The following is a 56,962-nucleotide window of genomic DNA, read 5'->3' on the forward strand; positions in this document are numbered from 1 at the left end:
GTCACGGAAGGGGTCCCGGTCAAGTCAAGGCGTCGCCCGTCTCTCCCCCAACCTACGGTCGGGGGCACCCCCAGGCCATACCCATGCCGGCCGTGGAAACAAACCTGCCGAAGCTTCGGAGTGCAACCGATGTCATCGATGTCACCGACGCCTGCTGAACCGAGCCGCCCCCGTACCGCGGTGGTGATCCCCGCGGCCGGCCGCGGCGTCCGTCTGGGTCCCGGCACCCCGAAGGCGCTGCGCGCGCTCGGCGGCACGCCCATGCTGATCCACGCCGTACGGGCCATGGCCGCGTCCCGCGCCGTCACCCTCGTCGTCGTGGTCGCACCCCCGGACGGCGCGCCCGAGGTCAAGAACCTCATCGACGGGCACGCGCTGCCCGAGCGCACCGACTACGTCGTCGTCCCCGGCGGTGCGACACGCCAGGAGTCGGTGAAGCTCGGCCTCGACGCCCTGCCGGCCGACGTCTCCGTCGTCCTCGTCCATGACGCGGCCCGGCCCCTCGTGCCGGTCGACACCGTGGACGCCGTCATCGAGGCCGTACGGGACGGGGCCCCGGCCGTGGTCCCCGCGCTTCCCCTCGCCGACACCGTCAAGGAGGTCGAGCCGGGTGAGCCGGGCGCACCGGAGCCGGTCCTCTCGACCCCCGTACGGGCGCGGCTGCGGGCCGTGCAGACGCCCCAGGGCTTCGACCGCTCCACGCTCGTCGAGGCGCACAGGAGCGTGGCGGTCGACGGTGAGGGTGCGACCGACGACGCGGGCATGGTCGAACGGCTGGGCTTGCCCGTCGTGGTCGTGCCCGGACACGAAGAAGCGTTCAAGGTGACGCGCCCCCTGGACATGGTCCTGGCGGAGGCCGTTCTCGCACGCCGGAGGGCGAACGATGGATTCTGAAGCAGCCCGTCAGCAGCCGGCTCCCGTGATCCCGCGTGTGGGCATCGGGACCGACATCCACGCCTTCGAGGAGGGCCGCGAACTCTGGTGCGCCGGCCTCCTGTGGGAGGGCGAGGGCCCCGGCCTGGCCGGTCACTCCGACGCCGACGTCGTGGCCCATGCCGCGTGCAACGCCCTCTTCTCGGCCGCCGGACTCGGTGACCTGGGGCAGCACTTCGGTACCGGCCGCCCGGAGTGGTCGGGTGCTTCGGGCGTCACCCTGCTCACCGAGGCGGCCCGGATCGTGCGCGCCGAAGGCTTCGGGATCGGCAATGTCGCGGTGCAGGTCGTCGGTCTCCGGCCGAAGATCGGCAAGCGGCGCGACGAGGCCCAGAAGGTGCTGTCCGACGCGGTCGGTGCCCCCGTCTCGCTCTCCGCCGCGACCTCCGACGGCCTCGGTTTCACCGGCCGGGGCGAGGGCATCGCGGGCATCGCGACCGCGCTGGTCCACCGCGCCGGCGGCTGACTCACCGGCCCGCGGCGGGACCCGTACCCGTAACGGGCCCTTCGGCGGCCGTCCCGGGAACCCCGCCCGCCTTATTGCACATGGCTTGCACGTACGCTGGTACGGCAAGTGATGTGCCGTACGGCCGAGAGCGAGGGTGAGCGTCAGTGGTGAGCGCGACCGCCGGGGCGACAAGGATGCCGGAAGCGCCGGCCGGAGCGGACGGTTACGTCCTGCGGACCGCCACCGCGCGGGACGTCGGCGGCGCGCGCGCCGTCATGCTGGACACCGTCTACCACGACCTGCGTTCGGGCTATGTGCCCCGCTGGCACGCCGACATCATCGACCTCGAGAGCGCCTACCTGCGCCCCGAACGCTGCACCCTCCTGGTCGTCGCGCGCGGCGACGAGGTCGTGGCGACGGGCGCGGTGCGGGACCGTGGTCCGCAGGCGCCGCCCAACCCGCAGTGGGTCGCGGACCGTTTCCCCTCCGGTTCGACGGCCCAGCTGTGCCGGATCTACGTACGCCCCGAGCACCGCAGGCACGGTCTCGCCCGCGGGCTGGTCCGGGAGCTCGGGGACTTCGCCGCCCGGGCGGGCGGCTACACCTCGCTCTATCTGCACACCGATCCGGCCGTGCCGGGCGCCGAACCGTTCTGGCGGTCGCTCGCCCGGGAGGTCTGCGACGAACGCGCGCTGCCGGGCGGCGGTCAGGGCATCATCCATTTCGAACTGCCGATGCCCGCTCCCCTGGAGCGGTCCGGGACGGTCCGGATGGCCACCCCGAATATCAGATGACAATCGTTTTCACATAGGGTCTCCGTCATGTCTACGTCCCGAAGCCGCCGCTCCCCGCTGCCGGTCATCGCCGCCACCGCCGCACTGCTGCTCCCGCTCGCGGCATGCTCCTCGTCGAGCGGCTCCGGAGCGTCCGGCGACGCGCAGCGGCTCCGGGTCGTCATGGCCTTCCCGCCCGCCCAGGCCATGTCCCCGTACGGGGACGACGCGGTCACCCTCAGCCGGCTCGCCGTCGTCGAGGGCCTCACCACCCTCGACAAGAACGGTGCCGCGAAGCCCGCCCTCGCCGCCTCCTGGAAGCAGGACAACCCAACCACCTGGACGTTCACCCTTCGCGACGCCTTCTTCCAGGACGGTGCGAAGGTCGACGCCGACGCCGTCGTACGCTCCCTCACCGCCGCGGGCAAGGCGTCCCCGCTGCCCCGGGTGCTGTCCGACACCACCGTGAAGGCGACCGCCGCGGGCAAGGACACCGTACGGATCGTCACCGGGGAAGCCGACCCGCTGCTCCCGCAACGGCTCGCCAACCCGTCCCTCACGATCCTGTCCGCCGGCGCCTACAGGAACGGCAAGGTGAACCCCGCAGGGCACGCCACCGGCCCGTTCACCCTGACCGACGTCAAGGGCGCGGTCGCCGCCACCCTCGAACGCAACGCCGAGTACTGGGGCGGCAAGGCGAAGGCCCCAGGGGTCGACGTCACCTTCGCCGCGGACGGCACCGCCCGCGCCAACGCGCTGCGCACGAAGACCGTCGACGTCGCCGAGTACGTACCGATCTCCCAGGCTTCCCTGCTCGGCGACTCCTACGTCCACGAGTTCCCGTCCGCCCGGACCAACGGCCTCTCGCTCAACACCGAGCACGGCGTCTTCGCCGACCCGGCCCTGCGCGCCGCCGCCCGCGAGGCCATCGACTCCAAGGCCCTGGTCGACGGGGTGTACGAGGGCCGGGCCGACACCGCCCAGGGGCTCCTCGGCCCCGGCATCCCCTGGGCCGCCGAGAAGCGTGCCGCACCCACGGACCGGACCCGGGCGGCGAGCCGCGCCGAGGTGGCGAAGACGAAGGAGATCGTCCTCGCCACCTACACCAACCGGCCCGAGCTCCCCGAGGTCGCGACGCTCGTCCAGCAGCAGCTCGAGAGGCGCGGATTCACCGTCAAGCAGGTCGTCCGCGACTACGCCCAGATGGAGGCCGACGCGCTCGCCGGGAAGTACGACGGATTCATCCAGGCGCGCAACACCCTGCTGGACACCGCCGACCCCGTCTCCTACCTCGCCTCCGACTTCACCTGCGACGGCAGCTTCAACATCTCCCAGCTGTGCGACAAGCGGGTCGACGCCGCAGTCGGCAAGGCCGCCTCACTGACCGGCACCGACGCCCGCCACACCGCCGAGATGACCGCCGAGGCCGCCGTCCTCGGCGCCGACGCCCTCGTGCCGCTCGTCCACGAGCGCTTCGTCCAGGGCTACGACGACGCCCGCGTCGAAGGCGTCGCCCTCGACCCCATGGAACGCACCCTCATCACCGCCGACACCCGCGTCGGGTGACCGCGTGAAGTACCTGGCCGGGCGGCTCGGCGCGCTCCTGGCCGTCGTCGCCGTCATCGGCCTGCTGCCCTGGCTGACCCGCACCGATCCGGCGCTGACCATCCTGCACGCCCGCTACGCGGACCGGCCGCCCACACCGGCCGTCCTCGACGCGATCCGCGCCGAGACCGGACTCGACGGCGGCCCGCTGCACGTACTCGGCGGCTGGGCGGCCGGACTGCTCCGCGGCGACCTGGGGGAGTCCTGGGTCTCCGGACAGCCGGTCGGCCCCGACGTGACCTCCGCGCTCGGCGTCTCCCTGACCCTCATGGGGGCCTCGCTCGCCGTCGCCGCCCTCCTGGCACTGGCACTCTCCGCAGGAACGCTCCGCAGGGGTGCCCGCCGCCGGCTCGTCACCACACGCGCGGGCGTAGGCGCGGCCGTGCTCGCCGCACTGCCGGAGTTCCTCCTCGCCGCGGTCCTGGCCACCGTCCTCGCCGTACAGCTGGGCTGGTTCCCCGCCCTCGGCTGGGGCGGGCCCGAACAGCTCGTCCTGCCCGCCCTCGCCATGGGCGTACCCGCCGGCGCACTCCTCGGGCGGCTGCTCGACGACGCGCTGCCCGCAGCGTTCGCCGAACCCTGGGCGCGCGCCGCCACCGCCCACGGGATGCCCGCCCGCCGGATCGCCGCACACGCCCTGCGCCGCACCCTGCCCGCGCTGCTGCCCCAGCTCGGCCTCGTCGTCGTCGGGCTCACCGGCGGCGCGGTCGCCGTCGAGACGCTCTACGCCATCCCCGGGCTCGGCTCCACGGCCCTGGCCGCCGCCCTCGCCCAGGACCTGCCCGCCCTTCAGGCCTGCGTACTGCTCCTGCTCCTCCTGGGCGTCGCCGCCGGACTCGCCGCCCGCCTCGGCTCCAGGGCCCTGCTCGGCCCCGCACGGACCGACGGCGCCCTCCCCCCGCTCGTCGCGCCGCACCTCCCCACACGCCGCACCGTGGCCGCCGGGGCGGCAGTCCTCGGCGCCCTCCTCGTCGCCGTCGTCCTCGCGGGTCTGCTGCGCGACCCCCTGTACGCCGACACCGCCGCCCGCCTCGCCCCACCGTCGGCCGCCCACCCGCTGGGCACCGACTCCCTGGGCCGCGACGTCCTCGCCCGCCTCGGCCACGGGGCGGCCAGGACCGTGCTCACCGCGATCGCCGTCGGCGCCGTCACACTGCTCCTCGGACTGCTCGCCGGAGCCGCCCGCGCCGGAGCCCTCACCGAGACCGCCAACGCCCTGCCCGCGGTCCTGGCCGGACTCGTCGTCGCGGGGATCGCGGGCCCCGGCCCCTGGGGCGCGGCAGCCGCCGTCGCCGTCGTCGCCTGGGCCCCGCTCGCCGCCCACACCTCCGCGCTGTACTCCCAGGAACGCGCCGCCCCGCACATCGCCGCCGCCCGCGCCCTCGGCGCCGGGCCATGGCACCGGCTGCGCCGCCACATCCTGCCCGGCGTCCTGCCACCCGTCGTACGCCACGCCGTCCTGCGCGTCCCCGCCATCGCCCTGGCACTCGCCTCCCTCGGCTTCCTCGGCCTCGGAGCACCGGCCCCCGCACCGGAGTGGGGCCGCATGCTCTCCGAGAACATGCCCTACGCCGAACGCGCCCCCTGGGCCGTCCTCGCCCCCGCCGCCGCACTCGCCGCCCTCGGCGCACTCGCGGTGCTGACCTCGGCGGCCGTACGCGGCAGGCCCCGCACGTGACGACAACCGATGCGCGACGCACCCGGTCCCGCGCCGCCCCCCTCACCCCCTACCTCCGGCTCCTGACCGCCACCCAGTTCGCCTTCAACACCGGCTTCTACGCGGTCCTGCCCTACCTCGCCGCCCACCTGGGCGACGGGCTCGGCATGGCCGGATGGCTCGTCGGACTCGTGCTCGGCCTGCGCACCTTCAGCCAGCAGGGCCTCTTCGTCGTCGGAGGCGCCCTCACCGACCGCTACGGACCCCGGCCCGTCGTCCTCACCGGCTGCGCCCTGCGCATCGCCGGATTCTGCTGGCTCGCCCAGGCCGGCACCACCGTCACCGTCATCGGCGCCGTCCTCCTCATCGGCTTCGCCGCCGCCCTCTTCTCACCCGCCGTCGAATCGGAGACCACGCGCGCCGCCGTCGCCCACGAAGCCGGAACCGGAACGCCACGCGCCCAGGTACTGGCAGTCTTCTCCGCCGCAGGACAGGCCGGAGCCTTCATCGGACCCCTGCTCGGCAGCCTGCTGCTGCTCCTGGGAGGAGGATTCCGGGCAGCGTGCCTCGCCGGGGCCGTCGTCTTCGTCGGCGTACTCGCCGGACACGCCCGCCTCATGCCCCGGCGTCCCCACCGCGTCCGGCCCGCCCGGCCGGACGCCGCCCCTCCCCGCCAGGTCTTCACCAACCGGCCCTTCCTGGTGCTCTGCCTCGCCTACAGCAGCTACCTCGTCTCCTACAACCAGCTCTATCTCGCCCTGCCGGTGGAGGTGGAGCGGGCCACCGGCTCCCAGGGCGCGCTCGGCGGACTCTTCGCGCTCTCCTCCCTGCTCGTCGTCGCCGCCCAGCTGCCGCTGACCCGCTGGTCCGCCCACCGCATAGCGCCCCGGACCGCCCTCGTCACGGGGCTCGCCGTCGTCGCCGCCGGATTCGCCGTGGTGCCCATCGCCCCGGACGGGCCCTTCGGCCTGCTCCCCGGGGCATCGCTCGTCGTCCTGCTCACCCTCGGCCAGATGCTGCTGGTCCCCGCCGCCCGGGGCCTCGTACCCGACCTGGTCGACGACCGGCGGCTCGGGCTCGCCACCGGGGCCCTGTCCTCCGTGTCCGGCCTCGCCGTCCTCGTGGGCAGCGCCGCCACCGGAACACTCCTCGACACCCCCGGACCCGTCCTCTGGACCGCGCTCGCCGCCATCCCCCTCGCGGGCGCCGCGCTCACGCTGACCCTGCCCACCGGACGGCGCACGCCGGAGCCCGCCGCCACCGTCACCGATTAGTTGTGACACGTTTTCCACAGGGGGCGCTGGGCACTGGTGCGGGCCCACTACCCTTGAGGGGTGACTATTCGCCTGCATGACACCAACGCCCGGCAGACTCGTGACTTCGTCCCGCTCACAGCGGGCTGTGTCTCGATCTACCTCTGTGGCGCCACGGTGCAGGCTGCCCCGCACATCGGGCACATCAGGTCCGGACTGAATTTCGACATCATGCGCCGCTGGTTCGAATACCGCGGGTACGACGTGACGTTCATCCGGAATGTCACCGACATCGACGACAAGATCATCAAGAAGTCCGCCGAGCAGGGCCGCCCCTGGTGGGCCATCGGCTACGAGAACGAGCGCGCGTTCAACGCGGGCTACGACGTCCTGGGCTGCCTCCCGCCCACGTACGAGCCCCGTGCCACCGGCCACATCACCGAGATGGTCGAGATGATGCGCGGCCTCATCGAGCGAGGCCACGCCTACGAGGCCGACGGCAACGTCTACTTCGACGTCCGCTCGTACGAGGGATACCTCGAGCTCTCCAACCAGGACCTCGACGACCTGCGCCAGCCCTCCGGCGACAACGAGACCGGCAAGCGCGACAAGCGCGACTTCGCCATGTGGAAGGCCGCCAAGCCCGGCGAGCCCAGCTGGGAGACACCCTGGGGCCGCGGCCGCCCCGGGTGGCACCTGGAGTGCTCCGCCATGGCGCACAAGTACCTCGGCACCGCCTTCGACATCCACGGCGGCGGCATCGACCTGATCTTCCCGCACCACGAGAACGAGATCGCCCAGGCCAAGGCCTTCGGCGACGACTTCGCGAAGTACTGGGTGCACAACGGCTGGGTCACCCTGGCCGGCGAGAAGATGTCGAAGTCCCTCGGCAACTCCGTGCTGGTCAGCGAGATGGTCAAGCACTGGCGGCCCATCGTCCTGCGCTACTACCTCGGCACCCCGCACTACCGCTCCATGATCGAGTACAGCGAGGAGTCGCTGCGCGACGCCGAGTCCGCCTTCGCGCGGATCGAAGGCTTCGTCCAGCGCGTGGTGGAGAAGGCCGGACCGGTCGAGGCCGCAGCCGAGGTACCGCCCGCGTTCGCGGAAGCCATGGACGACGACCTCGGCGTCCCGCAGGCCCTCGCGATCGTCCACACCACCGTCCGGCAGGGCAATTCCGCCCTCGCCGCCGACGACAAGGAAGCCGCCGTCGCCCGCCTCGCCGAGGTCCGCGCGATGCTCGGCGTCCTCGGACTCGACCCCCTCGACCCCCACTGGGCCGACGAGAGCGACCGCGGCGAAGACCTCCACGGCGTCGTCGACACCCTCGTACGCCTCGTCCTCGACCAGCGCCAGTCCGCGCGGGCCCGCAAGGACTGGCCCGCCGCCGACGCGATCCGCGACCAGCTCAACCAGTCCGGCCTCGTCATCGAGGACAGCCCCAGCGGACCCCGGTGGACACTCGGACCGCGCTGAGCGGACTTCGCACCATGCGTGAGCAGCGCAAATGTGCCGCCCGGCCATCCGGGCGGCACACTTTCACTTGACGACGTCTTTCTGAAGCAACGAAACAGGTAGGTCATGGCCGGGAACAGCCAACGCAAGAACCGCCGCACGTCCAACAAGAAGGGCATGCAGGTCGGCAGCGGTGGGCAGCGTCGCCGTGGCCTCGAAGGCCGGGGACCGACACCGCCCGCCGAGGAGCGTAAGAAGCACAAGAAGAACCGCATGGCCACCGCCAAGGCCAAGCAGGCCGCCAGCCGCCGCCCCGCCCCCCGGCGCGGCGGCGTCAAGGGCACCTCGGAGATGGTCGTCGGCCGCAACCCCGTCTTCGAGGCCCTCCGCGACGGCGTGCCCGCCACCACCCTCTACGTCCAGCAGTACATCGATAACGACGAGCGGGTCCGCGAGGCACTCCAGCTCGCCGGTGAGCGCGGCAACATCCACCTCATGGAGGCCCCGCGCCCCGAGCTCGACCGGATGACGAACGGCCTGAACCACCAGGGCCTCGTCCTCCAGGTCCCGCCCTACGAGTACGCGGACCCGCAGGACCTCACCGCCGCCGCCTACGACAACGGCGAGGACCCCCTCATCGTCGCCCTCGACGGCATCACCGACCCTCGCAACCTCGGCGCCATCGTCCGCTCCGTCTCCGCCTTCGGCGGCCACGGCGTCGTCGTGCCCGAACGCCGCGCCGCCGGCATGACCGCCGGAGCCTGGAAGTCCTCCGCCGGCACCGCCGCCCGCACGCCCGTCTCCCGGGTCACCAACCTGACCCGCGCGCTCGAGGCGTACAAGAAGGAAGGCATCGCGATCGTCGGCCTCGCCGCCGACGGCGAGCACACCGTCGAGGACCTCGAAGCCCTCGGCGGCCCCGTCGTCGTCGTCATCGGCAGCGAGGGCAAGGGCCTCGGCCGCCTCGTCGGCGAGACCTGCGACTACCGCGTCCGCATCTCCATGCCAGGCGGCGCCGAATCCCTCAACGCCGGCGTCGCCGCCGGCATCGTGATGTACGAGGTCGCACGCCGCAGGGCGTGACCCCCGCCGCACGGGACCTGGCCCCGCGGCCGACGCGGCACGCGGGGCCCCGCCGGCCGGGCGGGATACGCCCGCTGGAGGACCCACGTCCCCGCCCCGGGGACGTGCGCGTGTACGCGGACTCACGTACCGCGGAGGACTGTTGACGGGTCTCGGACACTTCGGGCACGTCAAGGCAGTGTCCTAATCACACATCACTCGGTTAGATGAGTGTGGACACCAGAACGCCTCGGTTCGACGACCAACCCGCCCTGAGCATGACGAAGGTGGACAGCGACCCCGCGCAGGTCATCGTCAGCCACGCCAGCTTCCGGGTACAGCTCGCCCCGGGTCAGCGCACCCGTCTGCGCCCCGTGGGCTCCGCCGGACCGGCCAGGATCCCCGCCATGAGCGGCTCAGGCGGCCGCAGGCGGGCCCCCGTCGTCTGGAGCGGCCGGTCCCAACCGGGCGACCCCGGAGCGACCGGACTCCTGCAGGCCGTACGGAACTCCACCGTCGGCCACCTCGACGCCCGCCCCGGCGGCGACCTCGGCGCGGGCCACGACGACACGGGCGGCGGCACCCAGGTCATCCCGCGCCTCGACGAGACCCAGCCCAACCCCGTACTCCGGCCCCCTCACCAGCCCGGGGGCCGCACAGGCCCGCTGCTGCCCCCCATGCGCCAGGCCGTCGGAGCCTACGACGTCGTCGACACCCCGCCCCACGACGCGTACGACATCACCGACGACGACCCCGACGCCGAGAGCCAGGACGACACCACCACCGGCGAACGACGCCACGCCAACGACACCGTCCGCCACGCCTACTACCCCGGCCGCCGGATGAACCTCGGCGTCGTACTCCTCCCGCTGCGCGTCATCCTCGGCTTCCTCGCCATCTACGCCGGCATGGGCAAACTCTGCGACCCCGCCTACTTCGACGGCGGCGACCGCGGCTCCATGGTCAAGTGGCTGACCTCGCTGCACCCCTGGACCGCCGCCGAACCCATGCGCGACCTCGCGCTCGGCCACCCCGTCGCCGCCGGCCTCTCCGTCGCCTTCCTCCAGATCGTCGTCGGCGTCCTCACCGTCCTCGGACTCTGGCAACGGATCGCGGCGGCCTTCGGCGCCCTGCTCTCCGCCGCCATCCTCGTCACGGTCAGCTGGCGCACCGCCGCCGCCTACGACACCCCCGACATCATCCTGCTGGCCGCCTGGAGCCCCCTCGTCATCGCCGGCGCCCCCGTCTACTCCCTCGACGGACACCTCGCAGGAGAAGCCTGGCGCACACTCGGCCCGCGCTCCGCCATCTGGGACCTCCGCCGCCGGGTACTCCGCCGCGGCACCGCGGTCGCCACCGTCGTCGTCGGCCTGACCCTGCTGGTCGGCTCCATGCTCGGCGGCGCCGTCCGCTCCACCGAGGTCATCACCGTGCCCGGCCCCGACAGCTACCCGGCCAACCAGCTGCCCGGCTCCCCGCTCCCCGAAAAGTCCAAGGACAAGCAGGGCAAGCCCTCCAGGACCCCGGAGAACCGCGCCCCCGAGACCTCCCCCTCCAGTGCCCCCGGCACCCCGTCGGCCGAGGAGTCCACCCCGGGCTCCGGCCCCGGACGCGACTCCGGCCCGACAGCCGGGGCGAGCGCCGGCCAGCCCAGCCAGACCCAGGGCACCGGCCAGGCACCCCCGCAGGAGCCCGCCCCGCAGGAACCCCCGTCCGGCGACACCGGCCCCAGCTCATCCGGGTCCACCGGCTCCGGCGGCACCACCGGTGGCTCGGACGACGGAGGCTCCGACGGCGGATCCGACGGCGGCTCCTCCGGCGGCGCCGGACAGAACCCCATCGGCGGCCTGCTCGGCTGACACCCGCACCAGACACACCACGAGGACGGCCACCGGAACCCCGGTGACCGTCCTCGCCCACGTACGCACACGGCCGTGTCAGCCCCCCGCGTGGGTGCCCAGCTCCTTCGCCGCCTCCGTGAGGTCCTTCGCGGTGTCGATCGCCCGCCAGTACGCCCCGTGCGGCAGCGGGAACCCGGCCAGCCGACGCTCACGGGCCAGCCGGGGGAAAGTCGTCCGCTCATGGTCGCCGCGGTCCGGCAGCATCGCCGTGAACTCCGGCGCGAAGACATACACACCCGCGTTGATCAGATACGGCGACGGAGGCGACTCGATGAAGTCCGTGATGTGCCCGAAGGCGTCCGTCTCCACAGCCCCCCACGGGATCCGCGGACGGGCCAGCGCGAGCGTCGCGGTGGCGTCCCGCTCCGCGTGGAACGCGGCCATCTCCCGCAGCGAGAAACGGGTCCAGATGTCGCCGTTCGTCGCGTACCAGGGCTCCGACGGATCGGGCAGCCGCGCCGCCGCATGCTTGAGACCGCCGCCCCGGCCCAGAGGCTCGGTCTCGACGACGGTCGTGACACTCAACGGAAGAACGGCCGAGGCCAGCCACTCCTGCAACACATCGGCAAGATGGCCGCACGAGACCACGGCGTCGGTGACGCCCTCGGCGGCCAGCCAGGACAGCTGATGACCGATGATCGGGGTCCCGGTCCCCGGGATCTCGACCATCGGCTTGGGGCGGTCATCGGTGTACGGGCGCAGCCGCGAGCCCTGACCACCCGCCAGGATCACGGCCTGCGTCGGATACGTATGCATGCCAGGCACGATATGCCGTGCCCGGGCACACCCGGCTCAGCTGAACTGTGCGACGCCCGACGCGAAGGAGGTGTCGCACACCGGACGGGAGAAACGGTGGGCGCGCGTCGGACCGTACTGGTCCACGGCCGCCTTGCCCAGCGCCCTGGCGATCGACATGCAGTGCTTCGCCAGGGACGGACGCCCCTCGACGGTGCGCTGGAGGCTGGTCAGCGCGACACCCGGGTCCTTCTCACGGAGCTCCAGCAGGAGCTTGTCCCGCAGAACGTCCTGAGGAGCCCGGGCCTTCGCCCGCTTGGACACGGTCTCGGAGGCAGCGGTCAGCAACTGGGTCTCGGTGTCCTGCCCTGACCACTGCACACGGGTGACCGCAAGGGTCCCGGACAGAACCATGACGACGGGCAGTACGAGAGCTAGGGTTCGGCCGATTCGGCGCGCGGTGTGGGTCACGCAGGCGAGCGTAGCGGTCAGTGATGACTTGGCGACATTTCGTCACCCTTGCGAGGGATGGTTCGAGTGCCCTTTTCGAATCACGCGTTGACGCGCCAGGGCGAATTGACCGGTGTGCCAGGGTATTTGGGCCTCGCGCGATCCGAAACCCGATCCTCCCCGCGAAACGCGAACGGCCCCGCGTCCTCGAAGGGACACGGGGCCGTAGCGGCTGGATCGTGAGGATCAGGCGGTCAGGCGCTCACCGGTCGAGGTGGCGAAGACGTGCAGCTCGTCCGGGCGCGGCACGACGTGCAGCTCGGTGCCCTTCTCCGGAACGGCGCGGCCACCGACACGGACGACCAGGTCCTTGTGCTCGCCACCGACCTGCGCGGCACCGTAGACGAAACCGTCGGCGCCGAGCTCCTCGACGACGTTGACGGAGACGGCCAGACCGGCAGGGGCCTCGGAGGAAGCCTTGGAGAGGCCGGTCGCGGCGGCGCCGCCGTGCTCGACGATGTCGAAGTGCTCGGGGCGGATGCCGACCGTGACGGTGCTGTCACCGCGGTCGGCGGCGGCGGTGAGCGCCTCACGGGAGACCGGCACGACGCTGTTGCCGAACTTCACGCCGCCGTCGGTGATCGGGACCTCGACGAGGTTCATCGCCGGGGAGCCGATGAAGCCGGCCACGAAGAGGTTGTTCGGGCGGTCGTACATGTTGCGCGGCGAGTCGACCTGCTGGAGCAGACCGTCCTTGAGGACCGCGACACGGTCACCCATGGTGAGGGCCTCGACCTGGTCGTGGGTCACGTACACCGTGGTGATGCCGAGACGGCGCTGCAGCGAGGCGATCTGCGTACGCGTCGACACACGGAGCTTGGCGTCGAGGTTCGACAGCGGCTCGTCCATGAGGAAGACCTGCGGCTCACGCACGATCGCACGGCCCATCGCCACACGCTGACGCTGACCACCGGAGAGCGCCTTCGGCTTGCGGTCCAGGTAGTCGACGAGGTCCAGCATCTTGGCGGCCTCTTCGACCTTCGCCCGGATCTCCGTCTTGTTGATCCCGGCGATCTTCAGCGCGAAGCCCATGTTGTCCGCGACGGACATGTGCGGGTAGAGCGCGTAGTTCTGGAACACCATGGCGATGTCCCGGTCCTTCGGGGGCAGGTGCGTGACGTCGCGGTCACCGATGCGGATCGCACCGCCGTTGACGTCCTCGAGACCCGCGAGCATGCGCAGGGAGGTCGACTTGCCGCAACCGGAAGGACCGACGAGGACGAGGAACTCGCCGTCCTCGATGTCGATCTCGAGCTGGTCCACAGCCGGCTTCGTGGAGCCGGGGTAGACGCGGGACGCCTTGTCGAACGTGACACTGGCCATGACGATGCTTCTCCTCAACCGGCAGGAACGTGCCGGACGATCCGAGTAGGGAGTGGTGTGGTCCACTGGAGTGAACCTGAGGTGAACCTACCTGGCGTTTTCGAATATGTCAGTAGTCCGAGGTCCCGAATATGGATCGGCAGAGCAATGCACTTTTGACCCCTGCCGCAGACGCAGCACTTCCTGCTTCAGCACCCTCTGCCGACCGGACGCACCCCTGAGGGGCACACCCGCCCGGTCTTACATGGGCTCCACAGGCATCACGGCCGACGGCCCGTCGGTCCGTACCGCACTTCCTCACGCAGCCAGCAGCACGTCAGCCAGCTCCGATGCCTTGATCACGGGCGGGGGCACCCGCCCCGGCGGCAGCGCGGAAGCCACCAGCCAGTACAACCGCATCCCCTCGTCCCGCAGGTTCCGCGCCGCATTCACATCCCGGTCATGCACGGCGCCGCACTCCGCACACGTCCACTCCCGCACCGAAACATCGAGCGACGGCCCCTTGACATGGCAGTCGGAGCACCGCCGCGTCGACGGGAAGAAACGGTCGACGACCACCAGCGTCCGGCCGTACCACTCGCACTTGTAACGCAGCTGCCGTAACAGCTCACCCCAGGCCGCGTCCATGATCGACCGACTCAGCGCGGCCTTCCGCCGACGGCTCTTCCCCACGGACGGCCGCAGCAGATTCATGATGGCCAGATCCTCCACCACGAGCACTTGGTTCTCGCGCACGAGGCGGGTGGTCAACTGGTCCAGCATGTCCCTGCGCACATCACTGATCAGCGCATACAGCCGAGCGATACGCGCCCGGGCCTTACCCCGGTTCGCCGATCCCTTCTTCTTCCGGTGCAGCCCCCGCTGCAACCGCGCCAGCTCCTTCTCGTACTTCCGCAACAGCCGCGGGTGATCCACCTTCGTCCCGTCGTCCAGCGTCACCAAAGCCGCCAGACCCAGATCGATCCCCACCGCCCTCGGCTCACGCCCGCCCGGCAGGAACACGGCAGGCAACGGCTCGGTCCGCTCCTCGACCAGCACCGAGACGAAATAGCGTCCCGCCCGGTCCCGCGTCACCGACAGCTTCACCGGCTGCACGCCCACCGGCAACGGTCGCGACCACCGCACATCGAGCGGCTCCGACTGCTTGGCCAGCGTCAACCGCCCCGTACCCGGAAGCTCCGGGTCCTCCACCCACCGGAAGCCCGTCCGCGCATACGTCGCCGAGTCCCGCGAGCGGTGCTTTCTCTTCCGCTGCGGATACTTCGCCGACTGCTTGAAGAAGCGCGTGAACGCCCCGTCCAGATGCCGCAACGACTGCTGCAACACCGTCGACGACACCTCACGGAGCCAGCCCGTCTCCGACGCCTGCCGCCACCCCGTCAACGCCCGGCACGACTCGGCAAACCCCACCGACACCCGATGCCGCTCCCAGGCACCGACGCGCAGGGCCAGGCCTTCGTTGTAGACCCAGCGGCAGGCTCCGAAGGTCTTCTCCAGCTGCTCGGCCTGCGACGGAGTCGGATAGAAGCGGTAGCGGTACACGCGCTGCTGCGTGCCGGGCTCCTTCGTCCGGCCCCTCATGGCGGTGAAAGCGCGGCCGTGGTGCTTCTTACGGCCGGTGATGCCCAGGGCGTCGCGTTTGATGCGCTTGGCCTCTTCGCCCGTCACCCGCACCGGCTGGTCCGCCGTGTCCGTCATGCCCGCTCCCCCCGACTGTCCGATATACGGAACAGCACGTCAGTCCTCTTAACGCATAGGTGGTCGGATGGTCACGGTGGCGGCGAAACTTCGTGGAGCGTGGGCGAGGTGCTGTGTAGACTGAGGGCTTGCGCGCGCAGTTTTTTGCGTGCACTGTGCCGCCTTAGCTCAGTTGGCCAGAGCGGATCACTTGTAATGATCAGGTCGTCGGTTCGATTCCGACAGGCGGCTCAAAACGCCAGGTCAGCGCCATGCTGGCCTGGTTTTTTTGTCGCCCGAGCCGTTGTGCCGTCCCAGATCGGCCACTCCCGAGACGTGGGCGTTTCCCTCCGTGTAAGACATGTGCAGGAAGTGTGGAGGCGGGTGGGGAGTGCAGTAGATGAGTCGTCGGTCAATTGGCCTGGTCGGTGCTTGGGCGGAGTCCCAGCGGCAGCTTCAGCGGCAGCACGAAGCACAGCATCGGGCCGCTGTTCAGGGTGCGCGTGAGCAGGAGCGTTTGCAGCGGGCCCATGAGCGGGACATGGCCCGGTTGCATCGGGAGCAGCAGGCCGAGTACCGGCGGCGGCGTGAGGCGGATGCGGCGCGGCGCACGGAGGAGCTGGAGGCTCGGGTCGGTGTGCTGGAGGGGTTGCTGGCTGCCGGTTCGCGGGTGCCTGCGTTCCGGACGGCGTCGTTGACGCGTGCGGAGGACATCGAGCCGTTCGCGCCGGGGCAACTGGCGTATCCCGTGCCTATGCCGGATGTGAACCGCTATCAGGTTCAGGGTGGTTGGACTGTGGGGAGGCGGGCGCAGGCGCAGCAGGAGGCGCAGGCTCGGTATCAGCGGGATTGGCAGGTGGCGCAGGCGGCGGAGGTGCAGCGGCAGCAGCAGCTCGCGCAGTACCGGCGTCAGTATGACGATTGGGTGCAGGGGCGGTTGGGTGAGATCCGTCGGCACAATGCTGGGGTCGCGGAGATGGTTGTGGCGCTTCGGCGGGGTGATGTGGATGCGGTGGTGGAGTATTTCTCGGCCGCGTTGTACGCGTCATCGGTGTGGCCGGCGGACTTCCCGCGCCAGGTGACGGCTGCGTTTGATCCGGCGGGGCGGCAATTGGTGCTGGACTGGGAGTTGCCGGGTCTGGCGGTGGTTCCTGAGTCGAAGATCGTTCGGTATCTGGTGGGGTCGGACCGGGAGAAGGAGACGCCCCGGCCTGTCGGCCAGCGGAGGGCTTTGTACCGGGATGTGCTTGCTCAGTGTGTGTTGCTTGCGCTGCGGGATGTGTTCGCGGCGGATGAGTTCGGGATCGTGGAGTCGGTTGCCCTGAACGGTTTCGTGGATGACGTGGATCCGGCGACGGGGCGGCAGGCGGTGGTCTGCCTGAGCACTGTGATGGTTTCGCGTGCCGATTTCGGTGGGCTGAACCTGGAGCAGGTGAGTGCGGTGGACTGCCTGACGGAGGGGCTGCGGGGGCAGTTGTCGGCTCGTCCGGATCAGCGGGTGGCTGTGCGGCCGGGGAGGGTTCCGGCGGATCTGGGTTCCGGTGTCGTGTCGCACGGTGGCGGTGGGGAGCCGGATCTGCTGGAGATGGACCCGGTCGAGTTCGAGGGGCTGGTTGCCGAGTTGTTCCGGGCGCGGGGGATGCGTGCGGTGACGACGCAGCGTTCGAATGATGGTGGTGTCGACGTCGAGGCTCTGGATCCGGATCCGATCAGCGGCGGAAAGATCATCGTGCAGGTGAAGCGTTATCGGAACACGGTTCCTCCGGGTGCGGTGCGTGATCTGTACGGCACGGTGCAGGGGGCGGGCGCCAACAAGGGTGTGCTGGTGACGACTTCGGGCTTCGGGCCCGGGTCGTACACGTTCGCCAACGGCAAGCCGCTGACTCTGGTCTCGGGTGCTGAGCTGGTCGATCTTCTGGGCCGTTGTGGTCTGCGGGGGAGGTTGTCGGCCGGTGCGGATGATGCGTCGGTGCCTGCTCAGCGGTCGTCGCCGGACGAAGAGGACGAGCCGGGTGGCGATTACAACGTGCTGGGTATGACGTGGTCGGGCGGTGTGGCGCTGGATGTGTGTGCGTTGGTGTGCCGTGGTGGCCGGGTGCTGAGCGATGACCACTTCGTGTTCTTCAACAATCCGCGGACCCCTGAGGGTGCGGTGCGGGCTGTGCACGGGTTCGCGGGGGACCGGGCGGCGGTGCGGGTGGCGTTCGACGCGTTGCCTGCCGAGGCGGATCGTGTGGTGCTTGTGGCTGCGGTGGACCCGGAGGTCGACCCTGATGGAGATCTCGCGGGCTTCACCGAGGCGGGCATCCGGTTGCGCGATGCGGCGGGTGTGGAGCTGGACCGGTTGGAGGTGTCCGACGGCCGGTCGGGTGAGGTGGCGCTGGTCCTGGGGTCGTTCCGGTTGCGGGGTTCCGGTGACTGGGAGTTCGTGGCCGGAGGGAAGGGGTATCCGGGCGGGCTGGAGGCTTTGGTGCAGGAGTACGGCATCGAGGTGGCGTAGTCGGCGTGGCCTTCGGGGCCGGTCGGGCGCTTGGCTCCGGTTCCGGGCTGCGATTCGTCGCATGGTGCCGGTCATCAGGCTTGGCAGAGTTCGTGCGTCGGGTGTACCCGGGAAGACTTCTCTTCGTGTCGGAACTCATCGCTCGATGCCGCGTCGGGAGTGGCCGTTCCCGATTGCGAGGCATAGGTGGGCGTCCGAGGCGGTGTTGCTGGGGCGGCGCGCTGCCTCAGGTTTCTTCCCCCCCGGGCGCCCCCGCCCGCAGGCCGTCCATGACGAGGTCCAGGAGGCGGGTGGCGCGGGGTTGCCAGTCGCCGTGGGGGTCGAGTTGCCAGAGGCCGGCGATGGCGAGGACGAAGTCGTCCGGGGTGACTCCGGGGCGGATGGTGCCGGCCTTCTCGTTGGCGTGGAGCAGGAGCTCCGCTGCGGAGGTCACCGGGGTGTGGCCCGGTTTCGCCGGGCTGCCCGGTGCGCTGGTGGCCTGGCGGATCGCTGTCGCGAGGCCGGCTTTGGTCATGGCGAACCGGGCGAGGTGGTCCATCCACTCGCGCAGGGCGAGGTCGGGCTCGTGGGTTCTGATCAGTTCGGTCGCGGCGTCGGCGACCTGTTGCATCTCGTGGCGGTAGATCTCGAGGACCAGGGACTCGCGGCTTGGGAAGTTGCGGTAGAGGGTGCCTTGTCCGACGCCTGCTTTCCTGGCGATGACGCTGAGCGGGGTGTCCGCGCAGAGTGTCAGTTCCGCCAGGGCGACTTCCAGGATGCGCTCGCGATTTCGCTGCGCATCCGAGCGCAGTGGTGCGTTGCTCTTCTGTCGCACTCGTCCTCCTCGCGAGTTCGTGGCCGGATCCCACTCTTGCTAAGTGGACAACTGTCCACTACGTTTTCCTGGTGAGCGGACAGCTGTCCGGTTAGGTTCACCTTAGCGGTGGGCGGCCCGGGCGGACAGTCACACTTCCAGCCCCGTCTCCGCATCCAGACAGTTTCCGGTCCCTGTCCGATACGTCTTCGCGTCGTCCGATTCCCCTGCCTGCCGGACCTTCCTCGCGATGTGGTCCGGGTATGCGAAAGAAGGCTGATCATGGCCACAGCACCCTCGCCGACGTACAGCGCCGTCACCTTGAACATCAACGGCGAGAAGCACACGCTGACCGTCGACCACCGCACCACCCTGCTCGACGCCCTGCGCGAGCGCCTCGATATGACCGGCACCAAGAAGGGCTGCGACCAGGGGCAGTGCGGCGCCTGCACCGTCCTGATCGACAAGCGCCGGGCCGTGTCCTGTCTGCAGCTGGCGGTGGCCGCCGAAGGGCGGGAGATCACCACCATCGAAGGCGTCGCCGAAGGCGATGAACTGCATGCCGTGCAACAGGCGTTCCTCGACCTGGACGGTTATCAGTGCGGTTACTGCACCCCTGGTCAGATCTGTTCAGCCGTCGCGGTGATCGAGGAGCACGCGGCCGGCTGGCCGAGTGCCGTCACCGACGATGTGCGGCCCGAGGCTGGGCCACCGCCGTTGACGGCAGAGGAGATCCGGGAGCGGATGAGCGGCAATCTGTGCCGTTGCGGCGCGTATGTGTCCATCGTGCAGGCGGTCGCCCGCGCGGCGGAGGCCGATGCGGCGGCCCGTGCCGTGGACGGTGGCCGGGACGTGGAGAGTACGCGGGGCGCGGAGCACGAGGGGGCGGCGGCATGAAGGAGTTCGGATATGCGCGCGCGGTGGACGTCTCCGGCGCTGTCGCGCTGCTGGACGCCGACCCGGATGCCCGGTTCCTCGGCGGGGGCACGAATCTCGTCGACCTGATGAAGACCGGCGTAGAGCGGCCCGCCAGGCTCGTCGACGTACGTGAACTTCCGCTGGACCGGGTCGAGTCGTCCGAGGGCGGCGGACTGCGCATCGGTGCGACCGTCACCAACAGCGACCTCGCCGCGCACCCCGATGTGCGCCGGAACTACCCGGCTCTGACGCAGGCGGTGCTGGCCGGTGCCTCGGGGCAGCTGCGCAACATGGCCACCGTCGGCGGGAACCTGCTGCAGCGCACCCGCTGCGGCTACTTCGCCGATGTGTCCAAGCCGTGCAACAAGCGTGTTCCCGGTAGTGGCTGTCCCGCGATCGAGGGTGAGCACCACAACCACGCGGTCCTGGGGGCATCCGGCCACTGTGTGGCCACCAGCCCCTCCGACATGGGGGTGGCGCTGGCGGCCTTCGATGCCGTCGTCGAGTACGAGACGGCTGACGGGGCGGGGCAGCTGCCCCTTGCCGAGTTCTACCTTCCGGTGGGTGACACCCCGCACCGGGAGACGGCCCTTCCGGCGGGTGCGCTGATCACCGGCGTCACTCTGCCGCCCGCTCCGGTGGCCGCGAACTCCCGCTACCGGAAGGTGCGCGAGCGGGCGTCGTACGCCTTCGCGATCGGTTCGATAGCCGCCGCGCTCGACGTCCGTGACGGCGTCGTGCACGAGGTGCGTCTGGCCTTCGGGGCGGTTGCCTCCCGGCCGTGGCGGGCGCGTACGGCCGAGGAGGTACTGACCGGCGGGCCGGCCGACGCCGCGGCCTTCGCCGCCGCCGCCGACGCCGAGCTGGCGGCCGCCCGGCCGCTGCCGCACAACGGATACAAGGTGACACTGATGCGCAACCTCGTCGTCGCCGTGCTGAGCGAACTCGCCGAGGAGGCAGCCCGATGACCACCACCACGCCCGGGACCAGGGCGACGAACGCCGTCGGCACCGCGCACACCCGTGTGGAGGGCCGGGACAAGGTCACCGGAGCGGCCCGTTACGCCGGCGAGATCCCCTTCGCCGGGCTCGTGCACGGGTGGCTGGTGCTGTCGACGATCACCCGTGGCCGTGTACGCGAGGTGGAGAGTGCCGCGGTCCTGGAGATGCCGGGTGTTCTCACGGTCCTGCACCACGGGAACGCTCCGCGGGTCGACATCGACTACGTCGGCATGCTCGGAAAACCGGACCCGACCGTCGCCGTCTTCCAGCACGACCGGGTGCCGCACGCGGGCTGGCCTGTCGCGCTGGTCGTGGCCGAGACCTCCGAGCAGGCGAGGGAGGCCGCCGAGGCGCTGGTGGTGCGCTACGAGGAGGAGCCGCACGACGTCTCGTTCTCCGGCGATCACCCGGATGCGTACTCGGTCGCAGGGCCCGGTGGGGAGGGTGTGACGGAGAAGGGGGACCTGGGGGCCGAGCTGGCGGCGTCAGCGGTCGTCCTGGACGCCGAGTACTCCACGCCGGAGGAGCACCATCACTCGATGGAGCCCCATGCCGCGACGGCGCTGTGGGACGGTGGCCGGCTGGAGGTGGTGGACTCCAACCAGGGCACGGTGTGGGTCGCGAGTGAGCTCGCGAACCTCTTCTCGCTCGATCCGGCCTCGGTGCGTGTGCGGTCCGAGCATGTCGGTGGTGGTTTCGGGAGCAAGGGTGTCCGCGCGCATCAGGTGGCAGCTGTGATGGCGGCGACGGCTCTGTCGCGGCCGGTCCGTGTCGTCATGACGCGGCGTCAGGTGTTTTCGCTCGCCGGCTATCGGAGTCCCACGGCGCAGCGGGTCCGGCTGGGTGCCGATGCCGAGGGGCGGTTGCGTGCGCTGGAGCACAGCTGTGTGAGCCGCACGTCGACGGTGCACGAGTTCATCGAGTCGGGTGCCGGTCCGGCGCGGGTGATGTATGACGCCCCTGCCCATCGCACCGCCAACCGGGTCGTGCGGCTCGATGTGCCGAGTCCGACGTTCATGCGTGCTCCTGGTGAGGCGCCGGGGTCGTTCGCGTTGGAGTCGGCTTTCGACGAGCTTGCCGAGAAGTGCGGCATCGATCCGATCGAGCTGCGCCTGCGCAACGAGCCCGAGGTGGGTCCGGTCTCCGGGCTGCCGTTCAGCACCCGTAATCTGCCGGCGTGTTTCCGGGAGGGTGCCCGCAGGTTCGGCTGGGCGGATCGCGATCCGCGGCCGGGTATTCGCCGGGAGGGGCGCTGGCTGCTGGGTACCGGGACGGCGGCTGCCTCTTTCTTCGCGGGTGCGATGCCGTCCACGGCGGCTGCGACGGCGGAGGCCGACGGCACGTTCACCGTGCGGATCAACGCGGCGGACATCGGGACGGGCGCTCGGACGGCGCTCACTCTGGTCGCCGCGGATGCTCTTCAGGTGCCGACCGGCCGGGTGCGCGTGCGGATCGGGGACAGTGACTTCGGGCAGGCGATGATCGCCGGTGGTTCGATGGGCACCCGGTCGTGGGCCTGGGCGGTGACGGCGGCGGCGGAGGAGCTGCGGGAGCGGGTCGCTCTGGCTGACGGTGTTCCCCCGGAGGGCATCACGGTGCGGTCGGACACGACCGAGGCGATCGGGGCTCTGGCGCAGAAGGAGCGGCACTCCTTCGGGGCGCAGTTCGCCGAGGTCGCTGTGGATGTGAGTACCGGTGAGGTGCGTGTGCGCCGGATGCTGGGCATCTTCGCCGCAGGCCGGATCGTCAACCCGCTGACGGCGCGTGGTCAGTTCACCGGTGGGATGATCTGGGGCATTTCCATGGCTCTGCACGAGGAGGCGGTCAGGGACCGGAACACCGGGGCTCTCTACGGTGCCGACCTGGCTGGTTATCACGTCGCGACGAATGCCGATGTGCCGGTTGTCGAGGCGGACTGGGTGGACGATCCGGACCCGGACGACCCGGTGGGGATCAAGGGCATCGGTGAGATCGGGATCGTGGGGGCGGCGGCGGCGATCGCCAACGCTGTCTGGCATGCGACGGGCGTACGCCATCGCACTCTGCCCATCCGGCCCGATCGTGTTCTCACGGCCGGCCCGCATGCTTGACATCGCGGACGAGCTGGCCCGGTGGGTGGATGAGGGGCGGGCGTTCGCCGTCGCCACCGTCGTGGCCGTCGGGGGGAGCGCGCCGCGCGGTCCGGGTGCGGCTCTCGCCGTGGACAGTGAGGGCACGGTTGTCGGTTCGGTCTCCGGCGGCTGTGTGGAGGGGGCGGTGTACGACCTGTGTGTCCAGGCACTGGAGGACGGCGGGACGGTCCTGGAGCGGTTCGGCTACAGCGATGAGGACGCTTTCGCGGTCGGGCTGACCTGTGGCGGGGTCGTCGATGTCATGGTGACCCCGGTCGACGCGCGGGCGTCTGCCCGGGAGGTGTTCGGGACGGCGTTGCCGGCTGCCGCCTCGGGTGAGCCGTTGGCGCTGGTCCGGGTCGTCCGGGGTCCGGCCGGGCTTCTGGGCGGAGCGCTGCTGGTGCGTCCGGACGGGTCGTACGAGGGGTCGTACGGGGGTTCCACGGGGCTGGACCGGGCGGCGGCGGCCGAGGCGCGGGCGATGCTGGATGCCGGGCGTACCGGCACCTTGGAACTGGCGGAGGACGGGTCGCGCTGCCCGGGTGGTGTCACTCTTCTCGTCGAGTCGAGGGTGCCGCCGCCTCGGATGATCGTGTTCGGTGCGATCGATTTCGCCGGGGCACTGGTCCGCGCCGGCAAGTTCCTCGGTTATCACGTCACGGTGTGCGACGCGCGTGCTGTCTTCACCACCCGGGCTCGTTTCCCGGAGGCGGACGACGTGGTCGTCGACTGGCCGCACCGCTATCTGCGGGGTACCGCGACCGACGGGCGTACGGTCCTGTGCGTGCTCACGCACGACGCCAAGTTCGATATTCCCTTGCTGGAGCAGGCGTTGCGTATGCCGGTGGCGTTCGTCGGGGCGATGGGTTCGCGCCGGACGCATGCGGACCGTGACCGGAGGCTGCGGGAAGCTGGGCTGCGTGAGGACGAGTTGGCCCGGCTCCGGTCGCCGATCGGTCTCGATATCGGTGCCCGTACTCCGGAGGAGACCGCTCTGTCCATCGCTGCGGAGATCGTCGCGGCGCGACGGGGTGGGTCGGGTGTCCCCCTCACGGGTTCGGCGGTGCCGATTCACCGTGAGGGGGGCCGGCGGGACGCGGCGGAGGCTGCCTGAGGGGCGTGTCGCGGGTCGGTCAGTGCCGGCCCGCGATGCGGTCCGCCGTCTTCGCGAGGCGGTCCGTGCCGAGGCCGGGTGAGGCGGACTCGCGGCGGTCCGCTGTGCGGTAGGCGGCGTACAGGGCGTGGACGCCGAGCCAGCGGAGAGGTTCGGGTTCCCAGCGGCGGACCTTGTGGTTGACCCAGGGGAGTGCCGTCAGGTCGGTGGGTCCTGCCTGGCCGGAGTCCTGCTGGATCAGGTCGCGGAGGGTGCGGGCCGCGAGGTTGGCGGTGGCGACGCCGGAGCCGACGTAGCCGCCGGCCCAGCCGAGGCCGGTGGAGCGGTCGAGGGTGACGGTGGCGCACCAGTCGCGGGGGACGCCGAGCACTCCGGACCAGGCGTGGTCGATGCGGGTGCCGGCGGTGGTGGGGAAGAAGCGGACGAGCAGGTCGCGCAGGGCTTCGATGGTGGCGGGCTGGGTGCGGCCGTCGTTGTCCGTGGCGGAGCCGTAGCGGTAGGGCACGCCCCGGCCGCCGAGCGCGATGCGGTTGTCCGCGGTGCGCTGGGCGTACATGTAGGCGTGGGCCATGTCGCCGAGGGTTTCGCGGCCGTCCCAGCCGATGGTGTCCCAGAGGGCGTCGGTGAGGGGCTCGGTGACGATCATGGAGGAGTTCATGGGGAGCCAGGTGCGTTTCTGGCCCTTGAGGCCTGCGGTGAAGCCTTCGGTGCAGCGCAGTACGTAGGGTGCGCGGACGGTGCCGTACGGGGTGACGGCGTGCTTGGGCTTGATCTCGGTGACGGGTGTCGATTCGTGGATCGTGACGCCGAGGGCTTCGACGGTGTCGGCGAGGCCCTTGACCAGTTTGGCGGGGTGCAAACGGGCGCCGTGCGGGGTCCAGCTGGAGCCGACGGCTCCGGAGACGCGGATGCGTTCGGCTGTCTCGCGGGCGCCGCGCAGGACGCGGTCGGTCTCGCCGAAGGCGATCTCGACGGAGTGGAAGTCCTTGAGGCGGGCGAGCTGTGAGGGGGTGTGGGCGACTTCCAGGACGCCGCCGTGGTGGATGTCGGCGTCGATGTTCTCTTCGTCGGCGATGCGGATGACTTCGCCGACGGTGTCGTTCATGGCCTGCTGGAGGCGGACGGCGGCGTCGTGGCCGTGGAGTCGTGCGTAGCGGTCACGGCCGGCGATGCCGTTGTAGAGCCAGCCGCCGTTGCGGCCGGAGGCGCCGTAACCGCAGAACTTGGCTTCCAGGACGGTGATGTTGAGGAAGGGGACGGCCTTCTTGAGGTAGTACGCCGTCCAGAGTCCGGTGTAGCCGCCGCCGACGATGCAGACGTCGGCGCTGGTGTCGCCGGGCAGGGGTTCGCGTGGGGCGGGGGTGCCCTTGTTCGTGTACCAGAACGATATGCCGCCGTTGACGGTACTGACGGTGCTCATGTGTCCCCTGCTTGTCCGTGTGCAGCCCAGTCGCTGGAGGGACGGTACCTCTACGATCGCGGTGTGATCGACGTTCCGGATGACCTGGTCATGAATCTGGGTGAGCACCAAGGGGCGGCGGGGCGGGCGTTCGCTGCCGCGTTGCCCGGCCTGGCGGGGAGGTTCCTGGAGGAGTGGGGGCTGCGGCCCGACGGGGCCGTGATGTACGGGATGTGTGCGCTGGTGGTTCCGGTGGTGCGGGAGGCGGACGGTCGTGGGGCGGCGCTGAAGCTTCAGATGGTGGATGCGGAGACGGTGGGGGAGCCTGTCGCGCTACGGGTCTGGGGTGCTGCGGGCGCGGGGGTGGTGGGCCTGCTGGAGCATGACGCGGAGACCGGGGTGATGCTGCTGGAACGGCTCGACGAGCACCGCCCGTTGACCGGGGTGCCGGATGTGCGGGAGGCGGTGAGGGTGCTCGCGGGGTCGTTGTCCCGGCTGGTGCGGGTGCCGGCTCCGCCGGGGATGCGGCGGCTGGGGGACGCGGCTGCCGGGATGCTGGCGGAGACGCCGGGGGCGGTCGTGGTGCTGGAGGACGCGGGCGAGCGGCGGCGGCTGCTGGACTGCGCGGCGGCGGTGCGGGAGGTCGCGGGTGAGCCGGGGGACCGACTGCTGCACTGGGACCTGCATTACGCCAACATCCTGGCGGGGCGCGCGGAGGAGGGCCGGGCGGGGGAGTGGGTGGTCCTGGACCCGAAGCCGCTCGCGGGCGATCCGGCGTTCGAGCTGTTCCCGGCGCTGGACCAGAGGTTCGACGCGTCCGAGGTGCTGTGGAGGTTCGGTCTGCTGTGCGGGGTGCTGGAGTTGGACCGGGAGCGTGCGCGGGCGTGGACGCTGGGGAGGGTGCTGCAGAACGCTCTGTGGGGGATCCGGCTGGGGAGGCCGCGGCTGTACGCGGACCATGCGGAGATCGCCCGGCGGCTGCTGGGGCGGGACTGAGGCGCAGGGGCTCGGCCCGGCTGTTTAGGCTGCCTCCATGATTCGTACAGCCACGTCCGAGGACGTTCCCGCCATCCATGCCATGGTCCGTGAGCTCGCCGACTACGAGAAGGCGCTCGATGAGGCGAATGCCACCCAGGAGCAGCTGCGCGAGGCGCTGTTCGGGGAGCGGCCCGCCGCGTACGCGCATGTCGCGGTGTCGGACGCCGACGGTGAGGTGGTCGGGTTCGCGCTGTGGTTCCTCAACTTCTCGACGTGGCGCGGGGTGCACGGGGTGTATCTGGAGGATCTGTACGTGCGCCCCGAGCGGCGCGGCGGCGGTCACGGGAAGGCACTGCTGACGGAGCTGGCGCGGATCTGTGTGGAGCGCGGCTACGGGCGCCTGGAGTGGTCGGTGCTGGACTGGAACGCCCCGTCCATCGCGTTCTACGAGTCGCTGGGTGCGCGTCCCCAGGACGAGTGGACGGTGTACCGGCTTCACGACGAGGCGCTGGCGGAGCTCGGGGCGGTCTGAGAGCCTTCTACGGTACGAGGACGACCTTGCCGACCGTGCCTCGCGTCTCCAGCGCGCGGTGGGCGGCGGCCGCTTCGGCGAGCGGGAAGCGCTGGACGGCGGGGCGGAGGCGGCCTGCGGCGGCTTCGGCCAGGGAGCGGGTTTCCAGGGCCCTCATGCCGCCTCCCTTCTCGATCATGGCGGGGCCCAGGACGCTGCGGGACGTGATGCCGCGCTCGGCGAGTTCCGTCTCGCTGAGGACCGGTGTCTGCCCGCCGGAGGCGCCGTGGACGAGGTGCTCGCCGCCCGTGCCGAGCAGGTCGACGGCGGTGCGGGCGGTGATCCCGCCGACCGAGTCGAAGACGACGGTGGCGGGGCGGCCGAGGGTTTCGAGGTGGGAGCGGACGCGGCGCGGCCAGTCGGGGAGGGTGTAGTCGACGGCGAGGTCGGCTCCGTTCTCCGTGACGCGGGCGGTCTTGGCGGGTCCGCCGGCCAGTCCGATGACGGTGGCTCCGGCGTTCTTGGCGTACTGGACGAGGAGCGTGCCGATGCCGCCGGCCGCTGCGGTGACGAGTGCGACGGAGCCGGGGCCGAGGTCGGCGAACTGCACGATCCCCAGGGTGGTGCGGCCCGTGCCGATCATCGCGACGGCTTCGGCCGCGTCGAGGCCGTCGGGGAGCGGATGGAGCTTCTCGGCGTCTACGACGGTCAGTTCGGCGTAGCCGCCGGGGGCGGCGCCGATGTGGGCGACGACGTCGCGGCCGAGCCAGGCGGGATCGGTTCCCTCTCCGAGGGACTCGACGGTGCCGGCGATCTCGCGGCCTGGGATGGTCGGCAGGTCGGCGGCGCTGATCGGGTAGGGGCCTGACCTGCCTTCGCGCAGGTGGGTGTCCAGGAGGTGTACGCCGGCCGCGGCCACGGCGATGCGGACCTGGCCGGGGGCGGGGACGGGGTCCTCGGTCCGTTCGTGGACGAGGTTCTCCGCGGGGCCGAAGGCGTGGAGGCGGATGGCGTACATGGCTGGACTCCCAGGGTGCTGGTGCGTGGCTGCTGTCACCACCCTCCGACCTCAGGTGCGCTTGAGGTCAAGGGGCCTCTGCCGTGCGGGGCTTGTCCTGTGCCGTCCTGCCGAGGAGTCCCAGTGCGAGGACCGCCGCTTCGATGCCGCTGTTGAACGAGACTTCGCTGAGGAGCCCCGGGGCGGCGACCTGGTCGCCCGCGAGGAGGATTCCGTCGCCGCGGTCGACGGCGGGGCGGTCGCGCCAGGTGGTGCCGGGCTTGTCGACGGCGCCGGTGCGGCCGGAGGCGAGCGCTTCGCGGCGCCAGGTGGTGCGGTCGTGCCGGCCGGGGAAGCCGAGGTCGAGCAGGTGCTCGGCGCGGCGTACGGCGTCGGCGCGCGAGGTGCCGGGGCCGAGGGGGATCTGGGCCTGGATGAGCTGCTCGCCCGCCGGGGCGAGCGTGGGGTCCTGGGCGGTGAACCGTTCGATCCAGCCGGGGGCGTCGAGGTCGGAGATGATGAAGGGGTCGCCGCGCCGGGTCCGCAGGGCCAGGTCGAGCAGGGCGGTCCGGCCGCTGTCCCAGGTCAGGGTGGGGTCCTCCAGCAGGATGCGGGCGGAGTCCAGATGGGTGGCGACGATCACGGGTCCGTCGCGGTGGAGGCCGGCCAGTTCGTGGGGACCGATGCGTGCGGCGGTCTCGATGCGTACGCCGAGATCCCAGGCCCGGGCAGCCATCCGGTCGACGAGCTGGGCCCAGCCGCCGACGGGGTAGTGGGCCTCGGGCGGAAGCGCGGTGGCGCGGCGCAGGCGTTCCTGGACGAAGGCGGCGGAGAGCGAACCAGGGTCGTGATGGAAGAGGGCCACGCCCATGTAGTGCGCTGCCGCGCGGGCGCCTTCCTCGCCCACCTGGCGGGTGGCCCAAGTGAGGAAGTCGGTGTCGACGGGGGCCGGGCGGGGGTTGCGGCGGGTGAGGCGCAGCATGGCGAGTGGCGGGGTCCTGCGCAGGGCGCCGTCGCGGTGGAAGAGGAAACGGGTGCCTTCGCGTGGCGGTACGGAGGCGAGCCGGCCGAGGAGTCCCCGCTGCCGGAGCCAGGTCCAGTGCGGTCCGCGGCGGTACAGGGCGTGTGGTCCCTCGTTGGTGAGGTAGGGGCCGTCGGAGGTCCTGGCCCGTCCGCCGAGGGTGTGGTGGGCCTCGTGGAGCGTGACCTGGACGCCGGATTCGGCTGTGGTGACGGCGGCGGTCAGTCCGGCGAGGCCGCCGCCGACGATGTGGATGCGTTGCATGGCTGGTCTCCTCGCGGTGGGCGCTTCTGTACGGGGGACGGTTCGGCGGGCTGGTTCTGTGACACCGGTCCGGTTCTGTGACACCGGGCCGGTTCTGTGGGCGTCTGTGGGCACCGGCCAGGGGCGATGTCAGTGGTGTGCGTCACGATGGGGGGCATGGCACGTACAGGCAACAGGAGCAGCAGCAGGAGCGCGGGCGCGAAGGACGGGGTGGCTCAGGCGAGACGGCCGGAGGTCCGGCTGCCGCCTCTCGTGGGGTACGACGGGGAGGGTCTGGAGCCCGACGGGGATTACGACGGTGTGCGGTTCGAGGAGACGGATCTGGCCGACGCGTCGGGTCCCGGGGCGCGCTTCATGGACTGTGAGCTGCGGGGCTGTGCCCTGGACCGGACGGAGCTGGTGCGGGCCAGGTTCATCGACTCGGTGCTGACGGGCGTGCGGGGGGTGGGCACCGATCTCGCGGGGGCGTCGCTGCGGGATGTGGAGGTCCTGGACGCCCGGCTGGGCGGGGTGCAGCTGCATGGCGCGGTGCTGGAGCGGGTGCTCGTGCGGGGCGGGAAGATCGATTATCTGAATCTCCGCAAGGCACGGCTGAAGGACGTGGTGTTCGAGGGGTGTGTGCTCTCGGAGCCGGATTTCGGGGAGGCGCAGCTGGTGCGGGTGGAGTTCCGGGACTGCGTGCTGAAGCGGGCCGACTTCAGCGCTGTGCGGATGGAGTCCGTCGATCTGCGGACGGTCGCCGAGCTCGACATCGCGCGGGGTGTGGAGCGGCTGGCGGGGGCGGTGATCAGCCCGTCGCAGCTGATGGAGCTGGCTCCGGCGTTCGCGGCGCAGATCGGGGTGCGGGTGGAGGCGTAGCCGCCGTGCCGGCGGGGCCGCTCAGAGGCGGGGGAAGCGGGCCTGGAGGTCCCATACGGCGGGGTTGTCGGCGAGGCCTTCGTGCATGTCGGCCAGGTCGGCGATGAGGTCGTGCAGGAAATCGCGGGCCTCGCGGCGCAGCAGGGAGTGGCTGAAGGTGAGCGGGGGCTCGTCGCCGGGCATCCAGTCGGCGTCGACGTCCACCCAGCCGAAGCGGCGCTCGAAGAACATGCGGTCGGACGACTCGGTGAAGTCGAGTTCGGCGTACTGCTGGCGGTGCGAGCGGTTGCCCCGGGGGTCGCGGTCGATCTGCTCGACGATGTCGCAGAGCGCCCAGGCGAAGTCGAGTACGGGCACCCATCCCCAGGCTGTGGACACTTCCCGGTCGGCCTTGGTGTCGGCGAGGTAGACGTCCCCGGAGAACAGGTCGTGCCGCAGGGCGCGGACGTCCGCGCGGCGGTAGTCGGTCTGCGGGGGGTCCGGGAAGCGCCGGGAGAGGGAGTAGCCGATGTCGAGCACGGTTCGATGGTGTCATGCCGCGCGGGTGGGCTGTGCCGTCCGCCCGCCCACGCGGCCCACCCGTCCGGTCAGTCGCAGGCGAGCGTTTTGCGGGCGGCGGCGGTGAAGCGGTCCCATACGTGGGACTCGGGAAAGAAGGAGGCTGCGGCGCGTTCCTCCTGGGTCTCCGGGGAGGCGTACGGGCGTGGCAACGCGCGGGAGCCGGCCGGCCACAGGCCGACCGGCTCCCGGTGTACGGATTCCCGTTACTTGACGTTGACGCCGGTCCAGGCGGCCTGGACGGACGTGAGTTCGGCGCTGTCGGCCCCGTAGAGGTCGGTGGCCGCCTTCTCGGTCGCCTCGCGGGCTCCCGCGTAGTCGGTGCTCGACGTCATGTAGACGGAGAGCGCCTTGTACCAGATCTGGTAGGCCTTCTGGCGGCCGATGCCCGTGACCGTGGAGCCGTCGGCGGTGGGGGAGTCGTAGTCGACGCCGCCGATGGTCTTGGCGCCGCTGCCCTCGGCCAGCAGGTAGAAGAAGTGGTTGGCGACGCCGGAGGAGTAGTGCACGTCGAGGTCGCCGGTGCCGGAGTCCCAGTAGTCGGCCGAGCCGCCGTCCTTGCTCGGCTTGTCCATGTAGCGCAGGGGCGATCCGTCGCCGTTGATGTCGATCTTCTCGCCGATGAGGTAGTCACCGGGGTCGGTGGCGTTGTCGGCGAAGAACTCGACGGAGGTGCCGAATATGTCGCTGGTCGCCTCGTTGAGGCCGCCGGACTCGCCCGCGTAGTCGAGGTTGGCGGTGGCCGAGGTCAGGCCGTGGCTCATCTCGTGGCCGGCGACGTCGATCGCGGTGAGGGCGCTCTTGTCGTCGGCCCCGTCGCCGTAGGTCATGCAGAAGCAGCTGTCGTCCCAGAAGGCGTTGACGTAGCCGGTGCTGTAGTGGACGCGGGAGTACGCGGCCTTGCCGTCCCCGGCTATGCCGTCGCGGCCCAGCTCGGACTTGTAGAAGTCCCAGGTCGCGGCCGCGCCGTAGTGGGCGTCGACCGCCGCGGTCTGGGGGTCGACGCCGGTGCCGTCGCCCCAGGTGTCGTCGGCGTCGGTGACGAGGTCGCCGGTGCCGGTCTCGGCCTGGGCGAGGTCGTACGTCTTGTGGCCGCCCCGGTCACCGTCGGTCAGCTCGAAGCCCGAGTCTCCCTGGGTGGTCGAGAGGGCGACCTCTCCGCTGTACTGGCTGTTCCCGGTGCCGGTCTCGACGGCCTCGAAGCTGTGCAGCCGCTTGCCGGTGGTGGCGTCCGTGATGATGTGCAGCCGGCTGGGCGTGCCGTCCTTCTGGACACCGGTCTTGACGGTCTCGAAGGCGAGGGCGGGCTTGTCGCCGCCCGCCCAGACGACCGTGCGCGCGCTCGCCGCCGCCTTCAGCTTCGGCTGGGTGGAGGGCACGGTGATGCGGGCTTCGGTGGCCTTGTCGACACCCTTGGACGTGCCGTCGGACGCGGTGTGGGTGACGAGGTCGCCGCCGAGGACGGGCAGCCCGGCGTAGGTGCGCTCGTAGCGGGTGTGGACGGTGCCGTGGGCGTCCTTGATGACGTCACGGGCGATCAGTTTCTCCTGGCTGCCCAGTCCGAGGGACTCGGCGGCCGAGGAGGCGTCGGACTGGGCGGCCCGGAGGGCGGTGGAGCGCTGGGCCGCCGTGTTCACGCCGAGCGTGGTGGCCCCTGCGGTGGTGCGGGAGGAAGAGGCGGTGTCGTCGGCGGTGCGGGAACCGGCAGTTGCCGTACCGGTCTGGACGCCGAGGACGACCATCGCGGCAACTGCGGCCAGGGCAGCGGCGCGACGGGTGTTCATGTGGGGGGTCATGCCTTCTCCGTTGCTCGTTCCTGTGGGGGTTACGAGCGCAGAGCGTGCCACCGAATGAACGATTTTGACGGGGTGCTGACAATTGCCTCACAAGTTTTTGACTAGTTCTTGTCCGAATGAGGTGCGAGCGTGTCCGCTATGTGAAGCAGACGCACGGGAGCCCCCGGCCGACGCGAGTCGGACGGGGGCTCCCGTGGGGAAGTCGGTTACGTCGGAACGTCAGAGGTTGACGCCGAAGTCCTGGGCGATGCCACGCAGGCCCGAGGCGTAGCCCTGGCCGACGGCGCGGAACTTCCACTCGGCGCCGTTGCGGTAGAGCTCGCCGAAGACCATGGCGGTCTCGGTCGCGGCGTCCTCGCTCAGGTCGTAGCGGGCGATCTCGGTGCCGCCGGCCTGGTTGATGATGCGGATGAAGGCGTTCCGCACCTGGCCGAAGTTCTGGCTGCGAGCCTCGGCGTCGTAGATGGAGACCGGGAAGACGATCTTGTCGATGTCCGCCGGGAGACCCTCGAGGTTGACGTTGATCTGCTCGTCGTCACCCTCGCCCTGGCCGGTGACGTTGTCGCCGGTGTGGACGATGGTCTGGTCCGGCGTCGCCTTGTTGTTGAAGAAGACGAAGTGGCCGTCGGAGTAGACCTTGCCGGCGGTGTTGACCGCGATCGCCGAGGCGTCGAGGTCGAAGTCGGTGCCGGTGGTGGTGCGGACGTCCCAGCCGAGGCCGACCGTGACGGCGGTCAGGCCCGGGGCCTCCTTGGTGAGCGAGACGTTGCCGCCCTTGGACAGGCTTACAGCCATGGGAAGTCCCTTTCCTCTTCGTGTGCGGGCTTCGTGCCATCACGAAAGCTACCGTCACCCGTACTAACGCGGGCAAGAGACCACGAGGTTCCTGCTCGCTTTACTTTCTTTGCCGAACTTCTGGCCGAACGCTCGCAAAACAAGGTGACGAACCGGCCGGGCGCCAGGGAACATGGGTGTCATGTCCGGGCCCTATGTCATCCGCGGTTCCGTCTCCCTGCCGGAGGCCGAACTCATGTGGCGTTTCTCGCGGTCCTCCGGGCCGGGCGGGCAGCACGTCAACACGAGCGACTCCCAGGTGGAGCTCCGCTTCGACCTCGCGGCGACGGAGTCCCTGCCCGAGGTGTGGAAGGCACGGGCCCTCGAACGCCTCGCGAGCCGGCTGGTCGGCGGTGTCGTGTCCGTACGCGCCTCGGAGCACCGCTCCCAGTGGCGCAACCGCGAGACGGCCGCCGTGCGGCTCGCGGCGCTCCTGGCGGAGGCCACCGCGCCGCCGCCCAGGCCGCGCCTCAAGAAGAAGATCCCGCGCGGTATCAACGAGCGCAGGCTGCGCGAGAAGAAGCAGCGCGGCGACACGAAGCGCGGACGCTCCGGCCGCGACTGGTAGGCGGCGATCCGCCAGGTCAGCCCAACTGCCGGTAGCGGCCCTTGAAGTACGTCAGTGGCTCGCCGTCCGCGCTCGGCGCCGACGCCGTCAGCACCCGGCCGATCACCAGCGTGTGATCGCCTGCCGGGACACACTGCTCCGTGTGGCACTCCAGGGTGGCCAGTGCCCCGTCCACCAGGAGCGCCTTCGTGACCTCGCCCCGTGTGCAGGGGACGTCCTCGAACAGCAGCCGGTCGCTGATCCGCCCCTTCATGGAGAACCGTCCGGCGATCTGCCGCTGGCTCTCCGCCAGCACCGACACCGCCCACCGGGGCTGCTCGGCCAGCAGGTCGTCCATCCGCGAGTCGTTGCGCACACTCACCATGACCAGCGGCGGGTCCAGGGAGACCGACATGAAGGCGGTCGCCGTCATCCCGACGTCCTCGCCCCGGCCGTCCTCGTCCAGCGGCGGCTCCTGGGCGGTGACCAGCACCACGCCGGCGGCCAGCCGGGACAGGGCCGCGCGGAATTCGTCGTTGCTCACCCCTTCAGCATGGGGGACGGCTTCGGGGCGCGGGGCGGGGGGAGTCTTCTGCGGCACACGGGGCACGCTAGTGCCGCGGTGCGTGCCGTCGCATCGGACCAGGGGACCAGCCGGGTCCTAGGACCACGGCCCACGTGTGCCGATTTGCGTTCGGCAAATAAAGACAGTCCCTGGAGGTGCCTCTGACGGTCTTTACCATCTGTTGTGACTTGAGTCACAGAGAGCAATATTTGTTGACCCTGTGTACCGGGTGCACAGCTCACTGTGATTCAGTGGCCGTGACAGTGCAACAAGTACGTCGATATGAAACCTGGAGTTGCTGTCGAGGTCTCAGGGAGTGCGAACAGTGGAGGCCGAGTCGGAGCCGTACGTCCGCCTTGCGACCATGCGGCAGTTGCACCAGGCCGTCGCTGACCTCAACACGGCGCGGAGCCTGGCGGACACGCTGCAGTCCGTGGCCGACGGCGTCGTCACCGGTCTCGGTTACGAGCTGGGCTGCGTGAACCTCGTCCGCCCCGACGGCGATCTCGTGGTCGCCGCGTTCGCCGGCAACAGCGCCGCGGAATCCCTGATCACCGGCCGTGTCGGCTCCCGGGAGTCCTGGGACCGCAGGCTGTCGATGGGTGAGGCCTGGGACGAGCTCCGGTTCATACCCCACACCGAGGGCTGGGTACTCCTCGACGACGACGTGCCGCAGTGGCACACCGAGGGGCCGGAGCCCCGCTTCGAGGACGAGTGGCACCCCCTGGACCGCCTCTACGCCCCCATGTACGCCTCCGGCGGAGGTCTGGACCTCCTGGGGGTCATCTCGGTCGACAGGCCGCGCAACGGCCGCCGCCCCGGCGCCTGGGGCCGTGAGGCCCTCCAGATGTACGCCTCCCAGGCGGCCATTGCGATCAGTAACGCCCGCCTCCGAGCAAACATGCAGCGCGCCCTGGTCAGGCTCGAGCGCGAACAGCAGGCACTGCGGGCCAGTGAGGAATCCTTCCGCCAGGCGTTCGAGTACGCCCCCAGTGGTATGGCCATCGCCGAGATGGGCGGCGACCAGCACGGCAGGCTGCTGCGGACCAACGACGCGCTCTGCCGCCTCCTGGGGCGCCCCGCATCCGTACTGCGCCGCTACTCCTTCGCCGACCTCGTCCACCCCGAGGACATCGGCACCCTGCTCCGCACGTCCGCCGAGGGAGGGCGGGCGGAGCTGCGGCTCGGGCGCAGGGACGGCACGTATCTCTGGGTCTCGCTGCGCAACTCCGTCGTCGCCGACGCCACCGACGGCCCGCGCTTCCTGCTCACCCATGTCGAGGACATCGAGGAGCGCAAGCGCAACGAGCTGAATCTCGCGCACCGCGCCTCGCACGACGCGCTCACCGGGCTGCCCAACAGTGCGGAGCTGCGTTCCCGGCTCAGCGCACGGCTGTGTGAGAGGCCTCACTCGGTGGCGTCCAGCGCGATCGAGGCGCTGGACGCGGCCTACGGCGACGTGGAGGGCGCGGCGCACGGCTATCGGGCGGACGGCTACGAGGGCGAGGCCGCGCCGGGCGTCGGTCCCTACGACCACCATGTGCACATGGTGGCGCCCGACCCGGACCGTGACGACGGGGCCAAGGGGCTCGCGGTGCTCTTCTGCGACCTGGACGGCTTCAAGTCCATCAACGACCGCTTCGGACATCACGCGGGTGACGCGGTTCTCATCGAGGTCGCCAGGCGGCTCACGACCTGCGTACGGGACGGTGACACGGTCGCGCGGCTCGGGGGTGACGAATTCGTCGTCCTCGCGGACGGTCTCGGGGCCGCAGATGCCGCGGATCTGGCCGTACGCTTGCGTAACGCCATCATTCCGCCCATCCGGGTGGACGGCCGGGCAGTCAGGGTCGGGGCGAGTTTCGGTATCGGCTGGGCCGAGTGCGGCATGACCGAGGAAGAGGTCCTGCACTCCGCCGACCAGCGGATGTACGTGGAAAAGCGGTCCCGGTCGAAGGTTCACCGCAGAGCCGGCTGACGTTCACGCCCTGGCTGTCCCCGTACACCGCCCGGTTTTCCGGGGGGCCGAAGGCAATTCGACGCGTGCTCCGTTCGGGGTAGGCTCGGCCGGTCGGCGACGGCTGGCGACATGGTGAGGAGTGACCCAGGGATGACGGCCGGAAACAACGGCGCGAGCAAGCCCGAGGACGACGATCCGTTCGGCTATCTGTACGAGGACGGGCGGGCGGCAGGCGCACAGCCGCCCGGGCAGGGTGGATACGGCTACCCGGGTCCGGCCGCTCAGCCCGGTGTGCCCAGAACGTCGTACAACCAGGTGCGGACGGTCGGCGAGCGCCAGTACGGGCAGGTCCCGCAGCAGGCGTACGGCCAGCAGCCCCCGCCGCAGTACGGTCAGCAGCCCCAGCAGCAGTACGGCCGGCCGAACCCGCAGTACGCGGCGCCGGAGACCTACCCCGGCGGTGCGCCCGGGGGGCCGGGCCAGCAGGGCGGGGACGGCAGGAACTCCGGTCCCGGCCGTGGCGGCCCCAACACCAAGGCGCTGCTGATCGCCGCCGTCGCCGTGGTGGCGGTCGTGCTCATCGGCATCGGTGCCGCACTGATGACGGACGACGACAGCGACGGCAAGAAGGACGAGGCCGGGTCGTCGGCGGGTCCGGCCGACGAGGTCGAGGACTCCCCGAAGCCGGAGAAGTCGGCGACGAAGTCACAGGAGCCCGTGGACCTGCCCGAGCAGGACGCGGCGACGCTGACGCTCGGGGGCACGGCGTCCCTGGACAGCACGGTCAAGGGCGCCAAGAGCGCGAACGGCCAGTACATCAGCCTCAACGAGGTCGGACGGTCGGCCACCTGGACCGTCGATGTGCCGAAGAGCGGCCCGTACACGCTGTACGTGACGTACGGGGTGCCGGGCAAGGACGCCAAGACGTCCCTCACGGTCAACGACGAGGACCCGCGCTCGATCAACATGAAGAACTTCGCGAACGCGGCGGAGGGCGACCTGGAGAAGGGCTGGACGAACACGTACGCGTACGTGCAGCTCGACAAGGGGTCGAACAGCCTGATGCTGTCGTGCAACGAGGGTGACTCGTGCGACGCCAACCTCGACCAGCTGTCGCTGAAGTCGGGCCACGTCAAGAACTAGGGTCTTTCGTTCGTAGGAGCACCACCGCGTCCCGGTCATCGCCCAGCGAGCCGGGACGCGGTGTTTCCCGGTGGTGTTCAGGCCGTCGGCGCGTGCTGTTCCACGGTGACGCGGGTCAGGAGGTCCTCGTAGGCGGCTCGGTCGAACTCGCCGGCCGCCGGGGCCAGCACGGTCGCGGTGGACAGGGCCACCGCGCGGGTCAGCCTGTCCTGCCAGCCAAGCCCTTCGGCGAGCGCGGACAGCAGTCCGGCCACGGCGGAGTCTCCCGCTCCCGTCGGATTGCCCCGGACGGCGGCGGGTGGTGCGGCCCGCCAGACGCCGTCGGGTGTGGCGGCGAGGAGCCCGTCCGCGCCGAGCGACGCCACGACGCTGTGCGCGCCCCGGCGGCGGGCTTCGCGGGTGGCGGGCAGGGGTTCGCGGGCGCCGGTGAGCTGGGCGAGCTCGTCGGCGTTCGGCTTGACGAGGTCGGGGCGGGCCGCGACGCCGCGTCGCAGGGGTTCGCCGCCGGTGTCCAGGAGCACGGGTACGCCTGCCGCGCGGGCGAGCCGGACGAGTTCCGCGTAGGCGCCGACATGGATGCCGGGAGGCAGGCTGCCGCAGAGGGCGACGGCCTCGGCCCCGGGGAGCAGCTCTCCGAACGTCCCGAGGAAGGCAGCCCATTCGGTGGCGCCGATGTGCGGGCCCGGCTCGTTGAGCTGGGTGGTGTCGCCGCTGGAGCGGTCGACGACGGCGAGGGTGCGGCGGGTGTTCCCGGCGACGGTGACGAGCGCGTCGGTGGGGCGGTGGGGGAGTGCGCCGAGGAGTTCGCGCAGGACCGCTCCGGTGGCGCCGCCGGTAAAGCCGGTGACTACGGTGTCGTGGCCGAGCGCGGCGAGCACCCGGGCCACGTTGACGCCCTTGCCGCCGGGGCGTTCGGTCACCTCGTGGACGCGGTGGCTGGTGTGCGGGACGAGGGCGGGGACGGCGTAGGTCAGGTCGAGTGCCGTGTTCAGCGTGACGGTCAGTATCACCTGTACCGGCCCCCGGTTCCTTGGTCGTTAGTTCCCGCGCGCCGTCTCCCCGCGGCGCGGTCCCGGGCGATCATGCCAAAGAGGCGGCGGCCGTCCCAGGTCTCCGGGACAACCGCCGTCTCTTCGTTACGTGTTCAACCGCCCGTCCGCCGGGGGGAGGCCGTCATCCGACAGGAGGCTCCACGATCCACTCGCCCCGGCGCATGACGCCCTTGAGCGCGAAGTCCGCGTCCAGCACCACCAGGTCGGCGTCCTTGCCGGGCTCCAGCGAGCCGACCCGGTCGTACAGGCCGAGGAGCCGGGCCGGGTTGGCGGAGATGGACCGTACGACGTCGTCGACGGGGATCCGGTCGATCGTCACGGCCCTGCGGAACGCGGTGTCCAGGGTGAGGGTGGAGCCCGCGATCGAGCCGCCCTCCACCAGGCGTGCGACACCGTCCTTGACCTCGACGGCGAGCGGGCCGAGCTCGTAGAAGCCGTCGTCGGCCCCGGCCGCGTCCATGGCGTCGGTGATCAGCGCGACCCGGCCGGCGCCCGCGTGGTGGTAGGCGAGCTCCAGGGCGGCGGGGTGCAGATGCGTGCCGTCGTTGATCAGCTCGACGGTGACCCGCTCGTCCTCCAGGAGCGCCGCGATCGGGCCCGGGGCGCGGTGGCCGATGGCGGGCATCGCGTTGAAGAGGTGCGTGGCGACGGTCGCGCCCGCGTCGATCGCCTCGACGGTCTGCTCGTATGTCGCGTCCGTGTGGCCGACGGCGGCGATCACCCCGTGCTCGGCGAGCAGCCGTACGGACTCGATGCCGCCCGGGAGTTCGGTGGCGAGGGTGACCATCCTGGCGGTCCCGCGCGCCGCGTCGAGCAGCTTGCGGACCTCGGCGGGGTCGGGGGCGCGGAGCAGTGCCTCGCTGTGGGCGCCCTTGCGGCACGGGGAGATGAAGGGGCCCTCGAAGTGGACTCCGGCGAGCTCGCCCTGTTCGACCAGTTCGGAGAGCATGCCGGCCTGGCGGGCCAGGACGTCCATGTCACCGGTGACGGTGGAGGCGACGACGGTCGTCGTGCCGTGTGCGCGGTGTGCCAGGGCTGCGGTGAGGGCCTCCTCGGCGGTGCCGGTCGCGAAGGAGGCGCCGCCGCCGCCGTGGTTGTGGATGTCCACGAATCCGGGGACCACCCAGTGGCCCGAAAGGTCGACGGTCCGGGCGCCCTCGTGCGTGCTGCCTGCGATCCGGGTGCCCTCGACGATCACCCGGCCGTTCTCGACGGTGCCGGTGGGAAGCACCACCCTGGCGCCTGCGAGCACCGTGCTGTCTGCGCGTCCGGCCATCAGGCGGAAACCTCCGTGGAGAGTAGGTCCCAGGCGAGCAGCCCTGCGCCCAGGCATCCGGCGGTGTCCCCGAGGGCCGCCGGGACGATGTGAGGCAGCTTCTGGAACGTGACCCGTTCCTCGACAGCCGCACGCAGTGGTGTGAACAAGGTTTCCCCTGCCTCGGCGAGACCGCCACCGATGATGATCGTGCGGGGGTCCAGCAGGGTGAGCGCGGTGACCAGTCCGGCGGCCAGCGCGTCGACGGCGTCCCGCCACACACGCAGCGCCGCGGGGTCGCCCGAGGCGACGGCCTTCGCGCAGTCGGCGGCGTCGGCGCCGGGGGCGTCGGACGCGGCGGCCCAGGCCCTGGACACGGCGGCCGCCGAGGCGAGGGTCTCCAGGCAGCCGCGCTGGCCGCAGCCGCAGTCCGGTCCGTCAGGACGGACCACGATGTGGCCGATCTCACCCGCGTAACCGTGGGCGCCCGCCTCGATGGTGCCCGCGATGCCGATGGCACCGGCGATCCCGGTGCCGAGCGGCACGAAGAGGAAGCGGTCGGCTCCCCGGCCGGCGCCGATCCGTCCTTCGGCGAGGCCGCCGGTCCGGACGTCGTGGCCGAGCGCGACGGGTATGCCGCCGAGCCGTTCGCCGAGCAGCTTCCGCAGGGGCACGTCGCGCCAGCCCAGGTTCGCGGCGTAGACGGCGATCCCGCGTTCCGCGTCGACGATGCCGGGCACGGCGACCCCGGCGGCGACGGCGGCTTCACCGAGGTGCTTCTCGCCGTACGCGCGGAGGTCCGCGGCGAAGCCGAGGATCGTCTCCACCACGGCTTCGGCCCCCCGGTCCCTGCCGGTGGCCCTGCGCGCCTCATGGAGCAGGGTGCCGTCGGCCCCGACCAGAGCGGCCTTCATTCCTGTGCCGCCCACATCGAGGGCGATGACGTGTCTCACGAAGACAGTTTCGCCCGCCGACCCCTAAAAGGTCTAGTCCACTATCGTGGTTTGTTGAGCACCCATACAAAACGGTCCTGCTAGATTGCCGAATCGATGCTCCGGTGGTTTAGACCTCCGGGTGGGCACGAGGCAGGGATCGCGGGTCCGCCGTCGGGACGACGGTGTCCGCGTCGACCGATGTAGGGATGGGCAAGGCTGTGCAGCGGCGTTTTGTGGGTCTGACCGCGGTGGTGGCCGTACTCGGGATGACAGCGGCACTGTCGGGGTGCGGGTCTGGCACCGGAGGCGGCGACGTCACCCTGCGGCTGGTCGCGGCCGACTACGGCACCGGCGCGGAGAACAGCTCACAGAAGTACTGGGACGACGTCGCGGGGAAGTTCGAGAAGGCCAACCCCGGCATCGAGGTCGAGGTCAGCGTCTACTCCTGGAAGGACGTCGACCGCGAGGTCGCCGAGATGGTGAAGGCCGGCAAGGCGCCCGACATCGCACAGATCGGGGCGTACGCCGACTACGCCGAGGCGGGCAAGCTCTACGCCGCCGACGACATGATCTCCATCCGCACCGCGTCCAACTTCCTGCCCTCGCTCACCGACGCGGGCGAGGTCGACAGCAGTCTGTACGGCCTCCCGTTCGTGGCCAGCACCCGGCTCCTCTTCTACAACAAGGGCCTGTTCGCCAAGGCGGGCCTCGGCGCACCGCAGACCCGGGACGACATCCGGAGCGACGCCACCGCACTGAAGCAGCGTGGCGTGGAATACCCCTTCGCCCTGCCGCTCGGCCAGGAGGAGTCCCAGGCCGAGACCCTGATGTGGATGCTCAGCGGGGGCGGCGGATACACGGACGAGGTCGGCAACTACAACATCGACTCCCCGGCCAACATAGCCACCTTCCAGTGGTTGAAGAACGACCTCGTCGGCAAGGGCCTCACCGGCCCCGTCGCCCCTGGGAAGCTCGACCGGGCGAAGGCCTTCGACGCGTTCACCGACGGCGACGTGGGCATGCTCAACGGCCATCCGACTCTGATGCAGGAGGCGGAGAAGAAGGGCATCGAGGTCGGCATGGTGCCGCTGCCCGGGATCGACGGGCCGAGCAAGGGCTCGATGGGCGTGGCCGACTGGATGATGGGCTTCAAGCAGAACGGTCACCGGGCCGAGATAGGCAAGTTCCTCGACTTCGCCTACGCGGACGAGAACGTGCTCGCCTTCGCCGACCAGTACGACCTGCTTCCCGTGACCAGCAGTGCGTCGGCCGCGATGGAGGCCGACAGCAAGCACAAGTCGCTGCACGAGTTCCTGTCGGCACTGCCGAACTCGCAGCTGTACCCGTTCGGCAAGACGTCGTGGGCGCAGGTCAGCGAGTCCATCAAGGAGAAGATCGGTTCCACGGTCGAGCCCGGCGGCAGCCCGGAGAGTGTGCTCGTGGACGTCGCGACCGAGGCCCGGCAGGCGGAGAGCGCCGAGTAGGTTGGTTCATATGACCGCCGGCCATTCCGACTCCCCCGACTCCGCTGCCTCCCCCGACTCCGCTGCCCCGCTCTCCGGCCAGGAGCGCGCGGTGCTGGCCCTGGAGCGGCGCTCCTGGGCGGGCCCGGGAGCGAAGGAGCGGGCGGTCCGGGAAGAGCTGGGCATCTCACCGGTCCGCTACTACCAGCTGCTCAACGCGCTCCTGGACGACCGGCGGGCGCTGGAGGCGGACCCGGTGACGGTGAACCGGCTGCGGCGGGTCCGGGACGCGAGGCGCGGCCGCCGCTGAGGCCGGGCCTGCCGGGGCTCCGCGCCTCAAAGGCCGGTGGGGCTGGATCTGGCCCTGCTCACAGATACGCTCGGGCCATGGGCAATTCGGCACACCCCCTCCCGACCCCGTCCACCCAGGCCGGCCGCGAAGGCCTCGCCGCACTCCTCGCCCGACCCGCCGGCGCGGTCGTCGCGCTGGACTTCGACGGCACGCTCGCCGACATCGTCCCGGACCCGGAGCAGTCCCGGGCCCACCCCGACGTCGTCCCGGCTCTCTCCGCGCTCGCCCCCCAGGTCGCCGCCGTCGCCGTGATCACGGGCCGCCCGGCGGACACGGCCGTGCGGTACGGCGGCTTCGCCGGAGCGCCGGGCCTTGACCACCTCGTCGTCCTCGGCCACTACGGTGCCGAACGCTGGGACGCCGCCACCGCCACCGTCCACGCCCCGGCGCCCGACCCCGGGGTGGAAGCCGTCCGTGCCGCGCTCCCCGCAGTGCTGGACGGCGCGGACAGCGGCATCTGGGTCGAGGAGAAGGGCGGCCGTGCGGTCGCCGTGCACACCCGCCGCGCCTCCGACCCGCAGGCCGCCTTCGAGGCCCTGCGTGCCCCGCTGGGCAGCCTGGCCGAGCGGCACGGCCTGATCGTCGAACCGGGCCGCCTCGTCCTGGAGCTGCGCCCGCCCGGCATGGACAAGGGTGTGGCGCTGGAGGAGTACGTGAAGGAGACCGGCGCGGAGGCGGTGCTGTACGCCGGCGACGACCTCGGCGACCTCGCCGCGTACGCCGCCGTGGAGAAGCTCCGCGCCGAGGGGACCGCAGGCCTGCTGGTGTGCAGCGGCACCGGGGTCCCCGAACTCGCCGAGCGCGCCGACCTGTTGCTGCCGGGCCCGGCAGCGGTGGCGGATCTGCTCCGCTCCATTGCCCGGCAGATCACATCGCTCTAGGTCCTGGCCTAGTCCCGCAGCGCGTCGAGCTGGTCCAGGAACCACTGCTGCGGCGGAAGTGCCGTCGCAGCAGTGGCCAGGCGCTTCGAGCGGGCGCCCCGCTCGTCGGGATCCATCGTGAGCGCCTCGTGCAGCGCGGCCGCCGTGGCCGACACGTCGTACGGGTTGACCACGATCGCGTCCTCGCCCAGCTCCTCGTACGCCCCCGCCTCGCGGGAGAGCACGAGCGCGCAGCCGTGGTCCGAGACGACCGGGACCTCCTTGGCGACCAGGTTCATGCCGTCACGGATCGGGTTGACCAGGGCCACGTCCGCCAGCCGGTACGCCGCGAGGGAGCGGGCGAAGTCGTCGTCGACGTGGAGCAGGACCGGAGTCCAGCCCTCCGTGCCGTAGTCCGCGTTCACGGAGTCGGCGACCCGCTGGACCTCCGCCGTGTATTCGCGGTAGACCGCGAGGTCCTGGCGTGAGGGGTAGGCGAAGGCGATGTGCACCACGCGCTCGCGCCATTCGGGGCGCTCCTCCAGCAGTGCCCGGTAGGCGTGCAGTCCGCGGACGATGTTCTTGGAGAGCTCCGTGCGGTCCACGCGCACGATCGTGCGCCTGTCCACGCCCACCTGCTCCCGCAGGAGCTCCATGCGCTCGTCCACGTCCGCCTCGTGGGAGCGGCGGCGCAGGAAGTCCGCGTCGGCGCCCAGGCCGTGCACCCCGATCCGGGTGCGGCCGGTGCCGCCGAGGATCTCCGTGCAGCAGCCGATGAAGGCGTCCGCCCAGCGGCGGGTCAGGAACGCGGCGCGGTCGGCGCCCAGGATGCCCCTGAGCAGCTGCTCGCCGATGTCGTCGGGCAGCAGCCTGAAGTAGTCGACGGGCGCCCAGGGGGTGTGCGAGAAGTGCCCGATCCGCAGGTCGGGGCGGAGCTCGCGGAGCATTCCCGGGACCAGCGAGAGGTGGTAGTCCTGCACCAGGACCGAGGCGCCCTCGCCCGCCTCCTCGGCGAGTGCCTGGGCGAAGGCCCGGTTGTACGTCTCGAAGGAGGCCCACTGCCGGCGGAACTCCGCGTCGAAGACGGGCTCCACCGGAGTCTGGTAGATCATGTGGTGGACGAACCAGAGCACCGAGTTCGCGATGCCGTTGTACGCGTCGGCGTGGACCCCGGCGTCGATGTCGAGCATCCGGACGCCGGGCTCGGACACCCCGAGCCGGACCGCCTCGCGGTCGCCGTCGCCGAGGGCGGCACACACCCACAGCTTGTCGTCGACGGCGCTGAGGCCGGAGACCAGCCCGCCACCGCCCCGTTTCGAGTCGAGCGTGCCGTCCTCCCGCAGTGCGTACGACACGGGGCCGCGGTTGGACGCGACGAGTACCTGGGCGGCGTGCTCGGAGACCATGTACCCGAACCTAGCCCGTTCGGGAAGCCGCCAAACGTGAAGCGCCCGCGGAGCCGGGCGCGACGAGGCGTTACGCCGCGTTCCGCGACGTGTACTCCGCGATCTCCCGCATCGGCGGCCTCTCCTCGGTGTCCACCGCATGGGTGCGCGGGACGAATCCGCCGGGCCCCCGCTCGAACTGGGTGATCTCAGGACGTACGAGGGCGCCCCGGGAGAGCCGTAGCTGCGCCGTGCGGTAGATCGCGGCTGCCATTCGGCCGAGGGCCTGGCCGTCCTGGTGGCGGTGTTTGCGTACGCCGACGTCTACCTGGGCCAGGGCGTCCAGGCCGACCGTGTGCAGCGCGTCGACCAGCAGGCCCAGCTCCACTCCGTAACCTACGGGGAAGGGGAGCTGCTCCAGCAGGGAGCGCCGCACGGCGTACTCGCCGCCCAGCGGCTGGACGAAGCCGGCCAGCCTCGGCCAGTGCAGGTTGAGCAGCGGGCGGGCCACCAGTTCGGTCACCCGGCCCCCCTGGCCCGCGGCTTCGCCGAGCGGCCGGTCGTACATCGCCTTGACGAAGTGCACCGTCGGGTCGGTCAGCAGTGGGCCGACGATCCCGGAGACGAAGTCCGCGGAGAAGTCCTTGAGGTCCGCGTCGACGAAGCAGACGATGTCCCCGCTGGTCACCAGCAGTGATCGCCACAGGACCTCGCCCTTGCCCGGGAGCGCCGGGATCCGGGGGAGTACGGCGTCCCGGTGCACGACCCGGGCACCGGCCAGCCGCGCCGCGTCGGCGGTGGAGTCGGTGGATCCGGAGTCGATCACCACCAGCTCGTCGACGAGCTGGACCTTCTCCATCAGCTCGCGCCGGATCTCCGAGACGATCGCGCCGACCGTCGCCTCCTCGTTCAGAGCGGGCAGGACGACGCTCACGCGCGAGCGGTGCGGATCCTTCGCCCGCGCGGCTGTGAGACGGTCGAGCGGGCGGTCGGCAGCAGACCAGGAACGCCTGGTCAGCCAGCGTTCCACCTCTTCCAGCACGGTCGATACTCCCTGTATGTGATCCATCTCGCGGTTCGGACGACTATCTCAATCGTCCGGTGCTTCGGTTACAGTCTTGAACAACGCGGATGACCCTCGCATGTCGGGGTCGGTCCGCGAAAAAACGCCCGGATCCATGGTCCGGTGCCATAGCGCTCATCCAGAGGGACTGAGGGAACGGCCCGTCGAAGTCCCGGCAACCCTCCTGCCGACCGCGAGGTCACGGTAGGGAAGGTGCCAATTCCGTCTTGTGGCGAAATACGTCGCAAGGAAGATGAGGAGAAAGGGCCTCCGCCATCATGGCCGTGCAGACAGTTGCAGCAAACTCCAATTCCTCCGCAGTGGACCTCGGTCCCGCCGCAGCGCTTTCCTGCCGCGAATGCGGCGAGCGTTTCGAGCTCGGTCCCATTTTCGCCTGCGTGTCCTGTTTCGGGCCGCTCGAAGTGGCGTACGACCTGCCGAGCGGCTCCCCCGAAGAGCTGAAGAAGCGCATCGCCGAGGGTCCCGACAACATCTGGCGCTATGCGCCGCTGCTGCCTGTCCCCTCCGACGTCGCGGACAAGCCCAACATCAACCCCGGCTTCACGAAGCTGGTCAAGGCCGACAACCTCGCCCGCGAGCTGGGCGTGACCGGTGGCCTGTACGTCAAGGACGACTCCGGCAACCCGACGCACTCCTTCAAGGACCGTGTCGTCGCCATCGCCGTCGAGGCCGCCCGCGCCTTCGGATTCACCACACTCTCCTGCTCCTCCACCGGCAACCTCGCCGGTGCGGTGGGTGCCGCCGCCGCCCGCGCCGGCTTCCGCTCCTGCGTGTTCATCCCGCACGACCTGGAGCAGGGCAAGGTCGTCATGGCCGCGGTGTACGGCGGCGAGCTGGTCGGCATCGAGGGCAATTACGACGACGTCAACCGCTTCTGCTCGGAGCTCATCGGCGACCCGCTCGGTGAGGGCTGGGGCTTCGTCAACGTCAACCTGCGGCCGTACTACGGCGAGGGCTCCAAGACCCTGGCGTACGAGATCTGTGAGCAGCTCGGCTGGCGGCTGCCCGACCAGCTCGTCATCCCGATCGCGTCCGGCTCGCAGCTCACGAAGATCGACAAGGGCCTGCAGGAGCTGATCAAGCTCGGCCTCGTCGAGGACAAGCCGTACAAGATCTTCGGTGCGCAGGCCGAGGGCTGCTCCCCGGTCTCCACCGCCTTCAAGGCCGGCCACGACGTCGTGCGCCCGCAGAAGCCGAACACCATCGCCAAGTCCCTGGCGATCGGCAACCCGGCCGACGGCCCGTACGTCCTGGACATCGCCCGGCGCACCGGCGGCGCCGTGGAGGACGTCAACGACGAGCAGGTCGTCGACGCGATCAAGCTGCTGGCCCGCACCGAGGGCATCTTCGCGGAGACCGCGGGCGGTGTGACGGTCGGCGTGACGAAGAAGCTGATCGACGCCGGCCTGCTGGACCCGGCCCTGACCACCGTCGTCCTGAACACCGGAGACGGGCTGAAGACGCTCGACGCGGTCGCCCCGACGACCGGCCTGTCGGCGACGATCCGGCCCAGCCTGGACGCGTTCCGCGCCGCCGGCCTCGGCGCCGCCGCCAACTGACCACCCGAGACCGAAGGAAGGCACCGACATGAGCGTCAAGGTCCGTATCCCCACCATCCTCCGCACCTACACGGGCGGTCAGGCCGAGGTCCCGGCCGAGGGCGCGACCCTCTCCGAGGTCCTCGCGTCCCTGGAGCAGAACCACCCGGGCATCGGCGCCCGCGTCCTGGACGACCAGGGCAAGCTGCGCCGCTTCGTCAACGTGTACGTCAACGACGACGACGTGCGCTTCGAGGGCGGCCTGGAAGCGGCCACCCCGGACGGCGCGGGCGTCTCGATCATCCCGGCCGTCGCCGGAGGCTGACCGGGCTCTGCGGGCCGATCAGCCGCCCGACCGCATGACGTGAGCACCGTGGCCCCCTCCGTGAGAGAAGCGGAGGGGGCCATTCTGCATGGTTGAGCACGGTACAGTTGGGGAAGTCCCCGCCGCTGCCCATGCCGCCCGCATATGAGAATGCGCCCGGCCGCGACAAGAAGCAGCCAAAGTGAGTGCACTCCTTGCGGCATAAGTGGCCTTTGTCAGGCCCGACTTGCCCTGAAATCCCCTGAATTCCCCCAAAGTGTGCGGTCGCGTGTGCCCAGAATTCTCGTCCGATTGACCTGTTGCAGAGGGCAGTTGGGCAGATACATTCGGCCGCGGTCGACGCGTTCCGGCGCACGCCACCCTCTCCTGTCGGAGGGTGACTTCTGACCCGGGCCCGCGAAGTGCGGAGCTCGTGCAAGGGCCAGTAATAGGGGAGTTAGGCATGGCTCAGGGCACCGTCAAGTGGTTCAACGCGGAGAAGGGGTACGGCTTCATCGCGGTCGACGGTGGTGCGGATGTTTTCGTCCACTACAGCGCGATCCAGATGGACGGGTACCGCACCCTCGAAGAGGGTCAGCGAGTTGAATTCGAGATCTCGCAGGGCCAGAAGGGGCCGCAGGCGGACATGGTCAAGCTCGCCGTCGGCTGAGCTCGGCGCGGTCGGCCAACGACACTACTCACGCACGTGAGGCCCGTACCTCCACCAGGGGTACGGGCCTCACGTGCGTCCCCGTCCAGCCCCGGGCGCGCCCCCGAGGTTGTCCACATCCGGAGGGGGACGCTTGCACTCGCAGGGGTCGAGTGCTAATCATTGGCGTTAGCACTCTCCAGGTGAGAGTGACAGAAAACTTGGACCGGGCCGGTGAGGCCCGCAGGCTCTGTGGGGCAAGGAACCACTGAGCACGCTGGCCGTCCGTCGCGGGCGCCTCTCGGTCCGGAGAAATCCACCCCTGTCCGGGAGGACCACTTCACATGGCCAAGATCATCGCGTTCGACGAGGAGGCACGGCGCGGTCTCGAGCGCGGGATGAACCAGCTCGCCGACGCCGTCAAGGTCACCCTCGGCCCCAAGGGCCGTAACGTCGTCCTCGAGAAGAAGTGGGGCGCGCCCACGATCACCAACGATGGTGTTTCCATCGCCAAGGAGATCGAGCTCGAGGACCCGTACGAGAAGATCGGTGCGGAGCTGGTCAAGGAGGTCGCCAAGAAGACGGACGACGTCGCCGGCGACGGTACGACCACCGCCACCGTTCTCGCCCAGGCTCTCGTCCGCGAGGGCCTGCGCAACGTCGCCGCGGGTGCCAACCCGATGGCTCTGAAGCGTGGCATCGAGAAGGCCGTCGAGGCCGTCTCCGCCGCTCTGCTGGAGCAGGCGAAGGACGTGGAGACCAAGGAGCAGATCGCTTCGACGGCCTCCATCTCCGCTGCCGACACCGAGATCGGCGCCAAGATCGCCGAGGCTATGGACAAGGTCGGCAAGGAAGGCGTCATCACCGTCGAGGAGTCCCAGACCTTCGGTCTGGAGCTCGAGCTCACCGAGGGTATGCGCTTCGACAAGGGCTACATCTCGGCGTACTTCGCCACCGACATGGAGCGCATGGAGTCGTCGTTCGACGACCCGTACATCCTGATCGTCAACTCCAAGATCAGCAACGTGAAGGACCTCCTTCCGCTGCTCGAGAAGGTCATGCAGTCGGGCAAGCCCCTGCTGATCATCGCGGAGGACGTCGAGGGCGAGGCTCTGTCGACGCTGGTCGTCAACAAGATCCGTGGCACCTTCAAGTCCGTCGCCGTCAAGGCTCCGGGCTTCGGTGACCGCCGCAAGGCCATGCTCGGCGACATCGCCATCCTCACCGGTGGCACCGTCATCTCCGAGGAGGTCGGCCTCAAGCTGGAGAACGCCGGCGTCGACCTGCTCGGCAGCGCCCGCAAGGTCGTCATCACCAAGGACGAGACGACGATCGTCGACGGCGGCGGTGACAGCGACCAGGTTCAGGGTCGTGTCAAGCAGATCCGTGCCGAGATCGAGAACTCCGACTCGGACTACGACCGCGAGAAGCTCCAGGAGCGCCTCGCGAAGCTGGCCGGCGGCGTGGCCGTCATCAAGGCCGGCGCCGCCACCGAGGTGGAGCTCAAGGAGCGCAAGCACCGCATCGAGGACGCGGTGCGCAACGCCAAGGCCGCCGTCGAGGAGGGCATCGTCGCCGGTGGTGGCGTGGCTCTGCTCCAGGCCTCGGCCGTCTTCGAGAAGCTCGACCTGACCGGTGACGAGGCCACGGGCGCCAACGCCGTGAAGCTCGCGCTGGAGGCCCCGCTCAAGCAGATCGCCGTCAACGGTGGTCTCGAGGGTGGAGTCATCGTCGAGAAGGTGCGCAACCTGCCGATCGGTCACGGCCTCAACGCCGCGACCGGCGAGTACGTCGACATGATCGCCGAGGGCATCATCGACCCGGCGAAGGTCACGCGCTCCGCTCTGCAGAACGCCGCGTCCATCGCCGCGCTCTTCCTCACCACCGAGGCCGTCATCGCCGACAAGCCGGAGAAGGCCTCTGCGGCCGCTCCGGGCGGCATGCCGGGCGGTGACATGGACTTCTGATCCTCGGATCAGCAGCTCCACGCAGTACCTGTACGACGCCGGCCCCCGGGATTCGTTCCCGGGGGCCGGCGTCGTCGTGTTGTGGGTTCTCAGATGCGGACGGCCGGTTGGTGCTCACTTGCGTGCACGATCGCCCCCTTTTGTCGCCTGAACGCAATATATTGATCACCTTGTATGTGTGAACTACCCGGAAAATGAGTTGCATCGGTAAATCGAGGCTGCCGCCTCGGGAACCAGGGGGAACGTGAGGGGCTTGGTGCGGTGGGCGTTACTGAGGGGCGTGGGGCCGCGGGCGAACTGTCCTTGCGGGTACTGGGGCCGCTTGAGGTGAGTGACTCCGGCGGCGCTGTCGATGTCGGCCCGCCGCAGCGTCGTATTCTGTTGCTCCGTCTGCTCGTCGAGTCCGGTCGGCCGGTGGGGCTGGAGCGGCTGCGTGAAGATCTCTGGGATGGCAGACCGCCGTCTTCGGCCGTGTCGTCCATCCACGCGCATGTCAGCAGACTGCGCTCCGTGCTGAACCTCCCGGACGGGCAGGGGCGGCCTTCGCAGATCCTGGGGAGCACGGCGGCGGGGTACTCGCTCACGGTCCCGCCGGAGTGGCGGGACACGGTGGTGTTCGAGCGGGCGGCTGTGCAGGGCTGCCATCTTGCGCGCGAGGCTCGATGGGCGCAGGCACTACAGGCGGCGGAAGACGCGCTGGGTCTGTGGAGGGGGCAGCCGTACGCCGAGGCGCACGGGCTGTCCTTCGTGCGGGACGATTCGGATCGTCTCACCGAATTGCACCGGTCGGTTCAGGAACTGCGGGCCCGGATGCTTCTGGAAGAGGGACAGCCGCTGCGAGCGGTGGCCGCCGCTGAGGGCCTGGTCAAACTTGACCCCCTGCGGGAGACGTCATGGGTGGTCCTGTTGAGGGCTCTTTACGCCGCCGGTCGCGGTGCGGAGGCTCTGCGGCGGTACGAGGTGGTACGGCGGATTCTGGCCGAGGCGCTGGGAACCGATCCGGGCCCGGAGCTGAGGCGCACTCATCTGGCGATCCTGCGTCATGACGTCGACGTGGAGGTGCCGTCGATCGGACGTCACGCGGTGCTGTCGACCGGGGAGGCCGGGGAGCCCCGGGGGGCCTCAGAGGCCTACCGGGAGGATGGCGACCGGGTGGAGGAGTTCCCCCTGACAGGGCGCGACGAGGAACTGGCAGGGCTGCTCAAGCTGTTGCCCCGCGCGCGGTCGGGCCGGACGGGATGGGCAGTGGTGAGCGGGCAGGCCGGGTCGGGCAAGACACGCCTGGTCCAGGAACTGGCCGAACGCGCCCGCAGGGACGGGTTCGCCGTGGTGCAGGACCGGTATCCCAAACGCGTCAGGCCCGGCACGGGAGCCTCCTACGACAGCCAGGTCCTGCGCGTACTGCAGGCGCTACGGTACGGACCGGCCCAGCCGGGCGACGGGCGCCCGACGCTGTGTCTGATCGAGGATGCGCAGGGCATACCGGCCGCTGTGGTCAACGCACTGGCCGACTGCGCCGAGACGCTCCACAACGCCCGGGTCGTGGTGGTGTGCACGATGCCCACCGTGCCCGACCCGGTGACCGATGAACTCAGGGCCGCGCTGGCGCGCAGCGGAGCATCCCACCTCGAACTGCGCCCCCTGGGCATCGGCGACGTCGAAGAGTTGCTGCGCGGCCGCCGACCGGCCACCGAGGCAGCCGCGGACACCGATGAGGCCGCGGACACCGATGAGTCCGTGGACGACTCGACTTCGGCTGCTGCGGCCGAACTGCACGCGTTGACCGGCGGCAACCCCTTTTTCCTTACCGAGATGTTGCTCCTGCCCCCCGGTCGGCGCAGCGGACCAGGGCGGCGGCTGTCCCCCGGCCTCGACTCGGTGTTACGAGTCCGTCTCGCCGCGCTCGACGCCGGCAGCCGCCGGGTGCTGGAGACGGCCGCTGTCATCGGTGACCGTATCGACGTCGCCCTGCTGGCCCGCGCCTGCACCGTGCCGATCTGTGAAGTCCTGCAGGCTCTCGGCAGAGCCCTGGATGCCGACCTCGTTGTCCGGACATCCGGTACCGCACCGTCCGTACCCTGCGGCTATGCCTTCTCCTGCGGATTGATCCGCTCGGCCCTGCTCGCTGCGAATACTCCCGCCCGGCAGCACGGTCTGCGTGTTGCGGTGGAACGCGCGCTCGCGGCCCAGGAGGGGGGTGCGCCTCGGACTTCGAGCACTTTGGAACCCGGGGCAGGATAATTTCGTCAAGCAGGTCGGGGCGGCGTGCGTTGCCGTCCGGTCCGGCGACAAGCGGACGACAAGGTTTTTTCAAGTCCTGTCCCGTTGGGTGTGAACTGGCACGTGTGCCGTGCGCGGAGACGTCAGGAGACGACCTGATCGATGGATGAGGACGCCACCGCATGGCAACGGCTGATGAGACCGCAGAGGAACGACATGGGTGAATACCGCGAGGCGAAGGTTCCCCCCGAGACGATCGACAAATTCGTTGTCGCTTCCATCGCCAGACGCTTCTACCTCGAAGGTCGGTCGAAGGTCGAAATCGCCAAGGAATTCGACATCAGCCGCTTCAAAGTGGCCCGTCTCCTTGATGCCGCCGTTGCCCACCACATCGTGCGGATCGACATCACCGTACCCGTCGAGGTCGACATCCCGCTCTCGCGGGCTCTGGCCGAGCGCTTCGGACTCCGGCACACCGTCGTCGTCGACCTGTCCCGGAGCGAAGGCGGCGCGGTTGCCCCGACGGACGCGCCCCAGGCCGGCCGCTGGCTCAGCACAGCGGCGGCGCAGCTGGTCTCGGGGATCGCCGAGGAAGGCGACGTCATCGGGCTGGACGGCAGCAGCTCGGTGGGCGCGTTCAGTGAGGCGGTCACCCGGCTGCCTCGCTGCGAGGTGGTCCAGTTGACCGGGGTGTACGGGCAGGACCTGGCCAATGAGGCCGCGGCGGTCCGGCGCACCGCAGCGGCCGGTGGTGGCCGGGGTTTCCCCCTCTACGCACCCTTCATCCTGCCGGACGCGCCGACGGCCTCGATTCTCAGAAGTCAGCCGGCCATTGCCGAGACGCTGGACCAGTTCGGCCGGATCACCAAAGCCGTCGTCGGCATCGGTACGTGGGGTGCCGCGTCCTCGGCGGTGTACGACGTCCTGACGGACCGCGAGCGCGAGACGTACACGTCGGCCGGGGCGTGCGCGGACGTGGCCGGCCACGTCTTCGATGCGGCGGGCCAGGTGGTTTCCGCGGAGACGAGCGCTCGAATGATCTCGATGAGCGTCGCCCAACTTCGTAGCGTTCCGGAGTTGATCGGTCTCTCGGGCGGCGGCGCTCGGAGCGACGAGGCGCTCCGAGCCGTCCTGAAGTCCGGAATGTTGACGAGTGTTGTCACGGACGCGACGACAGCACGCCGCCTCCTGTGGTACGACGGCCCCGAGGAAGAGCCGCGGACGAAGGACACGTACATGGTGGACACCGGCACATGAGTCTGACGCGCGGCACACACCGCCGCTCACTCCTCCCGCTGAGTCCGGCCGCCGCACAGGCAGTGGATTCGCGTGGCCGACCAGCTGACGATCCACCGAGTGAGGACAGTAATGACCCAGCAGGGCGCCGAGAAGGCCATGGCCGAGAGCGAGCCGATGGCAGCCGTGGACGGGAGCGAGGGCGCCGAGGGCAACTGGAAGGCCCCCGGCGCCGGCGTAGATCCTCCGCCTGTTCCGGACGACATTCGCGAGGCGGGCAGAATCGCCCCGGACCACTGGTTCCAGATGGTCGATCCGATGTGGTCCGGGGAAGGGGTGCCCCCGGAATGGGCGATGGTCGGCCGGTGGCGGTCGGGGCTGGACGGGGAGATCGAGGAGTGGCAGGACAACACCGAGTACAGGCCTTCTCCCAGCGCGCTCGGCTGGCCCGAGCCGGTGGACGATGTGGACCTGGCCATCCAGCTCGCCTCGACCGGCTACGGGTCCGGCGAGGCGGTGGCGGAGGCGCTCCTCGGCCGTGAGGTGAGCGTTCTGACCAGGCCCGGCGGCGGCCCGCTGAGTGCGGTGGCCCCGGACGGGACGCCGGTCGTTCCGCTGTTCACCTCGCCGGTGTTCCTGCACACCGCGGGCCGCTTCGCCTTCGAGCTGATCAACGTCGAAGACCTTGTGGGGCAGATACCCGAGGGGCAGGCGCTCTATCTGAACCCCTCCGGCGCGGTCGGCATGATTCTGGCACCGGACGCCGTGCGCGACGCGATACGGGACGGCGCACCGGGGCGGCCGGTGTCAACCGTCAGCGGTGACGCGGGAGAGGCCACCCCCGCCGCCCCGGCTTCTCCGGTCACGTCCGGTGACCAGGGCGCCGGTGCCGTACCGACGGCCCAGGAGGACGGCGCCCGGCCGTGGGGGACGGACGCGTGAGCCGTTGGTCAGCCTTCTCCTTGCGCAGGGGACGCAGGAACGGTACGGGTCGCGGCACCCGAATACCGGTCGCTGTCCCGAGTGTTGGCGGAGGCCGGCGGGGCGCAGCCGGCCCGCCCGTCGAGGACATCGACGGTGTTCTGCTGGTGCGCTCGGTCGAGGACGACTCCTTTCCGCTGACCTCCCTGGCCGAAGTGGCCCGAGCCGTCAGCGTGGAGGAGGACATCGTCACGGTGTTCGTCGGCTCCGCCGGCCGGGACGGGGATCACGGCGCCGGCCACTGGTCCCGCCTCGGCACTGTCCTGGACTCCCTCCGCTCGAAGGGCACCGGCCGGGTACGGCTCGTCATGTCCGGTGCCGGTGACGACCAGCCGGGCCGGCCCTGCGTGGCCCGCAGGATCGCTGACGCCTGGCAACTGGAAGTGATCGCTCCTGACGGGGCCGTCCTGATCGCGCCGGGGGGCGGCCTCTTCGTCCCCGGGAACTCCCGGCCCGGCGGCGGGTGGTGGCGCTTCGCGCCCGGTGAGACACCCCGGAAGCTGGGACCGCGCACCCCGGCGCCCGCCTGGCAGGAGGCGCTGGGCAGGGTGCCCTCGCGCACGACGGGTGGGTGCGTGGTGGAGCAGATACCGGCGGGCGTGCTGATGCGCCCCGCCGAGGCTTCCAGGCCGGACCTCGACGACCTGTGCTTCGCGGTACCCGTCGACTTCGAGCGCCCGACCGTGCTGGTCGGCACTCACCAGGCAGAGGACGTCGCGGCCGACGAAGTGGCCGCGGTGCTCGCGGCGTTGCCCGAGGAGCAGCGGTCCCGCACCCGTCTCGCCCCGGGAGGCCGTCATGATCTGCTGCGGCTCGGCCACTCGGTGGCCGACGTGCTGGGCAGCGACGTGGAAGTGCTAACGGGTCTGCCGCTGCTCGCCGACCTGGCACCGCCCGGCACGGCCCCCCGGTCGACCATGGTGGGCCCCGGCGGGCAACCGAGCTGGCAGCCGTTCGTGTCGTCCGTGGTCTGTGGGCCCGCCGACGCGCAAGGGAGGGCTCCGGCCCCCCGGCTGGGAGGAAGCCATGTGCCCGCCTGGTTCCCCGGCGGCACCGAAGCGGGGACCGTCCGGTTGACGGACCGCTGGCAGGCCACGGTGACCCGGGCCGGACTCGCTCTGTGGGAACGCAACAGTCCGCGCCCCCCGCTGGCGGGGCTGGCCGTTGACCCGGACACCTGCGCCGTCGAACTCGGTGCGCCGGGACAGATACTGGACGACTCGCTGCTCCCCGCGCTGTCCCGGCTCCTGGCCGGCCTCGAGGGCGAGACCCGGGCGAGGACGACGCTGCTGGTGCGTGGCAGTTTCATCGCCGGAGAGGGCGAACTGCGCCGCCTCGCGGCCGAACACGGCGTGCTGGGCATCCGTTACGTCACTGCGGCGAACCCCCGGCACTCCTGGCCTGCTCTCCAACGAGCCGGTACGGCGGCGCGCCCGGCCGTGGGCGGCGCCTCCGCGCCGCCGGCGTCCCTTCGGGAGGGCGAGCGTCCCGCGACGAATGGGGCCGGACCGGTTGGCGGACCGGTTGGCGGGCCGGTAGGTGGACCGGGGGAGCAGAGGCCTGTTCCGGAGTCGAGGACACCTCCCTTGCGGCTCTCCTCCTCGCCCGTACCGACGGGACACGAGGGCGGGGGCGGCGGTGCGGCCGGTGCCGGGGAGGTCGCACAAGCGTTGACGTCCGCGTCCGGCGCGACGTCACTCGGTCGCCCCGCGCGCCGTGGAGCGGAAGGCGGAGAGGGACCGGGCCGCGTGCCGGACGAGCCCGGTGTCGTCGCTGCGACGAGGCTCGCGTCCGGCAGCCGGCCATCTGGTGGTTCACCGGCCGGTGAGGGACCCGGACGCCCGGGCGGTGGTGGGCCGGACAGCCCTGGCCGGGCAAGGCCGGCCACCCCCACGGCGGGTGCGATCGTGAGCACGGAGCCGGAGGGTGGGGCCGGCGCCGGGATGGCTGCCGGGGCGTCGGAACCCGTAACCGGCGGTTCGGTCGCCGGTGAGGCTGGTGGGGAGCCCGACCGCATCGGTGGTGGCGAACCGGAGAAGCCCGACCGCATCGGTGGTGGCGAACCGGAGAAGCCCGACCAGGAGGCGCGTGCTCCCGAGCCGCCTGATCGGCCTGCGCCGTCTGAGCCGTCTGAGCCGTCTGCACCGCCTGAGCCGTCTGCGCCGCCCGAGCGGTCTGAAGGCCCTGAGCTGCCCGAGCCGCCCGAGGCACCTGAGCCGTCTGAACCATCCGGGCCGCCTGAACCATCCGGGCCGCCTGAGGCGTCCGAGCTGCCCGAGCCGCCCGAGCCGTCGGCCGCGCCTCGTGCCGCACCGGGCCCCTCGACGCGGGTCGCACCGATTCTCATCGGCCCGGGTCATATCAGCAGTGCCGGCGAACGTGCGGAGTTCCGGGACTTCGCAGCGGCCGACTGGGAGCGGCATGCCGCCGCCGTCTCCCGGTTGCTCACACGGATGCCCGCGCTGCGCGGCCATGAAC

48 protein-coding genes, 1 tRNA gene and 1 riboswitch (1 of these 50 running past the window's edge) are annotated in these 56,962 nt (G+C 70.8%); of the genes, 32 read left to right on the forward strand and 17 right to left on the reverse strand.

Annotated elements, in window-relative coordinates; translation table 11 throughout:
- Positions 1-129: 129 nt before the first annotated feature.
- From ispD to ACIREO_RS33255, 9 genes are all read left to right on the forward strand, one after another.
- Positions 130-894, forward strand: coding sequence for a 2-C-methyl-D-erythritol 4-phosphate cytidylyltransferase (gene ispD, locus ACIREO_RS33215; protein ID WP_404116988.1), 765 nt, complete (start codon positions 130-132; stop codon positions 892-894).
- Entirely contained in the window at positions 884-1,399 is a 516-nt protein-coding gene (ispF, locus tag ACIREO_RS33220) for a 2-C-methyl-D-erythritol 2,4-cyclodiphosphate synthase (RefSeq protein ID WP_404116991.1), read from the forward strand. Before ispD ends, ispF begins: the two co-directional genes overlap by 11 nt.
- A gap of 176 nt (positions 1,400-1,575) precedes the next feature.
- Positions 1,576-2,175 carry a GNAT family N-acetyltransferase gene (locus tag ACIREO_RS33225; protein ID WP_404117145.1) on the forward strand — a complete coding sequence of 200 codons (600 nt, stop codon included), beginning with the start codon at positions 1,576-1,578 and terminating at the stop codon, positions 2,173-2,175.
- Between the two features lie 27 nt (positions 2,176-2,202).
- Positions 2,203-3,720, forward strand: coding sequence for an ABC transporter substrate-binding protein (locus ACIREO_RS33230; RefSeq protein ID WP_404116993.1), 1,518 nt, complete (start codon positions 2,203-2,205; stop codon positions 3,718-3,720).
- 4 nt (positions 3,721-3,724) lie between these two features.
- Positions 3,725-5,437, forward strand: coding sequence for an ABC transporter permease subunit (locus ACIREO_RS33235; RefSeq protein ID WP_404116996.1), 1,713 nt, complete (start codon positions 3,725-3,727; stop codon positions 5,435-5,437).
- A complete protein-coding gene (locus ACIREO_RS33240) occupies positions 5,434-6,690 on the forward strand; it encodes an MFS transporter (RefSeq protein WP_404116998.1) in 1,257 nt (418 codons plus the stop codon). The genes ACIREO_RS33235 and ACIREO_RS33240 overlap by 4 nt, the downstream gene beginning before the upstream one ends.
- 60 nt (positions 6,691-6,750) lie before the next feature.
- Complete coding sequence (gene cysS, locus ACIREO_RS33245) at positions 6,751-8,148, forward strand: cysteine--tRNA ligase (protein WP_404117001.1); 1,398 nt, start codon at positions 6,751-6,753, stop codon at positions 8,146-8,148.
- 105 nt (positions 8,149-8,253) lie between these two features.
- Positions 8,254-9,210 carry a 23S rRNA (guanosine(2251)-2'-O)-methyltransferase RlmB gene (gene rlmB / locus ACIREO_RS33250; protein ID WP_404117004.1) on the forward strand — a complete coding sequence of 319 codons (957 nt, stop codon included), beginning with the start codon at positions 8,254-8,256 and terminating at the stop codon, positions 9,208-9,210.
- 206 nt (positions 9,211-9,416) lie between these two features.
- Complete coding sequence (locus ACIREO_RS33255; protein ID WP_404117006.1) at positions 9,417-11,048, forward strand: DoxX family protein; 1,632 nt, start codon at positions 9,417-9,419, stop codon at positions 11,046-11,048.
- Positions 11,049-11,126: 78 nt separating this feature from the next.
- Here ACIREO_RS33255 and ACIREO_RS33260 read toward each other — a convergent pair whose 3' ends face one another.
- The 4 genes from ACIREO_RS33260 to ACIREO_RS33275 form a co-directional block, all read right to left on the reverse strand.
- Complete coding sequence (locus ACIREO_RS33260; protein ID WP_404117009.1) at positions 11,127-11,846, reverse strand: NDP-sugar synthase; 720 nt, start codon at positions 11,844-11,846, stop codon at positions 11,127-11,129.
- A gap of 36 nt (positions 11,847-11,882) precedes the next feature.
- Complete coding sequence (locus ACIREO_RS33265) at positions 11,883-12,296, reverse strand: hypothetical protein (RefSeq protein WP_401616914.1); 414 nt, start codon at positions 12,294-12,296, stop codon at positions 11,883-11,885.
- A gap of 225 nt (positions 12,297-12,521) precedes the next feature.
- On the reverse strand, positions 12,522-13,658 hold the full coding sequence (locus ACIREO_RS33270; RefSeq protein WP_404117012.1) for an ABC transporter ATP-binding protein: 1,137 nt from the start codon (positions 13,656-13,658) through the stop codon (positions 12,522-12,524).
- 297 nt (positions 13,659-13,955) lie between these two features.
- Positions 13,956-15,356 carry an RNA-guided endonuclease InsQ/TnpB family protein gene (locus tag ACIREO_RS33275; protein ID WP_404117014.1) on the reverse strand — a complete coding sequence of 467 codons (1,401 nt, stop codon included), beginning with the start codon at positions 15,354-15,356 and terminating at the stop codon, positions 13,956-13,958.
- Positions 15,357-15,513: 157 nt separating this feature from the next.
- On the opposite strand from ACIREO_RS33275, the gene ACIREO_RS33280 reads away from it, so the two are divergent.
- Both ACIREO_RS33280 and ACIREO_RS33285 read left to right on the forward strand, forming a co-directional pair.
- Positions 15,514-15,587: transfer RNA gene (locus ACIREO_RS33280), tRNA-Thr, on the forward strand.
- A 289-nt stretch (positions 15,588-15,876) separates the two neighbouring features.
- Positions 15,877-17,835: a restriction endonuclease gene (locus ACIREO_RS33285; RefSeq protein ID WP_404117017.1), complete on the forward strand. Its 1,959-nt coding sequence runs from the start codon at positions 15,877-15,879 to the stop codon at positions 17,833-17,835.
- A gap of 226 nt (positions 17,836-18,061) precedes the next feature.
- Here ACIREO_RS33285 and ACIREO_RS33290 read toward each other — a convergent pair whose 3' ends face one another.
- Positions 18,062-18,649 carry a TetR/AcrR family transcriptional regulator gene (locus tag ACIREO_RS33290; RefSeq protein ID WP_404117019.1) on the reverse strand — a complete coding sequence of 196 codons (588 nt, stop codon included), beginning with the start codon at positions 18,647-18,649 and terminating at the stop codon, positions 18,062-18,064.
- A 261-nt stretch (positions 18,650-18,910) separates the two neighbouring features.
- Between ACIREO_RS33290 and ACIREO_RS33295 the strand changes: the two genes are divergently transcribed.
- The 4 genes from ACIREO_RS33295 to ACIREO_RS33310 are packed head-to-tail and all read left to right on the forward strand — an operon-like array spanning position 18,911 to position 23,772.
- Complete coding sequence (locus ACIREO_RS33295; RefSeq protein ID WP_404117022.1) at positions 18,911-19,525, forward strand: 2Fe-2S iron-sulfur cluster-binding protein; 615 nt, start codon at positions 18,911-18,913, stop codon at positions 19,523-19,525.
- Positions 19,522-20,514, forward strand: coding sequence for an FAD binding domain-containing protein (locus tag ACIREO_RS33300; protein WP_404117024.1), 993 nt, complete (start codon positions 19,522-19,524; stop codon positions 20,512-20,514). The genes ACIREO_RS33295 and ACIREO_RS33300 overlap by 4 nt, the downstream gene beginning before the upstream one ends.
- On the forward strand, positions 20,511-22,637 hold the full coding sequence (locus tag ACIREO_RS33305) for a xanthine dehydrogenase family protein molybdopterin-binding subunit (RefSeq protein WP_404117027.1): 2,127 nt from the start codon (positions 20,511-20,513) through the stop codon (positions 22,635-22,637). The genes ACIREO_RS33300 and ACIREO_RS33305 overlap by 4 nt, the downstream gene beginning before the upstream one ends.
- Positions 22,630-23,772 (forward strand): XdhC family protein, encoded by a 1,143-nt coding sequence (locus tag ACIREO_RS33310; RefSeq protein WP_404117030.1) that lies wholly within the window; start codon positions 22,630-22,632, stop codon positions 23,770-23,772. The genes ACIREO_RS33305 and ACIREO_RS33310 overlap by 8 nt, the downstream gene beginning before the upstream one ends.
- Positions 23,773-23,791: 19 nt before the next feature.
- On the opposite strand, the gene ACIREO_RS33315 is transcribed toward ACIREO_RS33310, so the two are convergent.
- Entirely contained in the window at positions 23,792-25,192 is a 1,401-nt protein-coding gene (locus tag ACIREO_RS33315) for an NAD(P)/FAD-dependent oxidoreductase (RefSeq protein WP_404117032.1), read from the reverse strand.
- 90 nt (positions 25,193-25,282) lie between these two features.
- Here ACIREO_RS33315 and ACIREO_RS33320 point away from each other — a divergent pair, with 90 nt between their 5' ends.
- Both ACIREO_RS33320 and ACIREO_RS33325 read left to right on the forward strand, forming a co-directional pair.
- The gene (locus tag ACIREO_RS33320) at positions 25,283-26,167 is read left to right on the forward strand and encodes an aminoglycoside phosphotransferase family protein (protein WP_404117147.1); all 885 of its coding nucleotides are present in this window, start codon (positions 25,283-25,285) and stop codon (positions 26,165-26,167) included.
- Positions 26,168-26,204: 37 nt separating this feature from the next.
- The gene (locus ACIREO_RS33325) at positions 26,205-26,681 is read left to right on the forward strand and encodes a GNAT family N-acetyltransferase (protein WP_404117034.1); all 477 of its coding nucleotides are present in this window, start codon (positions 26,205-26,207) and stop codon (positions 26,679-26,681) included.
- 7 nt (positions 26,682-26,688) lie between these two features.
- Here ACIREO_RS33325 and ACIREO_RS33330 read toward each other — a convergent pair whose 3' ends face one another.
- On the reverse strand, positions 26,689-27,678 hold the full coding sequence (locus ACIREO_RS33330; RefSeq protein WP_404117036.1) for a zinc-binding dehydrogenase: 990 nt from the start codon (positions 27,676-27,678) through the stop codon (positions 26,689-26,691).
- Between the two features lie 67 nt (positions 27,679-27,745).
- Complete coding sequence (locus ACIREO_RS33335) at positions 27,746-28,942, reverse strand: FAD-dependent oxidoreductase (RefSeq protein ID WP_404117038.1); 1,197 nt, start codon at positions 28,940-28,942, stop codon at positions 27,746-27,748.
- A gap of 147 nt (positions 28,943-29,089) precedes the next feature.
- Here ACIREO_RS33335 and ACIREO_RS33340 point away from each other — a divergent pair, with 147 nt between their 5' ends.
- Positions 29,090-29,800 (forward strand): pentapeptide repeat-containing protein, encoded by a 711-nt coding sequence (locus ACIREO_RS33340; RefSeq protein WP_404117040.1) that lies wholly within the window; start codon positions 29,090-29,092, stop codon positions 29,798-29,800.
- A 21-nt stretch (positions 29,801-29,821) separates the two neighbouring features.
- Here ACIREO_RS33340 and ACIREO_RS33345 read toward each other — a convergent pair whose 3' ends face one another.
- The 3 genes from ACIREO_RS33345 to ACIREO_RS33355 form a co-directional block, all read right to left on the reverse strand.
- A complete protein-coding gene (locus tag ACIREO_RS33345) occupies positions 29,822-30,319 on the reverse strand; it encodes a hypothetical protein (RefSeq protein WP_404117042.1) in 498 nt (165 codons plus the stop codon).
- A 245-nt stretch (positions 30,320-30,564) separates the two neighbouring features.
- Entirely contained in the window at positions 30,565-32,154 is a 1,590-nt protein-coding gene (locus ACIREO_RS33350; RefSeq protein ID WP_404117043.1) for a M4 family metallopeptidase, read from the reverse strand.
- A 219-nt stretch (positions 32,155-32,373) separates the two neighbouring features.
- A complete protein-coding gene (locus ACIREO_RS33355; protein WP_404117045.1) occupies positions 32,374-32,949 on the reverse strand; it encodes a TerD family protein in 576 nt (191 codons plus the stop codon).
- Positions 32,950-33,121: 172 nt separating this feature from the next.
- On the opposite strand from ACIREO_RS33355, the gene arfB reads away from it, so the two are divergent.
- Complete coding sequence (gene arfB / locus ACIREO_RS33360) at positions 33,122-33,556, forward strand: alternative ribosome rescue aminoacyl-tRNA hydrolase ArfB (protein ID WP_404117048.1); 435 nt, start codon at positions 33,122-33,124, stop codon at positions 33,554-33,556.
- 16 nt (positions 33,557-33,572) lie between these two features.
- Here the strand turns inward: arfB and ACIREO_RS33365 are convergent, their stop codons facing one another.
- On the reverse strand, positions 33,573-34,079 hold the full coding sequence (locus ACIREO_RS33365; RefSeq protein ID WP_404117050.1) for a flavin reductase family protein: 507 nt from the start codon (positions 34,077-34,079) through the stop codon (positions 33,573-33,575).
- Positions 34,080-34,425: 346 nt separating this feature from the next.
- Here ACIREO_RS33365 and cdgB point away from each other — a divergent pair, with 346 nt between their 5' ends.
- Both cdgB and ACIREO_RS33375 read left to right on the forward strand, forming a co-directional pair.
- The gene (gene cdgB, locus ACIREO_RS33370; protein ID WP_404117052.1) at positions 34,426-36,078 is read left to right on the forward strand and encodes a diguanylate cyclase CdgB; all 1,653 of its coding nucleotides are present in this window, start codon (positions 34,426-34,428) and stop codon (positions 36,076-36,078) included.
- Between the two features lie 132 nt (positions 36,079-36,210).
- Positions 36,211-37,203, forward strand: a complete 993-nt coding sequence (locus tag ACIREO_RS33375; RefSeq protein WP_404117054.1) for a carbohydrate-binding protein — start codon at positions 36,211-36,213, stop codon at positions 37,201-37,203.
- 77 nt (positions 37,204-37,280) lie between these two features.
- Here the strand turns inward: ACIREO_RS33375 and ACIREO_RS33380 are convergent, their stop codons facing one another.
- From ACIREO_RS33380 to ACIREO_RS33390, 3 genes are all read right to left on the reverse strand, one after another.
- Complete coding sequence (locus ACIREO_RS33380; protein WP_404117056.1) at positions 37,281-38,213, reverse strand: 1-phosphofructokinase family hexose kinase; 933 nt, start codon at positions 38,211-38,213, stop codon at positions 37,281-37,283.
- A 163-nt stretch (positions 38,214-38,376) separates the two neighbouring features.
- On the reverse strand, positions 38,377-39,531 hold the full coding sequence (gene nagA, locus ACIREO_RS33385; protein ID WP_404117058.1) for an N-acetylglucosamine-6-phosphate deacetylase: 1,155 nt from the start codon (positions 39,529-39,531) through the stop codon (positions 38,377-38,379).
- Complete coding sequence (locus ACIREO_RS33390) at positions 39,531-40,463, reverse strand: ROK family protein (RefSeq protein WP_404117061.1); 933 nt, start codon at positions 40,461-40,463, stop codon at positions 39,531-39,533. The genes nagA and ACIREO_RS33390 overlap by 1 nt, the downstream gene beginning before the upstream one ends.
- Positions 40,464-40,651: 188 nt before the next feature.
- On the opposite strand from ACIREO_RS33390, the gene ACIREO_RS33395 reads away from it, so the two are divergent.
- The 3 genes from ACIREO_RS33395 (at position 40,652) to otsB (ending at position 43,141) form a co-directional block, all read left to right on the forward strand.
- Positions 40,652-41,929, forward strand: coding sequence for an ABC transporter substrate-binding protein (locus tag ACIREO_RS33395; protein ID WP_404117064.1), 1,278 nt, complete (start codon positions 40,652-40,654; stop codon positions 41,927-41,929).
- A gap of 10 nt (positions 41,930-41,939) precedes the next feature.
- Complete coding sequence (locus ACIREO_RS33400; RefSeq protein WP_404117067.1) at positions 41,940-42,218, forward strand: DUF3263 domain-containing protein; 279 nt, start codon at positions 41,940-41,942, stop codon at positions 42,216-42,218.
- A 77-nt stretch (positions 42,219-42,295) separates the two neighbouring features.
- Positions 42,296-43,141, forward strand: coding sequence for a trehalose-phosphatase (gene otsB, locus ACIREO_RS33405; protein WP_404117070.1), 846 nt, complete (start codon positions 42,296-42,298; stop codon positions 43,139-43,141).
- A gap of 8 nt (positions 43,142-43,149) precedes the next feature.
- Here otsB and ACIREO_RS33410 read toward each other — a convergent pair whose 3' ends face one another.
- Both ACIREO_RS33410 and ACIREO_RS33415 read right to left on the reverse strand, forming a co-directional pair.
- A complete protein-coding gene (locus ACIREO_RS33410; protein ID WP_404117072.1) occupies positions 43,150-44,526 on the reverse strand; it encodes a trehalose-6-phosphate synthase in 1,377 nt (458 codons plus the stop codon).
- Between the two features lie 70 nt (positions 44,527-44,596).
- Positions 44,597-45,547: a glucosyl-3-phosphoglycerate synthase gene (locus tag ACIREO_RS33415; RefSeq protein WP_404117074.1), complete on the reverse strand. Its 951-nt coding sequence runs from the start codon at positions 45,545-45,547 to the stop codon at positions 44,597-44,599.
- Positions 45,548-45,700: 153 nt separating this feature from the next.
- A riboswitch (SAM riboswitch) is annotated at positions 45,701-45,828 on the forward strand.
- An 18-nt stretch (positions 45,829-45,846) separates the two neighbouring features.
- Here ACIREO_RS33415 and thrC point away from each other — a divergent pair.
- From thrC to ACIREO_RS33455, 8 genes are all read left to right on the forward strand, one after another.
- Positions 45,847-47,148: a threonine synthase gene (gene thrC / locus ACIREO_RS33420; RefSeq protein ID WP_404117077.1), complete on the forward strand. Its 1,302-nt coding sequence runs from the start codon at positions 45,847-45,849 to the stop codon at positions 47,146-47,148.
- 28 nt (positions 47,149-47,176) lie between these two features.
- Positions 47,177-47,452, forward strand: a complete 276-nt coding sequence (locus tag ACIREO_RS33425; protein ID WP_404117080.1) for a MoaD/ThiS family protein — start codon at positions 47,177-47,179, stop codon at positions 47,450-47,452.
- Positions 47,453-47,894: 442 nt separating this feature from the next.
- Complete coding sequence (locus ACIREO_RS33430; RefSeq protein WP_003967346.1) at positions 47,895-48,101, forward strand: cold-shock protein; 207 nt, start codon at positions 47,895-47,897, stop codon at positions 48,099-48,101.
- A gap of 323 nt (positions 48,102-48,424) precedes the next feature.
- A complete protein-coding gene (groL, locus tag ACIREO_RS33435; RefSeq protein WP_404117083.1) occupies positions 48,425-50,047 on the forward strand; it encodes a chaperonin GroEL in 1,623 nt (540 codons plus the stop codon).
- A 510-nt stretch (positions 50,048-50,557) separates the two neighbouring features.
- On the forward strand, positions 50,558-52,288 hold the full coding sequence (locus ACIREO_RS33440) for a BTAD domain-containing putative transcriptional regulator (protein ID WP_404117085.1): 1,731 nt from the start codon (positions 50,558-50,560) through the stop codon (positions 52,286-52,288).
- Between the two features lie 195 nt (positions 52,289-52,483).
- The gene (locus ACIREO_RS33445) at positions 52,484-53,524 is read left to right on the forward strand and encodes a sugar-binding transcriptional regulator (protein ID WP_404117087.1); all 1,041 of its coding nucleotides are present in this window, start codon (positions 52,484-52,486) and stop codon (positions 53,522-53,524) included.
- Positions 53,525-53,635: 111 nt separating this feature from the next.
- On the forward strand, positions 53,636-54,445 hold the full coding sequence (locus ACIREO_RS33450; protein WP_404117089.1) for a type VII secretion system-associated protein: 810 nt from the start codon (positions 53,636-53,638) through the stop codon (positions 54,443-54,445).
- A gap of 146 nt (positions 54,446-54,591) precedes the next feature.
- A protein-coding gene (locus ACIREO_RS33455) for a hypothetical protein (protein WP_404117091.1) crosses the window boundary here: on the forward strand, positions 54,592-56,962 show its 5' portion. The gene runs 623 nt beyond the window's last position; only the first 2,371 of its 2,994 coding nucleotides appear in the window; the start codon lies at positions 54,592-54,594; its stop codon lies off the right edge, out of view.

It is taken from the genome of Streptomyces sp. NPDC102441 (assembly GCF_044765585.1).
In the GTDB taxonomy this organism is placed as follows: domain Bacteria; phylum Actinomycetota; class Actinomycetes; order Streptomycetales; family Streptomycetaceae; genus Streptomyces.

Coding starts and splice junctions, on each gene's coding strand:
- ACIREO_RS33395 (WP_404117064.1), top strand. CDS start 40,652: ATGGGCAAGGCTGTGCAGCGGCGTTTTGTGGGTCTGACCGCGGTGGTG.
- ACIREO_RS33330 (WP_404117036.1), bottom strand. CDS start 27,678: ATGTACGCCATCCGCCTCCACGCCTTCGGCCCCGCGGAGAACCTCGTC.
- ACIREO_RS33225 (WP_404117145.1), top strand. CDS start 1,576: ATGCCGGAAGCGCCGGCCGGAGCGGACGGTTACGTCCTGCGGACCGCC.
- ACIREO_RS33425 (WP_404117080.1), top strand. CDS start 47,177: ATGAGCGTCAAGGTCCGTATCCCCACCATCCTCCGCACCTACACGGGC.
- arfB (WP_404117048.1), top strand. CDS start 33,122: ATGGGTGTCATGTCCGGGCCCTATGTCATCCGCGGTTCCGTCTCCCTG.
- otsB (WP_404117070.1), top strand. CDS start 42,296: ATGGGCAATTCGGCACACCCCCTCCCGACCCCGTCCACCCAGGCCGGC.
- ACIREO_RS33320 (WP_404117147.1), top strand. CDS start 25,283: ATGAATCTGGGTGAGCACCAAGGGGCGGCGGGGCGGGCGTTCGCTGCC.
- ACIREO_RS33295 (WP_404117022.1), top strand. CDS start 18,911: ATGGCCACAGCACCCTCGCCGACGTACAGCGCCGTCACCTTGAACATC.
- ACIREO_RS33270 (WP_404117012.1), bottom strand. CDS start 13,658: ATGGCCAGTGTCACGTTCGACAAGGCGTCCCGCGTCTACCCCGGCTCC.
- groL (WP_404117083.1), top strand. CDS start 48,425: ATGGCCAAGATCATCGCGTTCGACGAGGAGGCACGGCGCGGTCTCGAG.
- ACIREO_RS33335 (WP_404117038.1), bottom strand. CDS start 28,942: ATGCAACGCATCCACATCGTCGGCGGCGGCCTCGCCGGACTGACCGCC.
- thrC (WP_404117077.1), top strand. CDS start 45,847: ATGGCCGTGCAGACAGTTGCAGCAAACTCCAATTCCTCCGCAGTGGAC.
- rlmB (WP_404117004.1), top strand. CDS start 8,254: ATGGCCGGGAACAGCCAACGCAAGAACCGCCGCACGTCCAACAAGAAG.
- ispF (WP_404116991.1), top strand. CDS start 884: ATGGATTCTGAAGCAGCCCGTCAGCAGCCGGCTCCCGTGATCCCGCGT.
- ACIREO_RS33340 (WP_404117040.1), top strand. CDS start 29,090: ATGGGGGGCATGGCACGTACAGGCAACAGGAGCAGCAGCAGGAGCGCG.
- ACIREO_RS33355 (WP_404117045.1), bottom strand. CDS start 32,949: ATGGCTGTAAGCCTGTCCAAGGGCGGCAACGTCTCGCTCACCAAGGAG.
- ACIREO_RS33450 (WP_404117089.1), top strand. CDS start 53,636: ATGACCCAGCAGGGCGCCGAGAAGGCCATGGCCGAGAGCGAGCCGATG.
- nagA (WP_404117058.1), bottom strand. CDS start 39,531: ATGGCCGGACGCGCAGACAGCACGGTGCTCGCAGGCGCCAGGGTGGTG.
- ACIREO_RS33410 (WP_404117072.1), bottom strand. CDS start 44,526: ATGGTCTCCGAGCACGCCGCCCAGGTACTCGTCGCGTCCAACCGCGGC.
- ACIREO_RS33445 (WP_404117087.1), top strand. CDS start 52,484: ATGGGTGAATACCGCGAGGCGAAGGTTCCCCCCGAGACGATCGACAAA.
- ACIREO_RS33375 (WP_404117054.1), top strand. CDS start 36,211: ATGACGGCCGGAAACAACGGCGCGAGCAAGCCCGAGGACGACGATCCG.
- ACIREO_RS33300 (WP_404117024.1), top strand. CDS start 19,522: ATGAAGGAGTTCGGATATGCGCGCGCGGTGGACGTCTCCGGCGCTGTC.
- ACIREO_RS33255 (WP_404117006.1), top strand. CDS start 9,417: ATGAGTGTGGACACCAGAACGCCTCGGTTCGACGACCAACCCGCCCTG.
- ACIREO_RS33305 (WP_404117027.1), top strand. CDS start 20,511: ATGACCACCACCACGCCCGGGACCAGGGCGACGAACGCCGTCGGCACC.
- ACIREO_RS33325 (WP_404117034.1), top strand. CDS start 26,205: ATGATTCGTACAGCCACGTCCGAGGACGTTCCCGCCATCCATGCCATG.
- ACIREO_RS33350 (WP_404117043.1), bottom strand. CDS start 32,154: ATGACCCCCCACATGAACACCCGTCGCGCCGCTGCCCTGGCCGCAGTT.
- ACIREO_RS33400 (WP_404117067.1), top strand. CDS start 41,940: ATGACCGCCGGCCATTCCGACTCCCCCGACTCCGCTGCCTCCCCCGAC.
- ACIREO_RS33315 (WP_404117032.1), bottom strand. CDS start 25,192: ATGAGCACCGTCAGTACCGTCAACGGCGGCATATCGTTCTGGTACACG.
- ACIREO_RS33260 (WP_404117009.1), bottom strand. CDS start 11,846: ATGCATACGTATCCGACGCAGGCCGTGATCCTGGCGGGTGGTCAGGGC.
- ACIREO_RS33310 (WP_404117030.1), top strand. CDS start 22,630: ATGCTTGACATCGCGGACGAGCTGGCCCGGTGGGTGGATGAGGGGCGG.
- ACIREO_RS33275 (WP_404117014.1), bottom strand. CDS start 15,356: ATGACGGACACGGCGGACCAGCCGGTGCGGGTGACGGGCGAAGAGGCC.
- ACIREO_RS33230 (WP_404116993.1), top strand. CDS start 2,203: ATGTCTACGTCCCGAAGCCGCCGCTCCCCGCTGCCGGTCATCGCCGCC.
- ACIREO_RS33285 (WP_404117017.1), top strand. CDS start 15,877: ATGGCCCGGTTGCATCGGGAGCAGCAGGCCGAGTACCGGCGGCGGCGT.
- ACIREO_RS33430 (WP_003967346.1), top strand. CDS start 47,895: ATGGCTCAGGGCACCGTCAAGTGGTTCAACGCGGAGAAGGGGTACGGC.
- ispD (WP_404116988.1), top strand. CDS start 130: ATGTCATCGATGTCACCGACGCCTGCTGAACCGAGCCGCCCCCGTACC.